54 protein-coding genes (1 of these 54 running past the window's edge) are annotated in these 56,801 nt (G+C 58.6%); 40 read left to right on the top strand and 14 right to left on the bottom strand.

The features are described from left to right. The 32 genes from MMG91_RS25965 to MMG91_RS25810 all read left to right on the top strand — a co-directional run. Nucleotides 1–1,127: the 3' portion of an ABC transporter permease gene (locus MMG91_RS25965; protein WP_310661123.1), read on the top strand. 70 nt of this gene lie to the left of the window's left edge; 1,127 of the gene's 1,197 nt are visible here — the last part of the coding sequence; its start codon lies off the left edge, out of view; its stop codon occupies nt 1,125–1,127. Nucleotides 1,128–1,164: 37 nt separating this feature from the next. Further along, a complete protein-coding gene (locus MMG91_RS25960; protein ID WP_310661138.1) occupies nt 1,165–2,862 on the top strand; it encodes an SUMF1/EgtB/PvdO family nonheme iron enzyme in 1,698 nt (565 codons plus the stop codon). An 84-nt stretch (nt 2,863–2,946) separates the two neighbouring features. Then, entirely contained in the window at nt 2,947–3,876 is a 930-nt protein-coding gene (gene tagQ, locus MMG91_RS25955) for a type VI secretion system-associated lipoprotein TagQ (RefSeq protein WP_310661122.1), read from the top strand. 898 nt (nt 3,877–4,774) lie between these two features. Continuing rightward, entirely contained in the window at nt 4,775–6,331 is a 1,557-nt protein-coding gene (gene tssA / locus MMG91_RS25950) for a type VI secretion system protein TssA (RefSeq protein ID WP_310661121.1), read from the top strand. 32 nt (nt 6,332–6,363) lie between these two features. Further along, on the top strand, nt 6,364–6,867 hold the full coding sequence (gene tssB, locus MMG91_RS25945) for a type VI secretion system contractile sheath small subunit (RefSeq protein ID WP_019580435.1): 504 nt from the start codon (nt 6,364–6,366) through the stop codon (nt 6,865–6,867). Between the two features lie 28 nt (nt 6,868–6,895). Continuing rightward, the gene (gene tssC / locus MMG91_RS25940) at nt 6,896–8,368 is read left to right on the top strand and encodes a type VI secretion system contractile sheath large subunit (protein ID WP_305447481.1); all 1,473 of its coding nucleotides are present in this window, start codon (nt 6,896–6,898) and stop codon (nt 8,366–8,368) included. Nucleotides 8,369–8,382: 14 nt separating this feature from the next. Next, complete coding sequence (tssE, locus tag MMG91_RS25935) at nt 8,383–8,790, top strand: type VI secretion system baseplate subunit TssE (RefSeq protein WP_007894554.1); 408 nt, start codon at nt 8,383–8,385, stop codon at nt 8,788–8,790. A gap of 10 nt (nt 8,791–8,800) precedes the next feature. Beyond that, nucleotides 8,801–9,307: a PAAR domain-containing protein gene (locus MMG91_RS25930; protein ID WP_310661120.1), complete on the top strand. Its 507-nt coding sequence runs from the start codon at nt 8,801–8,803 to the stop codon at nt 9,305–9,307. Between the two features lie 4 nt (nt 9,308–9,311). Continuing rightward, entirely contained in the window at nt 9,312–10,064 is a 753-nt protein-coding gene (locus MMG91_RS25925; RefSeq protein WP_310661119.1) for a hypothetical protein, read from the top strand. Continuing rightward, entirely contained in the window at nt 10,064–10,369 is a 306-nt protein-coding gene (locus tag MMG91_RS25920) for a hypothetical protein (RefSeq protein WP_310661118.1), read from the top strand. The genes MMG91_RS25925 and MMG91_RS25920 overlap by 1 nt, the downstream gene beginning before the upstream one ends. A gap of 161 nt (nt 10,370–10,530) precedes the next feature. After that, entirely contained in the window at nt 10,531–10,746 is a 216-nt protein-coding gene (locus MMG91_RS25915) for a hypothetical protein (protein ID WP_310661117.1), read from the top strand. Nucleotides 10,747–10,802: 56 nt separating this feature from the next. Continuing rightward, nucleotides 10,803–11,003 (top strand): hypothetical protein, encoded by a 201-nt coding sequence (locus tag MMG91_RS25910; RefSeq protein WP_305424490.1) that lies wholly within the window; start codon nt 10,803–10,805, stop codon nt 11,001–11,003. Then, the gene (locus MMG91_RS25905) at nt 11,000–11,425 is read left to right on the top strand and encodes a hypothetical protein (protein WP_305424491.1); all 426 of its coding nucleotides are present in this window, start codon (nt 11,000–11,002) and stop codon (nt 11,423–11,425) included. The genes MMG91_RS25910 and MMG91_RS25905 overlap by 4 nt, the downstream gene beginning before the upstream one ends. Beyond that, nucleotides 11,422–11,823, top strand: coding sequence for a hypothetical protein (locus MMG91_RS25900; RefSeq protein WP_305424492.1), 402 nt, complete (start codon nt 11,422–11,424; stop codon nt 11,821–11,823). The genes MMG91_RS25905 and MMG91_RS25900 overlap by 4 nt, the downstream gene beginning before the upstream one ends. After that, nucleotides 11,816–12,598 (top strand): hypothetical protein, encoded by a 783-nt coding sequence (locus MMG91_RS25895; protein WP_310661116.1) that lies wholly within the window; start codon nt 11,816–11,818, stop codon nt 12,596–12,598. Before MMG91_RS25900 ends, MMG91_RS25895 begins: the two co-directional genes overlap by 8 nt. Nucleotides 12,599–12,644: 46 nt before the next feature. Further along, nucleotides 12,645–13,028: a hypothetical protein gene (locus tag MMG91_RS25890; RefSeq protein WP_305424495.1), complete on the top strand. Its 384-nt coding sequence runs from the start codon at nt 12,645–12,647 to the stop codon at nt 13,026–13,028. Between the two features lie 62 nt (nt 13,029–13,090). Beyond that, the gene (locus MMG91_RS25885; protein ID WP_305424496.1) at nt 13,091–13,543 is read left to right on the top strand and encodes a hypothetical protein; all 453 of its coding nucleotides are present in this window, start codon (nt 13,091–13,093) and stop codon (nt 13,541–13,543) included. A 27-nt stretch (nt 13,544–13,570) separates the two neighbouring features. Beyond that, nucleotides 13,571–15,358, top strand: coding sequence for a type VI secretion system baseplate subunit TssF (gene tssF / locus MMG91_RS25880; protein ID WP_310661115.1), 1,788 nt, complete (start codon nt 13,571–13,573; stop codon nt 15,356–15,358). Next, the gene (gene tssG / locus MMG91_RS25875) at nt 15,322–16,329 is read left to right on the top strand and encodes a type VI secretion system baseplate subunit TssG (RefSeq protein ID WP_305503860.1); all 1,008 of its coding nucleotides are present in this window, start codon (nt 15,322–15,324) and stop codon (nt 16,327–16,329) included. The genes tssF and tssG overlap by 37 nt, the downstream gene beginning before the upstream one ends. 13 nt (nt 16,330–16,342) lie before the next feature. Continuing rightward, nucleotides 16,343–18,997 (top strand): type VI secretion system ATPase TssH, encoded by a 2,655-nt coding sequence (gene tssH / locus MMG91_RS25870; RefSeq protein WP_310661114.1) that lies wholly within the window; start codon nt 16,343–16,345, stop codon nt 18,995–18,997. 10 nt (nt 18,998–19,007) lie between these two features. Further along, nucleotides 19,008–20,525 (top strand): sigma 54-interacting transcriptional regulator, encoded by a 1,518-nt coding sequence (locus tag MMG91_RS25865; RefSeq protein ID WP_310661113.1) that lies wholly within the window; start codon nt 19,008–19,010, stop codon nt 20,523–20,525. Nucleotides 20,526–20,618: 93 nt separating this feature from the next. Continuing rightward, nucleotides 20,619–20,759 carry a hypothetical protein gene (locus MMG91_RS25860; RefSeq protein ID WP_008150087.1) on the top strand — a complete coding sequence of 47 codons (141 nt, stop codon included), beginning with the start codon at nt 20,619–20,621 and terminating at the stop codon, nt 20,757–20,759. A gap of 17 nt (nt 20,760–20,776) precedes the next feature. Beyond that, nucleotides 20,777–21,973 carry a type VI secretion system-associated FHA domain protein TagH gene (gene tagH / locus MMG91_RS25855; protein WP_310661112.1) on the top strand — a complete coding sequence of 399 codons (1,197 nt, stop codon included), beginning with the start codon at nt 20,777–20,779 and terminating at the stop codon, nt 21,971–21,973. 5 nt (nt 21,974–21,978) lie between these two features. Next, nucleotides 21,979–22,479 (top strand): type VI secretion system lipoprotein TssJ, encoded by a 501-nt coding sequence (tssJ, locus tag MMG91_RS25850; RefSeq protein ID WP_305447461.1) that lies wholly within the window; start codon nt 21,979–21,981, stop codon nt 22,477–22,479. Nucleotides 22,480–22,481: 2 nt separating this feature from the next. Then, nucleotides 22,482–23,813: a type VI secretion system baseplate subunit TssK gene (gene tssK, locus MMG91_RS25845; RefSeq protein ID WP_310661111.1), complete on the top strand. Its 1,332-nt coding sequence runs from the start codon at nt 22,482–22,484 to the stop codon at nt 23,811–23,813. 5 nt (nt 23,814–23,818) lie between these two features. Beyond that, the gene (icmH, locus tag MMG91_RS25840) at nt 23,819–24,694 is read left to right on the top strand and encodes a type IVB secretion system protein IcmH/DotU (protein ID WP_310661110.1); all 876 of its coding nucleotides are present in this window, start codon (nt 23,819–23,821) and stop codon (nt 24,692–24,694) included. A 13-nt stretch (nt 24,695–24,707) separates the two neighbouring features. Then, nucleotides 24,708–28,232 carry a type VI secretion system membrane subunit TssM gene (gene tssM, locus MMG91_RS25835; protein WP_310661109.1) on the top strand — a complete coding sequence of 1,175 codons (3,525 nt, stop codon included), beginning with the start codon at nt 24,708–24,710 and terminating at the stop codon, nt 28,230–28,232. After that, nucleotides 28,232–28,960, top strand: a complete 729-nt coding sequence (locus MMG91_RS25830) for a PP2C family serine/threonine-protein phosphatase (protein WP_305447455.1) — start codon at nt 28,232–28,234, stop codon at nt 28,958–28,960. The genes tssM and MMG91_RS25830 overlap by 1 nt, the downstream gene beginning before the upstream one ends. Continuing rightward, entirely contained in the window at nt 28,957–29,973 is a 1,017-nt protein-coding gene (locus MMG91_RS25825; protein WP_310661108.1) for a serine/threonine-protein kinase, read from the top strand. Before MMG91_RS25830 ends, MMG91_RS25825 begins: the two co-directional genes overlap by 4 nt. A 28-nt stretch (nt 29,974–30,001) precedes the next feature. After that, nucleotides 30,002–32,221, top strand: coding sequence for a type VI secretion system tip protein VgrG (locus MMG91_RS25820; protein ID WP_310661107.1), 2,220 nt, complete (start codon nt 30,002–30,004; stop codon nt 32,219–32,221). After that, a complete protein-coding gene (locus MMG91_RS25815) occupies nt 32,218–33,228 on the top strand; it encodes a DUF2515 family protein (protein ID WP_310661106.1) in 1,011 nt (336 codons plus the stop codon). Before MMG91_RS25820 ends, MMG91_RS25815 begins: the two co-directional genes overlap by 4 nt. Further along, entirely contained in the window at nt 33,210–34,109 is a 900-nt protein-coding gene (locus tag MMG91_RS25810; RefSeq protein ID WP_310661105.1) for a hypothetical protein, read from the top strand. The genes MMG91_RS25815 and MMG91_RS25810 overlap by 19 nt, the downstream gene beginning before the upstream one ends. 53 nt (nt 34,110–34,162) lie before the next feature. On the opposite strand, the gene MMG91_RS25805 is transcribed toward MMG91_RS25810, so the two are convergent. Next, the gene (locus MMG91_RS25805; protein ID WP_310661104.1) at nt 34,163–34,549 is read right to left on the bottom strand and encodes a DUF6124 family protein; all 387 of its coding nucleotides are present in this window, start codon (nt 34,547–34,549) and stop codon (nt 34,163–34,165) included. Nucleotides 34,550–34,952: 403 nt separating this feature from the next. Here MMG91_RS25805 and MMG91_RS25800 point away from each other — a divergent pair, with 403 nt between their 5' ends. Together MMG91_RS25800 and MMG91_RS25795 are read left to right on the top strand one after the other, a co-directional pair. Continuing rightward, nucleotides 34,953–35,684 (top strand): lysozyme inhibitor LprI family protein, encoded by a 732-nt coding sequence (locus tag MMG91_RS25800; protein WP_305503849.1) that lies wholly within the window; start codon nt 34,953–34,955, stop codon nt 35,682–35,684. A 50-nt stretch (nt 35,685–35,734) separates the two neighbouring features. Further along, the gene (locus MMG91_RS25795) at nt 35,735–37,105 is read left to right on the top strand and encodes a lysozyme inhibitor LprI family protein (RefSeq protein ID WP_310661103.1); all 1,371 of its coding nucleotides are present in this window, start codon (nt 35,735–35,737) and stop codon (nt 37,103–37,105) included. A 72-nt stretch (nt 37,106–37,177) separates the two neighbouring features. On the opposite strand, the gene MMG91_RS25790 is transcribed toward MMG91_RS25795, so the two are convergent. Continuing rightward, nucleotides 37,178–37,558 (bottom strand): DUF6124 family protein, encoded by a 381-nt coding sequence (locus MMG91_RS25790; protein WP_305447443.1) that lies wholly within the window; start codon nt 37,556–37,558, stop codon nt 37,178–37,180. 588 nt (nt 37,559–38,146) lie between these two features. Here MMG91_RS25790 and MMG91_RS25785 point away from each other — a divergent pair. Together MMG91_RS25785 and MMG91_RS25780 are read left to right on the top strand one after the other, a co-directional pair. Further along, the gene (locus MMG91_RS25785) at nt 38,147–38,530 is read left to right on the top strand and encodes a helicase (RefSeq protein ID WP_305447442.1); all 384 of its coding nucleotides are present in this window, start codon (nt 38,147–38,149) and stop codon (nt 38,528–38,530) included. Nucleotides 38,531–38,915: 385 nt separating this feature from the next. Then, nucleotides 38,916–40,280, top strand: coding sequence for a hypothetical protein (locus MMG91_RS25780; RefSeq protein WP_310661102.1), 1,365 nt, complete (start codon nt 38,916–38,918; stop codon nt 40,278–40,280). 96 nt (nt 40,281–40,376) lie between these two features. On the opposite strand, the gene MMG91_RS25775 is transcribed toward MMG91_RS25780, so the two are convergent. From MMG91_RS25775 to exbB, 6 genes are all read right to left on the bottom strand, one after another. Next, nucleotides 40,377–41,777, bottom strand: coding sequence for an aminoacyl-tRNA deacylase and HDOD domain-containing protein (locus MMG91_RS25775; RefSeq protein ID WP_305447439.1), 1,401 nt, complete (start codon nt 41,775–41,777; stop codon nt 40,377–40,379). A gap of 78 nt (nt 41,778–41,855) precedes the next feature. Beyond that, the gene (recG, locus tag MMG91_RS25770) at nt 41,856–43,931 is read right to left on the bottom strand and encodes an ATP-dependent DNA helicase RecG (protein ID WP_310661101.1); all 2,076 of its coding nucleotides are present in this window, start codon (nt 43,929–43,931) and stop codon (nt 41,856–41,858) included. Nucleotides 43,932–43,940: 9 nt separating this feature from the next. Next, complete coding sequence (locus MMG91_RS25765) at nt 43,941–44,870, bottom strand: hydrogen peroxide-inducible genes activator (protein ID WP_008007618.1); 930 nt, start codon at nt 44,868–44,870, stop codon at nt 43,941–43,943. Between the two features lie 303 nt (nt 44,871–45,173). Beyond that, nucleotides 45,174–45,926 (bottom strand): energy transducer TonB, encoded by a 753-nt coding sequence (locus MMG91_RS25760; protein WP_310661100.1) that lies wholly within the window; start codon nt 45,924–45,926, stop codon nt 45,174–45,176. Further along, on the bottom strand, nt 45,923–46,351 hold the full coding sequence (gene exbD / locus MMG91_RS25755) for a TonB system transport protein ExbD (protein WP_007894651.1): 429 nt from the start codon (nt 46,349–46,351) through the stop codon (nt 45,923–45,925). The genes MMG91_RS25760 and exbD overlap by 4 nt, the downstream gene beginning before the upstream one ends. Before the next feature lie 6 nt (nt 46,352–46,357). Next, nucleotides 46,358–47,311 (bottom strand): tonB-system energizer ExbB, encoded by a 954-nt coding sequence (gene exbB, locus MMG91_RS25750; protein WP_310661099.1) that lies wholly within the window; start codon nt 47,309–47,311, stop codon nt 46,358–46,360. Between the two features lie 189 nt (nt 47,312–47,500). Between exbB and MMG91_RS25745 the strand changes: the two genes are divergently transcribed. Then, a complete protein-coding gene (locus MMG91_RS25745; protein ID WP_310661098.1) occupies nt 47,501–48,358 on the top strand; it encodes an SDR family oxidoreductase in 858 nt (285 codons plus the stop codon). 140 nt (nt 48,359–48,498) lie between these two features. Here the strand turns inward: MMG91_RS25745 and MMG91_RS25740 are convergent, their stop codons facing one another. From MMG91_RS25740 to MMG91_RS25715, 6 genes are all read right to left on the bottom strand, one after another. Then, entirely contained in the window at nt 48,499–49,239 is a 741-nt protein-coding gene (locus MMG91_RS25740; RefSeq protein ID WP_310661097.1) for a hypothetical protein, read from the bottom strand. Nucleotides 49,240–49,296: 57 nt separating this feature from the next. Further along, entirely contained in the window at nt 49,297–49,677 is a 381-nt protein-coding gene (locus MMG91_RS25735; RefSeq protein ID WP_003177257.1) for a RidA family protein, read from the bottom strand. 24 nt (nt 49,678–49,701) lie between these two features. Next, nucleotides 49,702–51,807 (bottom strand): bifunctional GTP diphosphokinase/guanosine-3',5'-bis pyrophosphate 3'-pyrophosphohydrolase, encoded by a 2,106-nt coding sequence (gene spoT / locus MMG91_RS25730; RefSeq protein ID WP_007894658.1) that lies wholly within the window; start codon nt 51,805–51,807, stop codon nt 49,702–49,704. Between the two features lie 57 nt (nt 51,808–51,864). Further along, nucleotides 51,865–52,128: a DNA-directed RNA polymerase subunit omega gene (gene rpoZ / locus MMG91_RS25725; RefSeq protein ID WP_003177259.1), complete on the bottom strand. Its 264-nt coding sequence runs from the start codon at nt 52,126–52,128 to the stop codon at nt 51,865–51,867. A gap of 167 nt (nt 52,129–52,295) precedes the next feature. Beyond that, nucleotides 52,296–52,916: a guanylate kinase gene (gene gmk, locus MMG91_RS25720; RefSeq protein ID WP_310661096.1), complete on the bottom strand. Its 621-nt coding sequence runs from the start codon at nt 52,914–52,916 to the stop codon at nt 52,296–52,298. Between the two features lie 12 nt (nt 52,917–52,928). Beyond that, the gene (locus tag MMG91_RS25715) at nt 52,929–53,792 is read right to left on the bottom strand and encodes a YicC/YloC family endoribonuclease (protein ID WP_305447428.1); all 864 of its coding nucleotides are present in this window, start codon (nt 53,790–53,792) and stop codon (nt 52,929–52,931) included. A gap of 269 nt (nt 53,793–54,061) precedes the next feature. Between MMG91_RS25715 and rph the strand changes: the two genes are divergently transcribed. The 3 genes from rph (at nt 54,062) to gltS (ending at nt 56,744) form a co-directional block, all read left to right on the top strand. Beyond that, the gene (rph, locus tag MMG91_RS25710) at nt 54,062–54,784 is read left to right on the top strand and encodes a ribonuclease PH (RefSeq protein WP_305447427.1); all 723 of its coding nucleotides are present in this window, start codon (nt 54,062–54,064) and stop codon (nt 54,782–54,784) included. Nucleotides 54,785–54,813: 29 nt separating this feature from the next. Further along, entirely contained in the window at nt 54,814–55,182 is a 369-nt protein-coding gene (locus MMG91_RS25705) for a DUF4870 domain-containing protein (protein WP_305503836.1), read from the top strand. 356 nt (nt 55,183–55,538) lie between these two features. Then, the gene (gltS, locus tag MMG91_RS25700) at nt 55,539–56,744 is read left to right on the top strand and encodes a sodium/glutamate symporter (protein ID WP_310661095.1); all 1,206 of its coding nucleotides are present in this window, start codon (nt 55,539–55,541) and stop codon (nt 56,742–56,744) included. Nucleotides 56,745–56,801 lie beyond the last annotated feature (57 nt).

Genomic DNA, 56,801 nt, shown 5'->3' with positions numbered 1-56,801 from the left:
CGGTACTGGCGCTGGTGGCGGTGGTCGCACCGCTGCTGGTGCTGTTCGGCTTGAAATTCGGCCTGATCAGCAGTTTGACCGAACGCTTGGAAAACGACCCGGCCACCCGGGAAATCATTCCCCTGGGTGGCGGCCGGTTCAGTGCCGCGTTTATCGAACAATTGAGCCTGCGCGGCGACGTGGCTTTCGCCCTGCCGCGCACCCGACAGATTGCCGCGACGGCGGATCTGACCACTGGCGCGTCGACGGTGACCGTCGAAATGATCCCCACCGCCGCCAACGATCCCTTGCTCGGCAGTCTACCGGTGCCCCAAGGGCTGGATCAGGTGCTGCTCAGCCAGACCGCCGCCGAAAAACTCGGGGCCAAGACCGGTGATTGGCTGCAGGCCAGTTTCGGCCGGCAGGTGGCCGGTCGTGGCGAGGCGCAGCGCACTCGTGTCCAGGTGCTGCACGTTCTGCCGCTGGAAGCCTTCGCCCGGGACGGATTGTTCGCGTCATTGGCGTTACTGGAAGCGGCTGAAGATTATCGGGACGGTCGCGCCGTACCAGCGTTCGGTTGGCCAGGTGATGCGGTGGGCGTGACGGAGCAGCGGGTGTATCCGGCGTTTCGTCTGTACGCCCGCAGCCTCAAGGATGTCGAGCCGCTGCGTCAGTACTTCGCTGCACAGAATCTGCTGGTCTCGACTCAGGCCCAGACCATCGCCCAGGTGCAGTCGTTGAGCCGCAATCTGTCGATCGTGTTCTGGATCATCGCCGGATTGGCCTTGGCGGGAGCGTTCGCGGCGATTTTTGCCGGCGCGCTGGCGGCAGTCGAGCGCAAGCGCCGAGCGTTGTCGGTGTTGCGCCTGCTGGGGTTTTCCACGGCAGCGTTGCTTTTGTTTGTGGTGGTGCAGGCGCTGTACAGCGCCGGTCTTGCCGCCCTGTTGAGTGTCGGGCTGTATGGCCTGGCGCAATCGGGTTTAAACCATTTATTTGCGCAGATGCCGGGTGAGTACGCCAGCCATCTGCTGGCGCGTCACTACGCGTTGGCCCTGGCGGCCGTGCTCGGCGTCAGCGCCGTGGCGGCAGTCTGTGGTGGCTGGCGAGTGGCGCGTATCCAGGCGTGTGAAGGAATCCGAGATGTATAAGTTACTGGGCGCCGCCGTGGCGCTGAGCCTGGCCAGCATGGGCATGGCTAGTCTGGTGGGTGCCGATGAAAGCACCGACAAACAGAACAACCCCAAGCCGTTGCCCGACGACGTCAGCCTGCCGCTGCCGTGCGAAGGGCAGATGGTGTTCCGTTATGTCTACATCCTGGCGCAGGGCGCTCTGGACGATCGCGAGATCAGCCTCGGCTATCCATTCAGCGAGGGCGAGGCCGGTTATCAGCAGTCGTTCATCTCCGGTTACCGCCGGGACTTTATCAACGGCCAGTTCACCCTCAAGGATCTGCCCAAGGATTGGGGCAAAACCATCACGCCGTTGATGCCCAAGACGGACGCCAAGACCCCGCTCAAACCGATGCTCTATTTCATCGGCAAATACGAAGTCACCGCCCGCCAATACGCCCAGGTCATGGCCCAGGCGCAATCGTTGGCCAGCGGCGAGCCGGCACCGGCCTGCGAGGCATTGCAAGCCGAGGCGCCGCAAGGCATGGCCGGGCGTTTGCCCAAGGTGAAGTTGTCGCGATTCGAGGCCGAACGCTTCTCGGCGGTGTATAGCGCCTGGCTGATGAAATACCACAAAGACCTGCTGCCGGTGAGCGGCCGTGGCACCTCGGCGGAAGAGGGCGGGCTGGGTTTTGTGCGTTTGCCGACCGAGGTCGAATGGGAATTTGCTGCCCGTGGCGGGCAGGCCATTAGCCGTCAGGACCTGGAAGGGCGTCTATTTCCCCGGCGCCTGGAAGGCAGCGAAAGCGACGGGCCACTGGCGGACTGGGCAGTCTTCAATCAGGTCGCCGGTGGCACCGGCCAGGCTGCGCGGCTGATGCCGATCGGTACCAAACTGCCAAACCCCATCGGCCTGTTCGACGTGATCGGCAACGCCGCCGAGATGGTCCAGGAGTCCTTCCAGCTCGTGCATGCCGGACGCCGCCAAGGCACCTACGGCGGCTTCGTGGTCAAGGGCGGCAACTACCTGGAAGGCGAGGGCACATTGTTCACCGGGATGCGTCGCGAGTACCCGCTGTTCGCCGCCGACGGCACCGAGCAAAACAACGAAACCACCGGATTCCGGGTCGCGATTGGCGCATTGTCGGCGCCACGTTCGCGCTACAAGGAACTGTTTGCCCAATGGCAGAAAGAAGGTCGGCTGGCTTCGCTGACCGATGCCATCGATGACGCCCAGGACCCGACCAAACGCCTGGACAGCATCATTGCCGCCAGCGTCGATCCGCGCCTGCAAGCCGAGTTGGGGCTGGTCAACGAAGAGCTCAAGCGCAACGTCTCGCTCATCGCCCAGCAGCGCGAGGAAGCGGCCGGCAACCTGATCCAGTCGGCGGCCCTGGTGGCCGAGACCGTCAACAACTACAACATTCGCCTGACCAATTTGCAGAAGAGTCGCCAGCAGGCCCTGGACGCCAAGGACGAGGCCAGCGCCAAGCTGTTCGCTACCGCCATCGACAATGGCCGCAGCGCGCTGGACGGCGCGGTGGCGATCTACATTGACAACCTGGCGACCGGCACGCGCTACACCGATGCCGTGATCCAGGCGCAGTTTCAACGCATCAAGGAAGAGTTGGAGCGCAAGCCGGTACTGGGCAAGAGCCTGGTAACGCGCGCAACGTTATTCGTTCGCCATGTCAGTGATTATCGTCAGCAACGACAAGCCAACCCGGCGGCGATATTGAAGGAATTGCTCGCATCGAACGCCCAGCGGTCTTGATCGTTCGTTGTACAGCGAGCTTGGAAGGGACTCAGGCGGCGGTGGGCCGTGCTGAGCTGGTCAAACTTAAAAGAGAACACAACTATGCTTTCCTCCCGTAAACCTTTTGCTTCGCTTTCCAAGCGTCACTTGTTGCTGATGGCTGTCGGCTTCAGTACCGTACTGACCGGTTGCGCCACGTCGCCGACCTCCAAGGTCGCCTCGAGCACCAAGGTCGAGTACTACCCAAACTGCTACGAGCCAGTGCAGCACTTGCGTGCCACTGACTCGAACATGACCAAGTCGGTCGTCACCGGCGCGGCCATCGGCGCTGTCGGCGGTGCACTGCTGGGCGCCTTGGTCGATTCCGAGAACCGTGGTCGCAACGCCGCCATCGGTGCAGCGGGCGGTGCCCTGGCGGGCGGCGCGACCGGCTACTACACCGAGCGCCAGAAGCAGATCGCCGATGACAACCAGCGCATCGCGTCCTATGCCTCCGACGTCAACAAAAGTGCCGCCGAGATCGACCGCAGCACCGCGTACGCCAAGACGTCGCAGCAGTGCTACCAGAACGCGTTCACCAAACTGGTCGCCGACCGCAAGGCCAAGACCGTTAACGACACCGAAGGCCGCAAGCGCCTGGCAGAAATCGTCTCTGGCCTCAAAGAGTCCAACGACCTGATCGTTGCGGTTAACGGTAAAGCCAGCGAAGACCTGAACAACTACACCCAGGCTTACGAAAAAGACCTGCAGCAAGTAGGTGTGCAGCGCACCGACGTGGTCACCGTGGCAACCGCCGACACCACGCCAGTCGTGGCGCCGACCAAGAGCAAAAAAGCCGTGAAACCGGCGAAAAAACCGGTGCTGCCAACCGTGCCGAAAGAAGCGGTCACCACCGAGAAAACCCTGCAGACCGCACAAGCCAAACAGGCAGAAAGCAAGCAAGTGGCTAGCGCCGGCACCACTCAGGTCAACAGCATGTGCAAGAACCCGGACCTGGGCGACTGGGCACCGGTGCCTTGCCCGAATGTTTGATTGAGTTTTTGTAGGGCTTTGAGCATCCCCACCTGATGCGTGGGGATGCTCTGTACTGGCTACGCCTTGGCGCTATGCGCCGTCATCTCCTGCGCTGGCAATGATCCAGCGCTCGTTTCACCGGCAACTGCAGGTCATCCGTCATTCTGCTGAGCGCCAATTTTCAGTCCTGCCCGCTTCCGTAGGGATGCCGAATTTTTCTATGTATGCCTTGGATGTTTCGGACAAAGGCCGCTGCTTGCCGCCGGATTTGCCTTCATAAGAGCCTCTTGGGTTGATGGTTCTCTTACCCAAAATAATGAATGTCGGACGCGTCCAGAAAGTACGTCAGAGTTTTCCGCGCTTCAGAATGTTGCGTCAGCAATGCGCGAATGGCTTTCGATTCTTTTGTAAGAAGTTTGAGGCGGACTGAGTACGTATTTGGAGAAAGATGGGTGAATAAAAAGTGCCATCATTTTGATGGCGCTTTGTATTGCTTATTGTCAATTATCGCTACGTCCATGGATGACTGTAACTTTTCGGAAAGCTCCTACATTTTTCAAGTTTTATTTTTGTCATGCTGGGTTCCGTTTCAGGGCGTGAATGTCCTGTGATGATTGGCGTGGTTGATAAACCGCTCTGGGTCAATGGTTGTGGGGGTGATGTGGTGAAGGTGAGGGGGGCAAAACCGGCATCAGGGGATCCCTTGTCCCCTATAGGGTGATCTCCTACAGCAACAACGAAGACGCAGTTTTATTGTTTTATAAGATGCTTGCTAATGGCCATCATTGTGATTAGGATGCGCGCCTTGAAAGAGCGCGAACTCAATTGGATGAGATTCATCGCAGCTCTTTGATACTGTCTCGCGCCATTTCAACTCCACTGGCCGCATGACTGTAATCCTAATTAAAGGTCACGGATGTCCTACTCAAGCAAACTTTCCGCCCATTACCTTGAACTCGCAAAAGCCTCTGTTTCAAAAGAGCATTTCGCGGGCGAGGATGTTCGCTTTTCGAGCGAATATGAGGCGTTGGAAAGCGAGCTGGGTAAAGCCTCGTCCATGCACGAAAGCGGTCAGATCGACTGGCTGAAAATCCGCGAAAACAGTGAAAACCTGCTGCGCACCCAATCCAAGGATTTGCGTGTTGCTGCGTGGCTGACCTGGGCGCTGTACCAGCGTGAATCCTTCCAGGGGCTGCTGGCCGGCCTCGGTTTGTTGCACCACCTTTGTGAAAATCACTGGGCCGAAATCCACCCGAACAAGGCCCGCACTCGCTCCGCTGCCATCAGTTGGTTGGTGCCGCGTCTTGAGCAGGTGTTGAACGAAAACGTCGCGATCAAAGAGCAGCTGCCGCTGTTCCGCCGTCTGGTCGAGCATCTGGAAGGTCTCGACGCCGCGTGCACCGAGCATCTGGGCGATGACGCGCCGTTGCTGCTGCCGATCTCCCGTCGCTTGAAAAACATGGTCCAGCGCGCCGCCGACAATCAGCCGGAGCCCGGTGTGGTGGGCGCCGCGGTGGCGCAGGTCAAGCAGGCCGCGACCCAGCTGTTCACTCCCGGCGCGCCGATCGATAACGAGAAAGAAGCCCATAAGGCCCTGCGCGCCCAGCAGGAAAACGCCCGTCCTTTGTGTGCCTGGTGGCTCAAACAGAAAGCCACCGACCTGCGCGCCCTGCGCCTCAATCGCACGCTGCTGTGGCTGCCCATCGATGCGGTGCCCGAGCGCAACGCAGAACAGATCACCGTTCTACGTGGCTTGCCGGCGGACAAACTCAAGGCCTATCAGGACCGCTACGACCAGGGGAAATACGCAGATCTGCTGGTAGAACTGGAGGCGAGCCTGGCGAAGGCGCCGTTCTGGTTCGATGGCCAGCGAATGGTCTGGGAATGCCTTCAAGGGCTGAACGCCGAGATGGCGATGCGCGAAGTGGAAATCCACTTCGCGCTTTTGGTTCAGCGCCTGCCTGGCATCATCGAGTTGCGTTTCCACGACGGCGCGCCGTTCGCCGATCCGGCCACCCGCGCCTGGATCAGCGCCCACGTCATGCCGCACCTGCAAAGCGCCAGCGCGCCGCGCAAGGTCGAAGTCGCCGATACCCAGCCTGCCTGGGAAGTGGCCCTGGAAGAAGTCATGCCGATTCTGCGCAAGGACGGCCTCAAGGCCGCCGTGCAGATTCTCAAGCAGGGCCTGCAAAGCGCCCATGGCGGGCGGGTTCGCTTCTTCTGGCAGTTCGCCCTAGCGCGGCTGTGCTTCATGGCCAAGAAATACGAACTGGCCAAGACCCAACTCGAAACCCTCGACCAAACATTACAGGACTCAGGCCTGCACGCCTGGGAGCCCGATCTTGCGCTGGAAGTGCTGCATTTGCTGCATAGCTGCTGCGAGTTGTTACCGCAGAACCATGCAGTGCGTGAACGCAAGGAAGAGATTTATCGCAGGCTGTGCCACCTCGATCTTGAAGTGGTACTCGAATAGGCCCCCGGGCCACAACCGCAAGGAGAAAAGCCATGGCCAAAGAAGGCTCGGTAGCCCCCAAGGAACGCATCAACGTCACCTTCAAACCCGCCACCGGCGGTGCTCAGGAAGAGATTGAACTGCCGCTGAAACTACTGGCAATCGGTGACTACACCCACCGCAAGGACGAACGCAAAGTCGAAGATCGCAAGCCGATCAGCATCGACAAAATGACGTTCGACGAAGTGCTGGCCAAGCAAGAGCTGAGCCTGACGCTGAGCGTGCCGAACCGTCTGCAGGAAGATGGCGAAGCCGACGAGTTGGCCGTGCAACTGCGCGTCAACTCGATGAAAGACTTCAACCCGGCCTCGCTGGTCGAGCAAGTGCCTGAGCTGAAAAAACTGATGGAACTGCGCGACGCGCTGGTGGCCCTCAAAGGCCCGCTGGGTAACGCGCCTGCGTTCCGCAAAGCCATCGAAGGCGTGCTCGCCGACGACGAATCCCGCGGTCGCGTACTGGGTGAGCTGGGCCTGAACGCCGCAGCCCCGGACGCCTGAGCCCCCATCAGCCAAGGAAGCCAACACAATGAGCACTAGCGCAGCACAGCAAAAGAGCAACGAGAGCGAATACAGCATTCTCGACAGCATCATCGCCGAAACCCGCCTGACCCCGGATGACGAAGCCTACGACATCGCCAAACGCGGTGTGTCGGCATTCATCGAAGAACTGCTCAAGCCGCAGAACAACGGTGAGCCGGTCAAGAAGGCCATGGTCGACCGCATGATCGCCGAGATCGATGCCAAGCTCAGCCGTCAGATGGACGAAATCCTTCACCACCCTGACTTCCAGTCCCTGGAATCGTCGTGGCGTGGCCTGCAGTTGCTGGTCGATCGCACCAACTTCCGCGAAAACATCAAGATCGAAATCCTCAACGTCTCCAAGGACGACCTGCTGGACGATTTTGAAGATTCGCCGGAAGTGATGCAGTCGGGCCTGTACAAGCACATCTACACCGCTGAATACGGTCAGTTCGGTGGTCAGCCAGTCGGCGCAATCATCGCCAACTACTTCATGTCCCCAAGCTCGCCAGACGTGAAACTGATGCAGTACGTGTCCAGCGTTGCCTGCATGTCGCACGCGCCGTTCATCGCGGCTGCCGGCCCGAAATTCTTCGGCCTGGAAAGCTTCACTGGTCTGCCGGACCTGAAAGATCTGAAGGATCACTTCGAAGGCCCGCAGTTCGCCAAATGGCAGAGCTTCCGCCAGTCGGAAGACTCCCGTTACGTTGGCCTGACCGTGCCGCGTTTCCTGCTGCGTAACCCGTACGACCCGGAAGAAAACCCGGTCAAATCGTTCGTGTACAAAGAAACCGTCGCCAACAGCCACGAGCACTACCTGTGGGGCAACACCGCCTACGCGTTCGGCACCAAACTGACCGACAGCTTCGCCAAATTCCGCTGGTGCCCGAACATCATCGGCCCGCAGAGCGGTGGCGCGGTTGAAGACCTGCCGTTGCACCACTTCGAAAGCATGGGCGAAATCGAAACCAAGATTCCTACCGAGGTATTGGTTAGCGACCGTCGTGAATACGAACTGGCCGAGGAAGGTTTCATCTCCCTGACCATGCGTAAAGGCTCCGACAACGCGGCGTTCTTCTCCGCAAGCTCGGTGCAGAAGCCGAAGTTCTTCGGCATCAGCGCAGAAGGCAAGGCGGCAGAGCTGAACTACAAGCTCGGCACCCAACTGCCGTACATGATGATCGTCAACCGCCTGGCTCACTACTTGAAAGTGCTGCAGCGCGAGCAACTCGGTTCGTGGAAAGAACGTACCGACCTCGAGCTGGAACTCAACAAGTGGATCCGCCAGTACGTGGCCGACCAGGAAAACCCGAGCGCCGAAGTTCGTGGCCGTCGTCCGCTGCGCGCTGCGCAAATCATCGTCAGCGATGTTGAAGGCGAGCCGGGCTGGTACCGCGTCAGCCTGAACGTGCGCCCGCACTTCAAGTACATGGGTGCCGATTTCACCTTGTCGCTGGTTGGCAAGCTGGACAAAGAGTAAGCGGAGCCTAACTCATGACTGGATACGGCAGCCTTTTCGAACGCCTGGGTGGCGACGCGGACAAACGCGTCGGCTGGAGCCGCGAGGTTTCCGCCATGGCGTCCGTGGCTGCCCATCTGGCCAAGATGCTCAGCACCCGTGCGGGCAGCGTGCAAACGCTGTCCGATTACGGGCTACCCGATCTCAATGACATGCGCCTGAGCCTGCACGACTCCCTGAGTCAGGCCCGTCTGGCCATCGAAAATTTCATCGAAGCCTACGAGCCACGCCTGAGCAATGTGCGTGTCATTTCCCTGCCGCGTGACAACGATCAGCTTCGCCTGTCCTTCAGCATTGAAGGCTTGCTGGAAGTTGATGGCTTCAAGCGTCAGGTCAGTTTCGCCGCGCGCCTGGATGGCAGCGGTCAAGTAAAGGTCAACTAAGGAGACTCCGATGTCCGGCAAACCCGCAGCACGCGTATCCGACCCCACCGCTTGCCCGCTCCCCGGCCACGGCACCAACCCGATCGCCGCCGGTTCGGGCGACGTGTTCTTCGACGGCCTCGCGGCCGCCCGCCAAGGCGATGCCTCGGCGTGTGGTGGTGCGATGGTTGGCGATTTAGCAACGACCGTTTTGATCAACGGTAAACCGGCGGCCACCGTCGACTCAGTCGGTACTCATGGCAACAAAGTCACGGCTGGGTCTTCGACGGTGATTATCGGGAACTCGCATTCGCCGGCGCCGTTTGTGGCGCCGTTGCCTGTGATTATTCCTGGGTTTGATGAGCAGTTTGTCTTGACTGATAAGAGCGGAACTCCTATGGCAAACCGTCGATATCTGTTGATCCGAGAAAATGGCCTACAAGAAGAAGGTGTTACCAGTGATACAGGTCTGACTCATCGAGTGGCGCGGCACAATAGTGCGGAAAAAGTCGATATCTACGTTGCATCAGAGGATTGATGCAATGACGACTGACGTATTGGAAACACCAACAGGCATATTTAAAAAGATTGCCTCGACCAGCAGCACTGCTACTGCGGACAGGGCACCGAAAAATATCGTGGTGGAAGAAGGTCTGACTGTTTATCTCGGCGGCGCTGGCATGACCGGTGGATATATTGATGATCAGGTTAAGTCTCTACGTATGGTCGGTATTAGTGGCGCAGTAGTAGGGCGAAATACTGAAGGCCAATACGTCGATGCGGTCGCTGGGGTCAACAAGCACCGTTATAGGCTTAAGACAATTAATGGTATGTCTGACGCCGGGCCATACAGTGTTGAAGCAGACTGGAGTTTGAATGCGCTAGGAGTGAGTCGTTCCGTTTCAGTCGGAGGGCAGTTTAATCTTATTGGTTATTCTTTCGGGTCGCTGGTGGCCGCACAGTCAGCTCTTTACTACGCTGATAAGGGGCAGGCAGTTGATTATTTAGTTTTGATTGGTTCTCCCATTTCTGAAGAAATGTTGAGAGAGGTTAAACAGCAATCGCTTATTAAGCATGTTGTTGTTCTCGATCTGAAGGAGCATGGCGACCCGATCCATGCGGGCATGTCATTATTCGACCTGGCTGAACACGCCCCCTTGCTCGGTTCGCAGATGACAGAGTCCAGTGAGCGTAAGGAAGGTGTGGGACATTTCTACTACGGTATTGATGGACCATCTGGTGAACAGCGTCGGCTTGACTTGGCCCAATTCCTTTATGCCGAGGGCTTGCGTTGATGAGTAGCGCAAAAAAAGTCAGAGCAATGATCATCATCGCAATTGCTTTGGTCGCACCGTTTGCAATGTTCGAAATTTATGCGGTTGTCCGGTTTGGATTTGCTGAGCCTTATAGCTATTTGCTTTCCGTTCCGTTGGGGGTTATCTCGTTCTTGCTGTTGCAGTTCGCTATTGGTTATGGGGTGGTTAAAGGGTGGGCAACCTGCAGAATGCCGGGTAACTACTATTTGATTGTACTTTGGGTCATCAGCTTGTTGGTGCTATTTGTACTTCCAAAGTTTTTTTCGAATGGGCCGATGTCGTGATTAGTTGTGAAGTAAGGCCAGCTCCGAAAATTGTGTTTGGGCTGCTATGTTCGAAAAGTGGGGCGGGTCCGAAAATTTCTAAAATGGTGAGTTGTTTTTATTTTTCTATGTCTGCGTTTTTTCTGTTGATGTCACTCACTGACCCCAAGACTAAATGGTCAGTGAGTGGTATTGATGTTTACAGCAGTTTATTTGTTTTTTGTGCTGCGCTTTATATTCCGATGATGGTATTTGTTTTTTATTATTTTGCAAAGGCAGTGGCAGTTATTTTTAGAGGGCAACGCTTACAAGATGGATTTCATCCCTTGGTCGCCGCCGCTGTAGGTGTTGTTGCTCTTTATAGTTTTAATAAGTGGGTGTTCAGTGAGTTGTTTTAGGCTTGGCTCGAAGCAACCCACTTGGAAAACTGAACGACATGCACGGGATAGGTGAAATGGAAGGCTACTTGGCGGTTGTTGCCGACAGCAATTTGTTTGGCGTTCTGGCATTGCTGTGTCTTGTGCTGATTCTGACCGGGCTTCGTCGTGGATTCCGAGAGTCGCTGCTCCATCGTGCACTGACGTTCGTAGTGTTAATGACCGTCGTCGTGATGGAGCTCACCGGTTCCTACTATGCGAATTTGAGTCCAGCATGAACATCTACGTCCGCTTTGCCATGTGCCTCGCTTTCCACGCTGCTGGATGCGTTGCTTACGCGTTCCTGAACGATGCAGTCGTCGTTGCCTATAAAGCGTTCAACGGCGGGTTCACAACGCGTGGCGTGGGAATCGGCATTGCTCATTACATGTTCATTTATATTTTTTTCGGGGTGAACGCACTGGTCGCAGTTTTCCCGAACCTATGGGCCAAACTCGGTTTGCTCGCGCTGATGGTTGCCTGGATTTTGTTCATGATGGTGCCCGACAACCCGTTGCGTGCGCTCTTCTACACCGTGGCCCAAGGTGGCGTCACGTTGTTGGCGATTCTAGTCACGCAGGTCATTGAGCTGCGTTGGGAAAAACGCGCGCTGATGCGGCAGGCGTTGCCTGCGAGTCCTGCGCAGGAGGTGGTCGCATGACCAGCTCGGGTCGCCTCAAAATGATTTGGCTACAGCGCTTCCTCATGGCGATGGGTGCGCTCGCCTGCGTGGCGCTCGGGGTGATTGTTTGCTACATGGATTTCTCTAAAGCACAGCCTCATGTGCTGAGCGAGTACCCGAATGCGAAGTGGCGCGGTGGTGCCGATGGTGGCCAGTTCGTAGAAATCAGCAAATCAGAACCACCCTATTATTTCGTGGAGATCCGCAATGATGATGGGTCATTGTGGGATCAGGGTTGGCTGAAGTTCGGAGATGAAAATAGCCAGCCGTTGACTGCCGACAGTGTGATGTTCTTCGCCGGCGAAGGAGTTATTTACCTTCAGCAAAGCCAGATTCTGAGCGCTGATAAAGCCATGGCCGGAGTTGTATATGAATAGCCGTCGGGTCATCGGTCTGGCCGTGCATGCGCTGGCCTGCGTGGTTTATATCGTCATGAATGGCTATGCCGTGCCCGCCTACAAACAACTGGTCGGTGGGCTGACCTCGCGCGGTGTCGCCATCGGCATGGCGATGTACCTGATTTTCTACTTTTTCGTTTCCCTGAATTTGATTCTGGTCTTCATCCAGCGCCAGGCCATCCAGTTTGGCCTGGTGATTTTCATGATGCTGGCGATTTTGTTTTACCTGCTGCCGCAGTATCCCATCCGGGGTTTGGCGTACTGCGCACTCACGGGTGGCTTGACGGTTGGCGCCATCCTGCTGAGCAACGCCATCGACAATGCCTACAGCCGCTGGCGCAGGCTTGCGCAAGTGCAGCCGCTGGCGACTCACGACCGCCAGGCAACACCGCGTCTGCTGCTGATCACGGCGCTGATCGGTGTGTGCATGTGTACCGTTTTGCTTGGGATGAAGATTTTCGGTGGTGTAACGGCAGAGGCCGTGACTCGACACTCGAACGATTCGGGTGAGTGCTATCTCGTCACATACGCGCCCGGCTATCACAAGCTTGAATTGATCGGACAAGTGTTCGGGTTGTTCAGTAGTGAGTACTTTTTTCGGGTGTACACCACGGAAGGCGCGCTGCTCGAATCGTCCGAATGGAATTTTCGGGTGACTGAAATTTTCGGTGTTCCCCCTGAGTTCAGCGGCTCGACAGTGCTCTATCCCGGCACGCATGGTTATGAATACTGGTGGGTGCCGGAATGCGCCTGATCGCCAGAAGAACTCGCATGCGCAAAACCCGAACATGGTGCGCGCAATGACGCCATGGATTCGCGTATGGAAATGGCTCAATCACCTGCTGAGCCTGATCGGTGCATTGTCCATCATCGTGGTCGCGACGTTCTGGATCGGCTCGAGTCGGGGCAACGCGAAGCCGGTATTGCCCGAGCATCCCGATGCGGTATGGCGCGGCGCGCAGGACGGTGGCTACTTCATCGAGATCAGCCAATCCACGCCGCCGGACTATTTCGTCCAGGTGCGCGCGGAGGGCGGCAGTTTGGTGACAGAAGGCTGGACTCGTTTCAGCATTCCCGACGGCAAGCCGCTCACGATGAATCGTGTAAGCGGGGCCGACAGCGAGTACCTCTTCATCGACTCGTACGTGCCGATCACTGCGAGCAAGGGAGGGCAGAGCCAGTGAAATTTCGCTCTTGCCAGACAACGGTGTTACCGGGTCGCCAAGCTGAGGATAGGGGCTTGCCAATGATCGACGCAGCGGACGAGATGCCCACGCTTAGCCGCGCGCAGCTTGGTTTCTTCATGGCTGCCTTGTGGTGGCCATTGCTGGCGGTGCTGGCGATTTTTTCCTATGGCCTGTGGATTGGCGAGTACTCCACGTTCGATTCATCCGAGACCCATTGGGTGTACCTGTTGTGGTGGGGCATCCCCGGGTTGTTGATGTTTTCGCTGTGGACTTCTCGATCCGCCAAGAGCCGAAACGAGCAACAAGCGTTGCGGATGGTCTGGTTGGCGCCGTTGAAGTTCATTCCGTTCTACGCCGTGCCATGGATGCTTTATGGCTTGTTCAGTCTGGTCGCCGGGCAGCTCAGTGACTCTTACATGGCCTACGGCTGGATCCTGATCGTGCCGTACCTCCTGATCGTCGGTTATTTCTGTGCCGGCGTGACGGTCGTGCTCTACAGGATATTTTTTTGATGAGATCCACTACCAGGAAGGTACCTCGTGTCCTTTAACCACTACTACCAAAGCGAACTCACCGCACTTCGCCAGTTAGGTCGTCGTTTCGCCGAGCGTAGCCCGGCGTTGGCGCCTTTTCTCGGTCAGGCCGGGCGGGATCCGGATGTGGAGCGGTTGCTGGAGGGCTTTGCCTTTCTGACCGGGCGCCTGCGCCAGAAGCTCGACGACGAGCTGCCGGAGCTCAGCCACTCGCTGATGCAGCTGCTGTGGCCGAACTACATGCGACCGCTGCCGGCGTTCAGCATTTTGCAGTTCGACCCGTTGAAACGTTCCGGGCCAGCGTTGAGGGTCGAGCGTGATACGCCGGTGGAGAGTGTGCCGGTCGATGAGGTGCGCTGCCGTTTCCGCACGTGCTACCCGACCGAGGTGTTGCCGCTGGATCTGGCCGCGCTGAATTACTCGGTGAAGGGTGACGGTTCGCTGTTGAGCCTGCGGCTGGAGATGAGCGCGGATGGTCACCTCGGCGAGTTGGAGCTGAGCCGTCTGCGTCTGCACTTTGCCGGTGAGCGCTACATCAGCCAGATGCTGTACCTGAGCCTGTTGCGCAACCTCGAAGGCATCGAGCTGATCCCGCTGGATGGCGCCGGCAAGCCCATCAACGGCGTAAGCGGTCAGCCGATGGCGTTCAAGATGCCCGGCGACCGCGTGCAGCCGGTGGGTTTTGCCGAAGAAGAAGCGTTGATCCCGTATCCGCTGAACACCTTCCGTGGCTATCGCTACCTGCAGGAATATTTCGCCTTCCAGGACAAATTCCTGTTCGTTGATATCAACGGTCTGGACCTGCTCAAGGCGCTGCCGGAAGACACGCTCAAGCAGATGCGTGGCCTGGAGTTGCGCTTCGATATTCGCAAGAGCGGCATCATGCGTATGCGTCCGACCCTGGACAACGTGAAGCTCTACTGCACGCCGATCGTCAACCTGTTCGAGCACGATGCGCTGCCGATTCGCCTCGACGGCAAACAGGACGAGTACCTGCTGCTGCCGGCCGAATACGACCTGGAAAACTGCGGCGTGTTTTCGGTGGAAACCGTGACTGGCTGGAAGCCCGGCGGCCTCGGTTATCAGGAGTACGTGCCGTTCGAATCCTTCGAGCACGACCCGAGTTTCGACGTGCCCACCAGCCGTCCGCATTACAGCATCCGCCAGCGTTCGTCCTTGCTGCACGACGGCCTCGACACCTACTTGAGCTTCGGCATCCGCCATACCGAAGCCCACGAAACCTTGTCGATCGAGCTGATGTGCACCAACCAGAACCTGCCGCGCAAGCTCAAGCTCGGCGACATCTGCATGGCCTGTGAAGAGACGCCGGAGTTTCTGAGCTTCCGCAACATCACCCCGGCCACCTCGAGTTTCGCGCCGCCGCTGAACCGCGACTTCCTCTGGAAGCTGATCAGCAACATGTCGCTCAACTACCTGTCGCTGGCCGACGTCAATGCGTTGAAGGTGATTCTCGAAACCTACGACCTGCCGCGCTACTACGACCAGCACGCGGAAAAAGTCAGCAAGCGCCTGCTGGGCGGGCTCAAATCGATCAAGCACCAGCATGTCGACAGATTGCACCGAGGGTTGCCGGTTCGCGGGTTGCGCACCGAGCTGACTATCGACCCGGAAGGGTATATCGGCGAGGGCGACCTGTTCGTGTTCGCTTCGGTTCTTAACGAGTTTTTCGCGCTTTACGCCAGTCTCAATTCGTTCCACGAGCTGCGGGTAAAAAGCACACAGGGAGAGGTGTACCAATGGACACCACGTATGGGCCTGCAGCCCCTGCTTTAAGCGGGCTGACCCGGGTAATACGCGAGTACTCGCTGTTTCAGGCCGTGCTGCTGGTGATCGACCGGCTGCGCGATGCACACCCGCACCTGAGCGAAGACGACCTCTACGACCAGCTGGAATTCCAGGCCAACCCGAGCCTGGGTTTCCCTGGCAGCGACGTCGATCGCGTGGAGTTTTTCAAAGAGCACGGGCAGATGCGTGCGCGCCTGCGTTTCAACCTGATCGGCCTGGTCGGTTCCGGTTCGCCGCTACCGGCGTTCTATGGCGAACAGGCCCTGGGCGACAGCGAAGACGGTAATCCGACCCGCAACTTCCTCGACCTGTTCCACCATCGCCTGCAACGGCTGATGCTGCCGATCTGGAAAAAATACCGCTACCGCGCCAGCTTCCAGAGTGGTGCCCTCGACCCGTTTTCGTCGCAGCTGTTTGCATTGATCGGTCTGGGTGGCGAAGAGATCCGCAAGGCCCAGGAGCTGAACTGGAAACGCCTGCTGCCGTACCTCGGCCTGCTCAGCTTGCGGGCGCACTCGGCGGCGTTGATCGAAGCGGTACTGCGCTACTACTTCAAGCACGCCGAGCTGACCATCGAGCAATGTATCGAGCGCCGCGTCGAGATCCTCGACGAGCAGCGCAATCGCTTGGGTCGCGCCAACAGCCTGCTCGGCGAAGACCTGGTGCTGGGCGAACACGTGCGTGATCGCAGCGGCAAATTCCGCATTCACATCCGCGAGCTCGACTGGCAACGCTTTCACGAATTCCTGCCGATCGGTTTCGGCTATCAGCCGCTGTGCGCGCTGGTGCGGTTCACCCTGCGTGACCCGCTCGATTACGACATTCGCCTGGTGTTACGCCAGGAAGAAATCCGCGAACTGCGCATCGGTGAGCAGAACGCCTGTCGCCTGGGGTGGACCAGTTGGCTGGGCCGCGAAAAAGCGGATGGCGTGGTGACCTTGGGCAGCAAAATTCATTAAGGACAGATGACACATGATCAACGTAGACCTGCAACAACTTATCCAGGCGCTGGACGCCGAAACCCGTCGTGATCTGGAAAGTTCTGCCGAACGCTGCGTCGCCCGTGGCGGCAGCAAGATCCTCGTCGAAGACTTGCTGCTGGGCCTGCTGGAGCGCCCGCAAGGCTTGCTTGCCCGCGCGTTGCAAGACGCCGAAGTGGATGCCGGCGAACTGAGCGCCGCGCTGCAATCGCGGGTCGAGCACAGCGCCTCGCGCAACCCGGTGTTCGCCCCGGAACTGGTGCAGTGGCTGCAAGACGCCTTGCTGGTGGCCAATCTCGAGTTGGGCCAAAGCCAGGTCGAGCAAGCCGCGTTGATCCTCGCACTGCTGCGCAACCCGATGCGTTACGCCGGCAGTCGTTATCAGTCGTTGCTGGTCAAGCTGAACATCGAGCGCCTGAAAGAATTCGCTCTGTCGCAGAAAGAACAACCGGCCACCGGTAAACCCGCCGTGCCCGGCGAATCGCTGTTGGAGCGTTTCACCCACAACCTGACCCAACAGGCCCGCGACGGCAAACTCGACCCGGTGCTGTGCCGCGATGGCGCGATCCGGCAGATGGTCGACATCCTCGCCCGTCGGCGCAAGAACAACCCGATCGTGGTCGGTGAAGCCGGCGTCGGTAAAACCGCCATCGTCGAAGGCCTGGCCTCGCGCATCGCCGCCGGTGAAGTGCCGCAAGTCTTGAAAGGCGTCGAGCTACTGTCCCTGGACATGGGCCTGTTGCAGGCCGGCGCCAGCGTCAAAGGTGAATTCGAGCGTCGCCTCAAAGGCGTGATCGACGAAGTCAAAGCCTCGCCGAAACCAATCATTCTGTTTATCGACGAAGCCCATACCCTGATCGGCGCGGGCGGCAACGCTGGCGGTTCCGACGCGGCCAACCTGTTGAAACCGGCTCTGGCCCGTGGCGAGTTGCGTACCATCGCCGCCACCACGTGGGCGGAGTACAAAAAATACTTCGAGAAAGACCCGGCCCTGGCTCGTCGCTTCCAGCCGGTGCAACTGCACGAACCGACCGTCAGCGAAGCGGTGACCATCCTGCGTGGCCTGGCTCAGGTCTACGAGAAGAGCCACGGCATTTACCTGCGCGATGACGCGGTGGTTGCAGCAGCCGAATTGTCCGCCCGTTACCTGGCGGGTCGTCAGTTGCCGGACAAAGCCGTCGACGTGCTCGACACCGCCTGCGCTCGTGTGCGCATCAGCCTCGCCGCCGCCCCGGAAAGCCTGGAGCGCCTGCGTGGCGAACTGGCCGAGGGTGGTCGTCAGCGTCAGGCCCTGCGTCGTGACGCCGAGGCCGGTCTGCTGATCGATCACGAAGCGCTGGACGCTCTGGAAGATCGCCTGGCCGACGCCGAAGACGAAAGGGGCGCTCTGGAAACCCTGTGGACCGAGCAGAAAGAACTGGCCGAGCGCCTGTTGGAGCTGCGTCAGCAATTGGCCAAGGCCCGTGAAGCCGCTGCCGTCGAGCCAACCGTGACGGTTGAGGAAGACGCCGAAGGCACCGTGATCGAAACTCTTGAAGCGCCAGTGGACGAAGCGCAAAGCGTCGAAACCCTGGAAGCCGCGCTCAACGAAACGCACAAAACCCTGACTGAACTGCAACTCAAAGAACGTCTGGTGAGCTTCGAAGTCTGCCCGCGTCTGGTGGCCGAAGTGATCAGCGCCTGGACCGGTGTGCCATTGGCGCAACTGGCCCGCGAGCACAACGCCAAGGTCGCGAGCTTCGCCACCGACCTGCGCACCCGCATCCGTGGTCAGGAACAAGCCGTTCACGCACTGGACCGCTCGATGCGCGCCACCGCTGCCGGCCTGAACAAACCTGATGCACCGGTCGGCGTGTTCCTGCTGGTCGGCCCAAGCGGCGTCGGCAAGACCGAAACCGCCCTGGCCCTCGCCGATTTGCTCTACGGCGGTGATCGTTTCATCACCACCATCAACATGTCCGAGTTCCAGGAGAAGCACACCGTCTCGCGCCTGATCGGTGCGCCGCCGGGCTACGTCGGTTACGGCGAGGGCGGTATGCTCACCGAAGCCGTGCGCCAGAAGCCGTACTCGGTGGTGTTGCTCGATGAAGTCGAGAAAGCCGACCCGGACGTGCTCAACCTGTTCTACCAAATCTTCGATAAAGGCGTGGCCAACGACGGGGAAGGGCGCGAGATCGATTTCCGCAACACGCTGATCCTGATGACCTCGAACCTGGGCAGCGACCGCATCAGCGAACTTTGCGAAAACGGCGCGCGGCCGACTGCCGAAGTGCTTGAAGAAACCATTCGCCCGGTGCTCAGCAAGCACTTCAAGCCGGCACTGCTGGCGCGCATGCGTGTGGTGCCTTACTACCCGGTCGGTGGCCCGGTGCTGCGCGAGCTGATCGAAATCAAACTCGGCCGTTTGGGCGAGCGCCTGAACCGTCGTCAGCTCGATTTCACTTACTCCCAGGATCTCGTCGATCACTTGGCCGAACGCTGCACCCAAAGCGACAGCGGCGCCCGCCTGATCGACCATTTGCTCGACCTGCATGTGCTGCCGTTGGTGGCTGACCGTTTGCTCGACGCAATGGCCACCGGTGAAAGCCTCAAGCGTGTGCATGCGACGCTCGACGGTGACGCCAGCGTGATGTGCGAGTTCGCCTGAGGTGGGTGTGATGTTCACTCAAGTGCCGCAACCGCTGATCTATGCCGAAGCCTTGCTGGCGCAGTTCGCCAGCCTGTCGCGGGCGGCAGATGGCGCTGCGCTGCTGGGTGACTTCGTGCGTGGATTGGCCGAGCTCAGCGGTTGCGAGCTGACGCAGTTGTACCTGCTGGATGCGACCCACACTTGCCTGGGGATGAACGCCGAGTGCCTGAACGGCATCCTGCAACCCCGGGAAGCGGCGAGCCTGCCGGCGGATTACAACGGTGAACAACTGCTGCAATTCGCACTGTGCCAGAACCGCGTGGTATGCCTCAGCGAGTTGAGCGGCAGCCTGCACGAAACCAGTTTCCTGCCGCTCCAGGCCACACCCTGGCAGTCACTGTTGTGCGTGCCGTTGGTCAATCGGCAGAAGGCTGTCGAAGGTTTGCTGCTGTGCGCCAGTCGCCGGCACATCGACCTGCAAGGCTTTGCCGATTCTCTCGGTCAACTGGGCTCGTTCGTGCTCGGCCAATTGCACTTGCTGCAACGTTTGCGTCAGCCGACCGGCGATACACGACCGGCGCCGGTCAACGTCCCGAGCGCCAGCGGTTATGGCTTGATTGGCAAGAGCGCAGCCATGCGCCAGACCTATTCGCTGATCAGCAAAGTTTTGCACAGCCCGTACACCGTGCTGCTGCGCGGTGAGACCGGCACTGGCAAGGAAGTGGTTGCGCGGGCGATCCACGATTGCGGCCCGCGGCGTTCCCAGGCGTTCATCGTGCAGAACTGCGCGGCGTTCCCCGAGAACCTGCTGGAAAGCGAGCTGTTCGGCTACCGCAAAGGTGCCTTCACCGGCGCCGACCGCGACCGTGCCGGGCTGTTCGACGCGGCCAACGGCGGCACCTTGTTGCTCGATGAAATCGGCGATATGCCGTTGTCCCTGCAAGCCAAATTGCTGCGGGTGTTGCAGGAAGGCGAGATCCGCCCGTTGGGTTCCAACGACACCCACAAAATCGACGTGCGCATCATCGCCGCGACGCACCGAGATTTGGCGGTGCTGGTCAGCGAAGGCAAATTCCGCGAGGACTTGTACTACCGTCTCGCGCAATTCCCGATCGAACTGCCGGCCCTGCGTCAGCGCGAAGGCGACATCCTCGACCTGGCGCGGCATTTCGCCGACAAGGCTTGCGCGTTTCTGCAACGGGATGCGGTGCGTTGGTCCGACGCGGCGCTGGATCACCTGTCCGGTTATGCCTTCCCCGGCAACGTTCGCGAACTCAAAGGTTTGGTCGAACGCGCGGTGCTGTTGTGCGAAGGCGGCGAGTTGCTGGCCGAGCATTTCTCCCTGCGCATGGAAGCCATGCCGGAAGACAGCAGCCTGAACCTGCGCGAACGCCTGGAGCAGGTTGAGCGCAGTTTGCTGCTCGACTGCCTGCGCAAAAACGACGGCAACCAGACCCTCGCCGCCCGCGAACTCGGGTTGCCGCGCCGCACGCTGCTGTACCGCCTCGGGCGCCTGAATATCAATTTGGGTGATTTCGATGGTTAGGCAACAGACCGTCGATTTCACCGCGTCCGCTTATTTCAGCGCCGCCCAAACGGGCTGGCGCTTTGCGCTTTGTTTACCCCTGGAGACCCTCTGATGTCTGTTCGTCACTGGCAAGCCGTCCTGCTGACCCTCGTCGTTCTATGCGGCCTCGGCGGCTGTAGCGGCAATTACAAATACAACGACAACACCTATCGCCCATTGGGTGATCCGCAGGCGGTCAATCGCGGCAAGTGACCGCAAGGAGTATCACCATGGAACTGGTTTTCGAAATGCTGAACACCAAGCAGTTCGTGCCCACGGATTTGTGCCAGAAGACCTTCAAGCAGGCCGGTGGCGTAATCGGCCGGGGCGAGGATTGCGACTGGATCATTCCCGATCGCAAGCGTCACCTGTCCAACCACCACGCGTTGATCAGCTACCGCGAAGGCACGTTTTTCCTGACCGACACCAGCAGCAACGGTATCCAGGACAGCGACAGCGGCGCGCGCCTGCGCAAGGGCGAACCGATGCGTATCGAACACGGCAGCGTGTACGTGCTGGGCGACTTCGAGATCCGTGCGCGGCTGGTGCGCGACCCGGCGACGTTCGACGTTGAAGTCGGCCGTCCGCAGGCTGCGGGCAGCATCATTCCAGACGATGCCTTCCTCGACCTCGACCCGCTCAATGCCCTCGATCAGCAAGAGCGCGTGTATTCGGAAATCGACGAACTGATCTCCCCGAGCACGGTGATCGAGGACACCCGTCAGCGCGCCGACTACGCGCGCATCGACATGGAAAGCCTGATGGTGCCGGAGCTGATCGACGCCCCGACAGAACCTGCGCCAGCCCCGCCGCCAAAAGCGGTAGAGCGCCAGAGCGAAGGTTTCTGGGAGCACTTCGGTGCGGCGTTGGGCGTGGACCTCAAAGGCCTCGACCATGACGCTCGCGAAGCCCTGGCCCTGAACGCCGCGCGCCTGCTCAAGCAGAGCGTCGGCGGTTTGCAGCAGAGCCTGCGCACCCGCAGCGAACTGAAAAACGAACTGCGCCTGGCCCAGACCACCGTACAAGGCACTAACAAGAACCCGCTGAAATTCGCCGTCGATGCCGGCGAAGCGCTGGGCATTCTGTTGCAGGGCAACAAGCCGGGTCAGTTGCCGGCGGAGCAAGCGATTTCCCGTGCCTTCCGTGATTTGCAGGCGCATCAAGTTGCCTTGCTGACCGCCAGCCGCGCCGCCGTTCGCAGCACCCTGGAGCACTTCTCGCCGCAACAGCTGACCCTGCGTTTCGAGCGTGACAACAAGCCGTTGCTCGCCACCTCCGGCGGTCGCTGGAGAGCCTACGGGCGTTATCACCAGGCTCTGCGTCTGGACGATGACTGGAGCGAACGCCTGCTGGCCCGCGACTTTGCCCAAGCCTACGAAGAACAGATCCGCCTGATTTCCACCCTTCACACCGACCACCAAGGATGATGCGCATGTCTCGCTGTTCCACCGCTTTTTTCAAGACGCTGACGGCGCTCATTGCCCTGGTGCTGTTGGCCGGATGTTCGTCGTTGTCGCCTTATTCCAAAGTGACCAAAGTCAACCTGAAGCTCACCGGTAGCGATCAGCTGAACCCGGACCTCAACGGGCGTCCGTCGCCAATTGTCGTGCGTCTGTTCGAGCTCAAGCACCCGGTGACGTTCGAGAACGCTGATTTCTTCAGTCTCTACGAACGCGCCAAGGAATCCCTGGTCCCGGACCTGGTGGCCAGCGAAGAACTCGAATTGCGTCCGGGTGAAACCATCGAACTCAAGCTCAGCGTGGAGGAGGGCAGCCGTTACGTCGGCGTGCTCGCGGCTTACCGCGACCTACCGGAAACCAAATGGCGCTACACGGTGCAAATCACTCCGCTGGAAGTCTCCGTGGCTGACCTGACCCTCGATCAGGCCGGCATCCGCAACACCCACGAAACGCTCGCCAAGGCGGATGACTGATCATGAATGCCCATAAAGTCATTTGGCAGGAAGGCATGTTGCTGCGTCCGCAGCACTTCCAGCACAACGATCGTTACTACGACCACCAGATGAAGACCCGCACCCAGTTGCTGGGCAGCTACACCTGGGGCTTCCTCAACCTGGAAATCGACTTGCAGTTCCTCAACATGGGCAAACTGGTGATCAGCCAGGCCTCGGGGATTCTGCCGGACGGCAGCCTGTTCGAACTCGGCGGCAACACCGAGCCGTTGGCGCTGGACGTGCCGCCGAATACTGGCAACACGCCGATCTACCTGGCGCTGCCGCTGGTCACCGGTAACCACATCGAGTCTCGCCGCCCGGAGCAGTCCGACGTGCTGGCGCGCTACACCGCGTACGACGCGGAAGTGGCCGACTCCAATGCCGGCGACGACTCCGCCAGCCAGGTCAGCTGCGGTCGTCCGGACTTCAAACTGTTGCTCGGCGAGCAGCAGAGCGACCAGGCCTACGTGAAGCTGAAGATTTGCGAAGTGCTCGACACCACGCCCGACGGCGTGATCAGCCTCGACCCGGACTTCGTGCCGACCTACATTCAGGCGCATTCGTCCAGCTACCTGCTGTCGTGCCTCAAAGAAGTGATCAGCATGCTCGGCCACCGGGGCGACACCATCGCCGAGCGGATCCGTTCCAACGGCAAGGTCGGCGGCGCGGAAGTCGGCGACTTCATGATGCTGCAACTGATCAACCGCACCGAAATGCTGCTGCGCCATTACCTCGGCCTGGAACAGGTGCACCCGGAAGAGTTGTACCGCACGCTGCTGACCATGCTCGGTGATCTGGCGACGTTTTCCAGCGAGAGCAAACGCCCGCGTCTGGACAGCCGTTACCAGCACAGCGACCAGGGCGCGAGCTTCCGCAAACTGATGGAGGCGATTCGTCAGGTGCTGTCGATGGTGCTCGAGCAGCACGCCATCGAACTGGTGCTGCAAGCGCGTCAGTACGGGATCATCGTGTCGCCGTTGCACGACCACAAACTGCTGGGCTCGGCCTCGTTCGTACTCGCCGCCAGCGCCAACTGCGACTCCGAAGAACTGCGCCATCGCTTGCCGGCGCACCTCAAGGTCGGCCCGGTGGAGCGCATCCGCCAACTGGTCAACCTGCATCTGCCGGGCATCAAGGTCAAACCGTTGCCGGTGGCCCCGCGGCAGATCGCGTTCCACTCCAACAAAACCTATTTCATTCTCGAACTCAGTTCCGAAGACCTGGCACAACTCGAGCGCTCCGGCGGCTTCGCGTTCCACGTGTCCGGCGAATTTGCCGAGCTTGAACTGAAATTCTGGGCCATCAGGAACTGACCGACATGATCAAGGACATGGAATACAACCAGGACGACAAAACCGTCCTGCTCGACCGCCAGGGCCACGGCCCGGCGTCGAGTCCGCTGACGGACTTCGCTGCACCGCCACGTTTCGAACAGCTGGAAGAACGGATGATCTACGCCGCGCGTTTGCGCCCGGCCGAAGCGTTCAACATCAGCCTCAATTCGCTGGTGGCGGCGGCGTCCGAGCTGCTGTCAGAAGTGGTGCGCCTCAAGCACAGCGACACCCGCGAAGACCTGTACGCGCTCAACGAACGACTGACCGCCGGGCTGAAACTGTTTGAAGTGCGTGCGCTGCACAACGGCGCTGAAAGCAGCCAGGTGATGGCCGCGCGTTACGTGCTCTGCACTGTGGTCGACGAAGCCGTCGTCACCACGCCGTGGGGCAACGAAAGCGAGTGGTCGCAGATGAGCCTGCTCAGCAGCTTTCACAACGAAACCTTCGGTGGCGAGAAGTTCTTCCAGCTGCTGGATCGCCTGTCGAAAAACCCGGTCAAGCATCTGCCGATGCTGGAGCTGATGTACCTGTGCCTGTCCCTCGGCTTCGAAGGCAAGTACCGGGTGCAGGCCCGCGGCATGCTAGAACTCGAAGGCATCCGCGACGCCTTGTATCGGCAGATTCGCCAACTGCGCGGCGACGTGCCTCGTGAGCTGTCGCCGCATTGGGAAGGCTTGAATGATCAGCGCCGCAGCCTGGTGCGCATCGTGCCGGCGTGGATGGTGGTGCTGTTCACCGTGGTCTGCCTGGTGGTGATGTATTCGGGCTTCGCCTGGGTACTGGGCGAGCAACGCGAAACCGTTCTGCAACCTTATCAGCCGCTAGATCCGGCCGCGGTCCAGCCGCAGTCGCAGCCGTAAACAGGGACGTGTGATGAAAAAGTTTTTCAAGAAAGTCGGCGCATTCCTGCGCCAGACCTGGGTCTGGACCCTGCTGCTGGTGCTGTTCGTCGCGCTGCTGGTGTGGTTCGTCGGGCCACTGCTGGCGGTCAATGACTACAAATTCTGGGAAGGTTCGACCTCCCGCCTGCTGACCATCAGTGTGCTGTTCCTGATCTGGGGCCTGACCATGGTCTTCGTCAGCTGGCGCGCCGGTGTGCGCAAAAAGGCTGTGGAAGAAACCGAAGACGGCCAGGACCGTATCCGCCGCGAAGAGCTGATCGACGAAGAAGAGAAAGAGTTGAAGGTGCGTTTCAAGGATGCCCTGAAAACCCTGAAGACCTCGAGCCTGTATCGCGGTCGCAGCGAACGCTGGCGCAGTGATTTGCCGTGGTACTTGCTGATCGGCCCGCAGGGCAGCGGCAAGACCAGCCTGCTGGACTTCTCGGGCCTTGAGTTTCCGATCAACAAGATCGACCGCAAACTCACCCGCGACACCCTCGGTACTCGGCATTGCGACTGGTACTTCGCCGATCACGGCGTGCTGATCGACACCGCCGGGCGTTACCTGACCCAGCCGGATGCCGAAGTCGATGGCAGCGCCTGGAGCACCTTGCTTGACCTGCTGCGCAAGCGTCGCCGCAACCGTCCATTGAACGGCGTGCTGGTGACCATTCCGGTGGAAACCCTGCTGGGCGGCAGCGAGCAAGACCTCGACACCTTGGCCCGCCAGGTGCGTGCGCGTCTGCAAGACGTGCATCAGAAACTGCACGTCGACGTGCCGATTTATCTGGTGCTGAGCAAAGCCGATCGCCTGCTCGGTTTCGACGAGTTCTTCGATCAGCTGACCCGCGAAGAAAGCGATCAGGTACTCGGCACCAGCTTCCGCAAAGAGCAGAGCGGAACTGACGTGGCCGTGCTGCGCGCCGAGTTCGAAGAGCTGCTGCGTCGCCTGAACAGCCAGGTGATCATGCGTATGCACCAGGAGCGCGACACCCAGCGTCGTGGTCGCATCCTCGACTTCCCGCATCAACTGGGGCAGATCGGCGAGCGCCTGTGCCTGTTCGTCGACATGGCATTCACCGGCAACCGCTACCAGCGTGTCAGCCAGTTGCGCGGTTTCTACCTGACCAGCGCACCGCACCTGACTCAAGAGATGGACCAGACCACCGCCGGCATCGGCGCGAACCTGGGCATGAACGCCGGCGTGCTGCCGACCCTGCGCAGTGGCCGTTCGCGGTTCATTCACCATTTGCTCAGCCGGGTGATTTTCCCCGAGGCCGATCTGGCCGGTCTGGACAAGCGCGAACGCAGCCGCATCCACTGGGGCCAACGTGCGTTGTACGTGGGCGCATTGGCGGCACTGGCGCTGTTCGGCATGCTTTGGGCCGGCGGTTTCTCGGCCAACTATGAGCGTCTGGAAAACCTGCGCTCCCTGGCACAAACCTGGAAGCAACAACGCTCGGCCCTGACCGCTCGCGATGATTCCATGGCGGTGCTCAAGACCCTCGACACCAGCTATGCGGCCACCCAGGTGTTCCCGAACAAAGGTGACGTGTCGTATCACGAGCGCGGCGGCTTGTACCAAGGCGAAGACGCCAATCCGGTGGTCAAGAGTGCCTACGAGCGTGAGCTTGAAGCGCAACTGCTGCCACGGGTCGCGACGCTGCTGGAAGGGCAGATCCGCGCCAACATGAAGGACCGCGAACGCCTGCTCAACAGCCTGCGTGCGTACCTGATGCTGAACATGAAAGATCGCCGTGATGCCGCTTGGCTCAAGGATTGGGTCGCCACTGACTGGTCCCTGCGCTACGCCGGTAACACGGCGGTGCAGAATGGCTTGAACACTCACTTCGAGCGTTTGCTCAAGCAGCCGTTTATCTACCCGCTGAACGATCAACTGGTGACGCAGGCCCGTCAGGTGCTGCGTAGCGAGTCGCTGGCCAACGTGGTTTACCGGATGCTGCGCGAGCAGGCTCGCGTTCTGCCGGAATACCGTTTCAGCCAACACTTGGGCCCACAGGGTGCGCTGTTTGTCGGCACCGATTACGTGATTCCGGGGTTCTACACCCAACAGGGTTATCAGCAGTACTTCTCGGTCCAGGGCACTGCGCTGGTTACCGATATCCTGCGTGACAACTGGGTGCTGGGCGAAGGCTCGGGCATCAGCGGCATGGACTTGCGTCGTCTGATGGTTGAACTGGAGCAGCTGTACTTCCGCGACTACGCCAACTTCTGGAGCGAAGCGGTCGGCCAGGTTGCCTTGCCACCGATCAACGACGCCGGTGAAGGCGCCGAGCAACTGGCGGGCCTGACTTCCGCCAACTCCCCAGTGCTGCAATTGCTGGTGGAAGTGCGTGAGAACACCCGTTTCCAGGTCATCGCAGACAGCGCTGATGAAGCCGCCGATGCGGCTGACAAGCTGGGCGAGAAGGGCGGCAAGTTGGGCAAACTCGCTGCGGCCGCCGTGGACAAAGCGTCGGACATGGCCAAGAACTTGCCGGACACCGCGAAGAAATCCCTGCAACGTCGCTTCGAACCGCTGCACCGTTTGCTGGATGACAACAACGGCCCGGCCGCTGATCTGACCCCGGCCCTGACGGCGCTCAACGACCTGCAACTGCAACTGTCGAGCCTCGCTCGGGCCAGTGCGCCAGAGCAGGCTGCGTTCGAAATGGCCAAGACCCGCATGAGCGGCCAGCGTGATGCGCTGAGCAACTTGCGCAACGCGTCGAACCGTCTGCCGCGCCCGGTAAGCGTATGGTTCAACGTGCTGGCTGAAGACACTTGGCGTCTGGTGCTCAACGATTCCTATCAGTACCTGAACCAGCGTTATCAGAGCGAGCTCTACAGCTTCTACGGCAAGGCGATCAACAAGCGTTACCCGTTCAGCGCCCATAGCACCAGCGACGTCGCGATCAGCGACTTCCGCGAGTTCTTCAAGGCCCAGGGCATCGCCGACCGCTTCTTCGAGAACTACATGCGTCCGTTCGTGAGTGGCGATCCAGGCAACTACCGCCTGCGCAGCATTGACGGTCACAGCATGCCGATCTCCAAGGTCTACCTCGACCAGATGGCCGCGGCACAAGTGATTCGCCAGAGCTTCTTCGCCATCAACCCGGCCGAACCGCAAGTGCAGTTCAAACTGGAGCCGTACACCCTCGATCCGGCCGTCAGCCGTTCCGAGTTCAAGTTCGGCGACAAAACCATTGAATACCGTCACGGCCCGATCGTGCCGGTGTCGTTCAAATGGCCGACCGACGCTGAAGACGGTCGCACCAGCCTGGTCCTCGACAAAATGGCCGGCCGCCCGATCGGCATCGAGAAGAACTCCGGCCCATGGTCGCTGTTCCGTCTGTTCGACCTGATGCAGACCGAGTACCTGATGGGTCGCGACGTGCTGGTACTCAAGGCTGACGTGGGTGGCCTGCGCGCCAACTACTTGCTGTCGAGCCAGCGCACGCCGAACCCGTTCGACATGGGTGTGCTGCGTACTTTCCGTATGCCGGTGCAGCTCTGATGCTGGTTGCCAGTCCCTGGCGCAGCGCTGCGCGTACCGATCCAGGCAAGGTTCGGGCGCGCAACGAAGATGCTTTTCTCGACTGTCCACAGCAGGGGCTGTGGGTGGTCGCGGACGGCATGGGCGGTCATCAGGGTGGCGACATCGCCAGCCAGTTGATCGTCGCCAGCCTGGCGGAATTGCCGGTGCAGAATGACTTCGACGAACGCCTCAAAGGTATTCGCCAGTGCCTGCACTGGCTCAACCGCCGCTTGGGGCAGGAGTTGACCGTCACCGCCGGCCGTCACGACAGCATCATGGGCAGCACCGTGGTGGCGCTGCTGGTGGAAGGCAATCGCGCGGCCTGCATCTGGGCTGGCGACAGCCGCTGCTACCTGTGGCGCGGCCAGCGCTTGTATCAGCTGTCCAAGGACCATTCGCTGCAACAGCAACTGATCGACGAGCAGAACATGAGTGTCGAAGACGCTCGTGCGCATCCTGCTGCTCATGCGCTGACCCGTGCGGTCGGCGCTGCCGAGCAACTGACGCTGGATGTGTTGGAACTCGAGGTCTATCCCGGCGATGCGTTTCTGTTGTGCAGCGACGGTTTGTATCAAGGGCTGACTAGCGACGCCTTGGGCAACGCCCTGAGCCTGACCGCGCCGCACGTTGCGCTGGAGCGTCTGTTCGACGGCGCTCTGCGTGGGTCGGCCCGGGACAACCTGACTGCCGTGGTGATCCGCCAATGACCGAATTCATGCCACCGTTCGACGACCTGCTGGTGACCGAGGAAGAAGCCAATAACCTGACTTACTTCGCCTTCGCCAAGCCTCTAAACGGAAAGCCGCATCAGGCCGAGCCTGCGTTGGCGCCGACCCGGGCCAGCGTCGGTGAACTGCCCGACGTGCTGGCGGGACGTTACCGCATCGAGCGCCTGCTCGGTGCCGGTGGCATGGGCGCGGTTTACCGTGCACGGGACTTGCTGAGCGAACAGTTCGGCGATCCCGACCCTTACATCGCGCTGAAAATCCTCAGCGAAGAATTTGCCGAATCGCCGGACGCCAGTGCCTTGCTCTACAGCGAGTTCGCCCTGACCCGACGACTGCGCCACGACAATGTGCTGCGACCGCACACCTTTGAAGTGGACACCGACTGCCAGCGCGCCTTCATCACCATGGAACTCATGCGTGGGCTGACCCTGGACAAATTACTCTGCGAGCGGCCCCTGGGCCTGCCGTGGAAAGAACTGCGTGACATCGCGCTGCCGCTGCTCGACGCGCTGGCCTACGCCCACGCTCGCGGCGTGCTGCACGGTGACATGAAGCCGAGCAACGTGATGCTCAGCGAAGAAGGCGTGCGCCTGTTCGACTTCGGCCTCGGCCAGGCGCAAGAGGGCATCTTGCCCGGCCTGCCGCACCTGAGCCGCAACCGCTTCAACGCCTGGACCCCCGGCTACGCCGCCCCCGAACTGCTCGAAGGCCAGACGCTGTCGGCCAGCGCAGACGTGTACGGCGTGGCCTGCGTGATCTACGAATTGGCGGGCGGCAAACACCCGTTCCGCCGCTTGCCCTCGACCGAGGCCCGCGACGGCCAACTCGACCGCGAGCTGCACGCCCCTCGAAATCTACCGAAACACTGCTGGCCAGCCCTGCGAACGGCGCTGGCTTTCGATGCGGCCAAGCGCACCATCACCGCCGCCCAATTGCGTGACGCCCTGGGCGCCACTTCGTCTTTGCTGCAACGCCTGCGACTGCGGGCGTAACGGATGACTACCGAACAGGGAGCAAGCAATGTTCAACTCAGCTAACGAAACGCACTTCAGCCTCACCGTCGAAGACTACGCCGGCGACCTGCAAGTGCTGTCGTTCACCGGCACCGAAGGCATCAGCCAGCCGTATCGCTTCGACTTGGAACTGGTCAGCGAAAACCCCGACCTGGACCTGGAAAAGCTCCTGCACAAACAGGCTTTTCTGGCGTTCGACCCGAAGGGTTCCGGCATCCACGGCCAGATCTACCGCGTCGCCCAAGGCGATGCCGGCAAGCGCCTGACCCGCTACAAAGTCTCCCTGGTGCCGCAGCTACAATACCTGCATCACCGCACCAACCAGCGCATCTACCAGCAGATGTCGGCGCCGAAAATCATCGCGCTGATCCTCGAAGAACACGGCATCAAAGGCAACGCCTACCGCTTCCAGCTGAGCACGCCGTGCCCGGACCGCGACTACTGCGTGCAATACGACGAAACCGACCTGCACTTCGTCCAGCGCCTGTGCGAAGAGGAAGGCATTCACTACCACTTCCAGCACAGCGAGAAAGCTCACCTGCTGGTGTTCGGCGACGACCAGACCGTGTTCCCGAAACTCGGCCAGCCAACGGCCTACGTGCAGGGCAGCGGCATGGTCGCCGACGAGCCGGTGATCAAAGGCTTCAAACTGCGCCTCGAAACCCGCACCGGCCGCGTCACCCGCCGCGACTACGACTTCGAAAAACCGCGCCTGCAACTTGAAGCTGCGTACAAACCCGACGGCGAAAGCACCGAACCGGATCTGGAAGATTACGACTACCCCGGCCGCTTCCTCGACCGCGCGCGCGGCAAGTTCCTCAGCCAACGCGCCCTCGAACGCCACCGTGCCGACTACCAGCAAGCCGAAGGCAAAAGCGATCAGACCACCCTGGTCAGCGGCCACTTCCTGGAAATGTCCGACCACCCGCGCACCGAGTGGAACGACCTCTGGCTGCTCACCGAAATCGTCCACGAAGGCAAACAACCGCAAGTCCTCGAAGAGTCCGTGACCAGCGACACCACCGACAACAAAGACGACTTCCACCAGGGCTACCGCAACCGCTTCCTCGCCACCCCGTGGACCGTGTTCTACCGCCCCGCGTTGCAACACCCCAAACCCCGCGTCCTCGGCAGCCAGACCGCCATGGTCACCGGCCCCAAAGGTGAAGAGATTCACTGCGACCCATACGGCCGCATCAAAGTGCAATTCCACTGGGACCGCGAAGGGTTGGCGGATGACAAAACCAGCTGCTGGATGCGCGTGTCTTCGAGTTGGGCCGGGGATCGCTATGGCGCCATCGTCATTCCGCGCATCGGCATGGAAGTGCTCGTTACGTTCCTTGAGGGTGATCCCGATCAGCCGTTGGTGACGGGGTGCCTGTATCACAAGGAAAACCAGGTTCCCTACGAGTTGCCGGCGAACAAGACTCGCACCGTGTTCAAAACCCTCAGCTCCCCGGGGGGCGGTGGGTTCAATGAACTTCGCATTGAAGACAAGAAGGGTGCGGAGCAGATCTTTATTCATGCCCAGCGGGATTGGGATGAAAACATTGAGCATGATCAGAAGATTCGCGTCGGCAATGAACGGCATGACACGGTGGTGAAGAACACCTACACCGAGCTCAAGGCTGAAGAACATCGCACCACGATTGCCGACCGCAAGGTTGAAGTGAAAGCCGACGACCACCTGTCTGTGGGGCAAAATCAACACGTCAAACTCGGCACAGCTCAGTTGACCTATGCGGGGAAAGAGATCCACCTCAAATCCGGCGACAAAATGGTGATTGAGGCGGGGATGGAACTTACGGTTAAAGCGGGAGGAAGCTTCATCAAGCTGGATGCTGGCGGTGTGACCGTGGTGGGGCCAGTTGTGAAGATCAACGCTGGGGGGGCGGCGGGAAGCGGAACGGGTATTGGGATTCTGGTTCCCGGACTGCCGATGATTGCTGATCAGGACCGGGCGGGCAGTGTGCTGAAGAATGAGGCGATTAAAAGCTATTACGAAAAAATTCAATTCGTAACGAGTTCTGGTGATCCAGTTGAGGGGCTTACTGCCGCATTTATTTTGCCCAACACAGCTTCCCCGTTGAGGTTTCGCAGTGATGCTGATGGCCACTCCCCTCAGGTAAAAGCGGACTCGGTGCAAACTGCCGACGTCCACCTTGTATGGGACAGCTTTGGTGTTCCTGATGGGGCAGATGATTACGAACGGAGTCGGAAAAAATGAGTAGTGCACCCACCCCTTTAGCAAAAGTTGAAATTAACAAGGCCAAAAATGATCCCCCGCGACAGATCGAGGCGACGTGCGCGCATTTGTGGTCTCTTGCGCAATTTCACGCAATAAAACGGTTGAGTACCTACAGGAAGGAGTACTACCTGTTCGGTGAGTCAAAATGGATGCTTGTCGGTGACTTTAGTACCCGTGCTGCCCGTATTGCCGGTGTATATGCTTCTTTCTATTTGGAAGAAGAAGATGGCGGCAAGAAGGAATTTAAGGGGCGGTTTTATTGGATGGGATTGGCTGCATTTGCAAGCAAGCAAGTCATGTGCGGTCTAGATTTTACAAAAATTGCTACCGCTGCGATGCCTATTGGTAAACCCGTGATTGATATTGGGAAGAATGGTCTAGGTAAAGGTAATTTTTGGTTGTTTCAAGATATTTTTTGCTGGCATTGGTTTTATAGTAAGTACCCAAACAAATTTGAAGGTTGTTCGGGAGGTCGTAATAGTGAGAAGTTTGAAGAAATAATAAAAACAGGTTTGAAAATTCTGCCCTGGGCTCAGGAGTCTTTGGGTGTCATTGATAATTTTAAAATAAAGCAGGAAGTAACTGATGCCTTTTCAACTATCAAAAAAGTTGAGGGGAAGGCGCCAGGAAAAGAGAGGCAGGATCTTCAGTATAAATCGCTCATTGCGACGGCAAATCATGAGCAGTTAAATATACTGCAACCACTTATATATGAAGATCCAGTGTTTAAAGCAATTCTTGACGTCCAGAAAAAATCAGAAGGGATGCCGCTTGTGCCTTTGCGGTCAGCTGCATTTTCAACAGCTTGCGACGTAAAAGAGCCAGAGCTGAGAGAGCAGATGTATGAAGGTGATTTATATAACGCTCAGAATCGGATGGAATTTATTCAAAAAATCGCCGATAAATATCATGGGCTCATGATAAATAGAAAAGAATACATGGAAAGAATGATTACTGAGATATCTGGATGGAGAAACAAACCGTGAAGTGGTATTGGATCTTACCGTTCCTCTGTCTCGCTGGATGCGATAGCGCCAAAAATGAAGGTGCCAATGAAATGAAAAATGAAGCAGTTAACATGAGTGTCGAATTGGGTAGCCCTGTCGAGACCCTATTGAAGAAAGGCCCATTGGAATTCACCGCCGATTGCTTGGATGCGGTAAACATGTGCTGGTATGAAATTAGGCGCGGAGGTAAGGATCAAGCGCTGATGAACGTAACCGTCACTCAGCCAGACAGTTCTCTCGAAATAAAACAAGTGGTAGGTCTTAATGTTGTCGTAGATGGCGATGTAACTCAGGATGTTGAAGAGGTTGTGCTTACTCTCCGAGGATTGCCAGATAATAGTTCTCATGAAGAAAATAAGAAGCTTGTATACAAATTGATATCTGACCTCAAAGTCGGTGGTTGGAGGAAATATTATTTTCCTTCCGATCCTCGCATTTCCAGCTCGGAGTTAAATAAATTTGACTGGAAGGATGATGTTTTTGGCGGAACGCCATTAAGCCATCCGTTGTTTGATCCTGATCACGAAATGAGTTTGGATGACTGGCTGGCAGGTGATGGGTTTTATGATTGGTATTTGTACAGTGGTCATTACATTAGCCATATCAAAGTACAAAGAAGAAATTCCGCCACTGATCCATCCCGGACAGGTGTATACCTTGTAAAAATCGAGTTCAAGTCTCTGGATAATTTCTGGAGGACGGACTTCGAGGAGGCAGTTCGACCTAGATGGAAAGAGTTGTTTCCAGCTCATTTGCAACAGCTCCTCCAACGGCGTTCGGAAACAGAAGATCAAGCTCAAGCCGCTGGGGTGAAGATAGATGAAAGCTACAAAGCGCCGATTATGGAGCAAGTCAGATAGGTGAGATAAGAGGATGGATTTATTTCGAAAGTAAATCCATCCCCTTACTTCTCTTATGTTTTAACTTGTTGCACTTTCATCTCTAACTCATCCAGACGGTCCAAAGCTCGTTCCACCAAAAGTTGTACTCCATCCGCCATCCTGCTCAGCGCCAAGGCTACGGATCGCCGAGTGCCTTCCACATCGTCTGCCAGATCGGCGGCGATGGCGCTTATGGACAGCAGGTCTTCGGAGGCGTTGGCCAATAGAGCTTCAGTGTCGATATCGGGGGAGACGGTGAAGAGATTGCCTTTACGACGTTTGGCTGGTTTTTCGTTGGCCGGGGGGAAGTAATGGGCGAAAGCGCGGTCAGCAGCTTCTTTATTGAGTTTTTCGGTGTCGAGGAATTCTTCAGTAGAGGTACCAGATTTGTCTGGCGGATTGGGCGTGACCTTGAACATGTATGTATCTCCATCTGTATTTTGGGAGCCACCACCGTTCGCTTGCACGCGAATAAGGTGGCAACTGTGCGCAGGTATGCAAGACCGGGCAGACGGACCCCGGCAGATCGCTCTCGAAAGAAAGATCTCCCACGCACAGCCGCCATAAAACAGGCGCCACGAGCAGTAATCTGCTCGACCAGCGACCAATGACGTTGTGCGTCGTCTTTTACCCGGACTTGTAGTAAAAGGGGTCGGATTTATTTACTGGATAGGGTTGTCCATCAATAAATAAATCTGTCCACTTTCTCCTTAAGAGGCAGAAGCAGTGATTGACAAAAAGGGGACGGATTTATTTGTAAAGTAGGTTGGCTTTCGATAAATAAATATGTCAAAAATTTTAAACTAAATGGAATTAAGCCCTGTGGTTAAAGATATAATTTTCTTGGCATGCTCAGCATTTTTTGTATCTAGCGTTGCTACCGTTCAAGCAGAACCGTTCTATTCCGCGAAGATATTACAAGCCGATTATTCTGCCGCCCCTAACCTGAGACTACTAATTAGAATTCAAGATGTAGAAACGGGAAGTAATGAGCCGAGCGGCTCTACTCGAGCGGACTGTATGCGTGCTAGCAAGTCAGCTGCTCAACCTGGGCCAAACCCCTGCTTTTCTTTCGAACTGGATGAGGGAAATGGAAATGTCAGTGTTTTAAAGCAGACTCTGCTAAATGATCCGCAGCGGGGAAGCGACCCAATTTATATTGAGTTGCTTTACAAGTCGGAGCAGACAAAAAATCAATATGGGTGGTTTGATAATAAAACGGTTAAGCTAAGAGTTGATGACAATAATGGATTGAATAACTGGGATGCGGATCTGCCTCAGAGTTTGCCTCAAGTAAAAATAGTGCAAGAGAGCGATATTTATCAGTTGGTTTTGGCGGATGCGGATGCGCTGCTTAACTCGGCTTACCATGATAAGGCAAATCGTTTAAGTGACGAAAAAAGAACCGCGTTTCGTGAGGTTCAACGAGCTTGGATGAAGTTTCGGGATCTCGAGTGCGTAAAGTCTATATATGGTGAGCAATCTGCTAGTTGCTTGATTCGTCTGACCCTTGATCGTGCCAGGCAAATCGCGGTTGCTCCGCCATCAAAGTAGCTGAAATAAACTTAAAAATAGGTATGTTCCATAATCAAGGATTGAAGACAGTGAAACGCTTTGTTTTAGGGTTAACCAGTGTGCTAATCGCGTTCGCGCTACTGCCGGTTTCAGCCGCGTTCGCCCAAGACGACTGCAGTGAAATCAGCTCTAGCTCGCAGGTTGTCCCGTGTTCCGAGGCTGCAAAGAATTCCGCAGATTCTCAGTTGAATACGAGCTATCACCAACTGATGGCAAGGCTTGAATCTCAATATTCAGTTGACCCGAAATTAGGGGGGGAGTATTCGACGCAGGTAAAGGAATCCCAGCGTGCGTGGATCAAATTACGGGATACGAATTGCACCGTAGAGGCGTTCGAGATTGAGGCAGCCATGCCGGCTCATGTGGCGGTTGTGAACAATTGCATTGCAAAGATGAGCCGGGAGCGTTCGGCTTATTTGGATGGGATCGCGCCTGAGACTGTGGGTCGTTCAGGCAGTGGGGGCGGGGGAAGTGCTTCGTGTCCTTTCTCAGACTTCGCGCAGTTTCTGCCAGTGTTTTCCGCCAATGCCGAGTCCCAGAAGCGCCTAACCGCACTGGCGGTAAAAATATTGGTATTGAAGCGCACCTCGGACCCTGGTCAATTTGAACCGCAAATTACTGCGGAGACTGGCTCCAGTTTGGCGTTTCCGTTGATGGCCGCGATGGAAGGCAAAACTGAAGGGGTTGAGATCGAAACAGTTGATGACACTCACATGAACGTTGTGGATAAACGGGCCGGTAACAGCAACATCAAGATTTTTAACTTTGCTAAAAAGTCGTGCTGGTCGCTGGTGGGGATTGAGGATTGGTCGATCAGCGAGAAGGAGCTTGTCGCACCCGGTAGACCCGGAATGAGCCGCGCCGAGAACTTCTGTTATCAACGCGCAGAGGGTTTGGGTGGTTTAGGGGCACTTGAACAATACCGATTGACTAAGGAGCTGTATGAAGCGTCCTTGGGAAATTACGTATGTGCTGCAGAGTCGGGTGATCCACAGGCGAGTCTGTCGGCGGCAATTTTGAGTCTTTCGCAGATGGCACCTCAATTGGAAACCAGCAAGCTTGAGGCATTGTTTAAAGCCGCAGCAACGACGCTGCCGGACGGGGCGCTGAGTCTTTCCATGTTTTACTGTACTGGTAATTCCACCGATTATGACGGCCCTTGCCAGCACCCCGAACAGGCAGAAAAGGAGCTGATTCGCGCGGTTTCCATGGGTTCTACGAATGCGCTCAACTCTCTGGCTTCCTCTTTTGAGAGTGGCGACCTAGGAACCAAAGATATGTCTCGAGCGTTGGCCTGTTATCAATTGTCTGCCGGCAAGGGTGACCAGGCGGGTATCAACAACGTGAAGCGCTTGGAATCACAAAGCACAGAATCGAACAAGGCAAGTCACTGCATCTAAAGCTCCGAGCGCAGACGTGACCAATGCATTTTGAATGAAAGAAGGGGACGTTAAGTCCCCTTCTTATTTTTGCTACGCCTTCGCCCGATGCTCCGCCGGATTCGGCGAATCAATATGATCCAGCGCTCGCTCTACCAACAACTGCACCCCATCCGCCATTCTGCTGAGCGCCAGGGCGACTGAGCGGCGGGTGCCTTCGATGTCGTCAGCCAGGTCGGCGGCGATGGCGCTGATGGACTTCAGGTCTTCGGAGGCGTTGGCCAGGAGGGCTTCGGTGTCGATGTCGGGGGAGACGGTGAAGAGTTTGCCTTTGCGCTTGGGTTTTTCGTTGGGTGGCGGGCCGAAATGGTGGTCGAGGGCGCGTTCGGCGGCTTCGTGGAGTTTTCTGGAGTCTAAGGATTCATAGGGGGATGTGGCTGGGTTTTCTGGTGGATTCGGTGTTGGCTTGAACATAAAGTGTTACTCCAAAATTTAAGGAGCTGACACCGTTTCGCGTGCACTTCGAAAGAGGTGGCAGCTGTGCATAGGTGTGCAAGACCGGTGGAGTCACCCGGCAGACCCGAAGGTCTCCCATACACAGCAGCCATAACGATTCGCGAGCATAGGAAAACGCTCGATGAATTGCCATAACCGAATGTGTACTCCATCGGACTTGCACGTCCGAGTCACCGATTTTGCGGTGACGAACAGAGGTTATCGGTGAAGGTGAGGGCTGCCTAGTTCACGGACAGCCCGGCGTTTTGAAGGAAATGTCCGAGAGGTTTGAGGGCATCAAGATCAAAAGATCGCAGCCTTCGGAAGCTCCTACAGAAATGTGTTTCTTCAGGTGTAGGGCGGGTGTTGGGTGTGACGCGGAGCGTCACGGGATGCATTACCACGCGGGAGCGTGGGAACGATCAGAGTTGAGGCGGGAAAGCGTGACTTGGTGGTCATCATGCGGGAAAAGTGGTTTATCTTCTTCTAACGTAAGTCGATGGTGGCGTTCTGGCTTGGAGCGGCTACACTGCGCCGGCCGTTCATTTTTCTTTTGAGGCTGTGCGCATGAAATTTCGTTTTCTTCTGTGGATGCTGGGTTTGTTGATGGGTAAGGCCAGTCGGACTAATCCTGCGTTTCAGCAGCAGTTGGGTGACAAGGCATTGGTGTTTCAGCTACAGACCCTGGACGGGAAGGTGGCGCGGCATTTCGTGGTGAAGGATCAGCGCATTACCAGCAAGTCCGGCGTGTATGCCGAGCCGGCGTTTGCGATTGCCTTTAAGGATGCGGCGTATGGTTTTGCCACGATGCAGGCGAAGAACAAGCAGTTGGCGTTTATGACGGGGATTCAGGACAAGTCGATTCAGATCAAGGGCAACCCGGCGCTGGTGATCTGGTTTCAGGGGTTGACCAAGTATTTGAAGCCGAGGAAGGCGAAGCCGAAGGTGTAGGCCCCAGAGCGGTGTGTCTGCCTTACTTTTGGGTTGAGTTTGCTGCGCAACTGAACGGGGCAAGCCCGTTCCTACAGGGTTTATTTGATCCCCCTGTGGCGAGCCTGCTCGCGATTGTTTTTAGGTCTGGAGAATTGCGAGGCGAGTTCGGCCTCAAGACCATTGCTGATGACGTCGTTTGGCTTTGTCACGGGTCTTGGAAAAGGGACGCCCATTAGCTGGTCTTACAGGGGGTGATCAGATCAGTGGCTCCACAAGTCAGTCATCTGGCTTCCAATGAATATTGAACTGTCATTTGTAACAGGTGTTTCGGGCGCTGCCCTCGTGCTCCACTGTGACTGTGTCCCTAGAAGGGCATCTTTTCACACCACGATGGAGCGCGGTCATGACCCAGGCACAGAGCAAAAAATCTGCGGAATTTTTAGATCCCACCTTCGGTAACGGCGGTGTTCTTGAGTTGCCTTTCGAAGAAATTGTTGGCAGGTTTCCTCATTCGGTTCTCCCATTACCTGATAAGAAATTACTGCTGCTCTTCAGCGCTTCGTCCTCAGAGAATTCTCCAACCAAGGTGGCACGACTGAATGAGGACGGTTCGCGTGATTTGCGATTTGGAAATCAGGGAATCGTCGAAATCCCATTCAAGGACGGGTCGTCATTTTCTGGCCGCCATCTGCGAGCTTTGGAAAATGGCGGATGGCTGATTACCGGCACCGTTGAACACTCGGACGGTTCAACTGATCTCGCGGTCGTTCGCCAACTTCAGAATGGGCAGCTGGACACTTCCTTCGGTCCTGAAAAGGACGGCAAAGTCACCCTCAATGTTTATGACCTTATCGATTCTCGCAGCATGCCTGGCGCTAGTTTTGTCACTCGCCGTCATGACGAAAAGAAGGCGGAGAAATCATCGGTAAGTGCGGTCGATGTCGGGACGGTGGCCGTCGGTCAGCAGGATGGAAAAATTGTCTTGGTCAGCACTGTTTTGTTCGCCATCGACTACCTGAGGGGAATTGCAGTGCGCCTGAATGCAGATGGCTCACTGGACACGACGTTCAATGGGAAAGGCTTTGTGCTTGTCGAGCTTCCAGGCGTTACTCATAACTGGAATTACGCTACTGGTGTGGCCGTCCAGCAGGACGGCAAAGTTCTGGTATGTGGTGATTTCAGCAGAGAGGGCCCAGAGGAATGGCCTGATGCTTATGTAATGCGCTATGACCAGGACGGTAACGTCGATGCGAGTTATGGCGACAATAAGAACGGCGTTGTGACCATCACTGACAGCAGTCGATGGCTTGACCTTGGCTCAATGGCCTTGAAGCCTGACGGTGGGGTTGTAGCAGTGGGGTCCGCAGGCCGCGATGGCAACCACGAAGGATTGATCGTCTCTTTAAACCCCAGCGGCAGTTTCAATCTTGTTTTTAACAATGGGAGACCACTGTTCTCCGATTTTACGGAGCATGGTGTTTCCTGGCGGCGTTGTGTTCTGCAAACGGATGGAAAGCTGGTTGTCAGTGGGCAAGGTGGAGGCACGTTTGTTGACGAGAATAGTTCGGTCGTGACTGCGCGTTATGACTCTAAAGGCTCTCTGGATGTGACGTTTGCGGGTAAAGGATGGGCAGTCTTCAACAATGAAAGCGGTATCGATCTGTTCCGGGGGTGCACAGTTATGGCGGATAACCGGGTGGTTGTTAGCGGCTACGCTTCCTTTGCTCCTCCGCCTCTTCCGGGATATGTGGTGCGCTACCTGGCTTGAGTCGGTCAGTTAGACCGGGTTGGATTCATCGCGGGCAAGCCCGCTCCCACAGGGATCGCCTGAATCCTGTGGGAGCGAGGCTTGCCCGCGATGCTTTTAGGCCTGGCTAAATTGTGAGGCGAGTTCGCGCAGCAGCACTTCAGCCTCAAGCACTTTGCTGACGACATCGTTGGCTTTGTCGCGGGTCAGGCCTACGCGCTCCAGCAAGGCATCGGGAATGTCTTCATCCGGCCCGGACCCAATCCCGCGACTACGCAGCAGACGCACAGCCAGACACACGAGGTTCGGGTATTCGGCGTAGTCACCGTCGTAGCTCGGGTCATGCTGGAAGCGCAGGGCGGTGGCCAGTTCTTCGGGCATGTCCCAGTAGCGCATCAGCCATGAGCCGATCTGTTCGCGGCTGATGCCCAGCAGGTGTTGTTCCACGTAGCTGTGGCACAGGTGCGGGTTGACCTCCAGGTGGCGGCAGATCAGCGAGAAGTGCGGCGGGAACACGTGGGCCAGTAGCAGGTAGCCGAAGTTGTGCAGCAGGCCGGCGAGGTAGGTCAGGCCGGCTTCCGGGCGCTGGGCGCGGGGCATGGCGCGGGTCAGGCCTTCGATGACGGCGGCGGTGTAGATCGATTGCTGCCAGTACGGCGTGGTGTGTTGCGGGTGGTCTTTGGGCAGGCTCAGGGTTTTGCCCAGGGCCAGGCCCAGCGCCAGGTTGATCACCAGGTCAAAACCCAGCACGCGGACGATGGCGTCTTCCACTGAACGAATCTTGCCCGGTGAGGCGTAGTACGGCGACGCTGCCCAGCTGACGACTTGTGCGGCCAGGGCCGGGTCGGTTTCGACGACGCCGGTGATGTCGTCGATGGTGGCGTTGGGGTCGACCCGCAGTTTGATGATTTTCTGCGCGGTCTCGGCCAGCGGCGGAATCTCGATGGTCGCTTCCAGACGTTGCTGGATGCGCCGCGCGGTGAACGCTTGCACGGCTTGGGTGATTTCCTCGCGGTCATCGTCGGGACGGTCGAGGTTCGGGCGGATGCGGTTCACCGCTTCGCCGAAATTGCCGGCGCTGGCCTTGGTCAGCATGGTTTTGAAATCGTCGCTGGTGATTTCCAGCAGCACGCCCGGCTCGCCCGAGTTGATCAGCAACATTGGTTCGCGCAGCAGGCTTTCTTCATACAGGCACGGCGAGCTGGTGAGTGCCGGCAGGCCGGGCAGCAGGCTCAGGTTGTGTTTGCCGAGCATTTTTACCAGGCGATCGGTAGATACAGCAGTCAACCGGCGGCCAGTGAGTTCGGCGAGGCGATTGAGGTCCAGCAATTGGCTCTGGGGGAACAGCACCATGAGCGCGCCGACGGCATCGTCCAGCAAAACCGCCTGCACTTTACGCGCGGCGTTCAGGCCGTGATGGTCGAGGACTTCTTCGTAGGCGATGCCCAGCTTGCCGAGCAGCAGCCGAATAACAGACGGAGCGTGCGGGGTTTCGGGGGCGAGGGCAGCTTCTGTCATGGTCTGTATCCGTTTGCAAACAATTGCAGGAGTATAACCAGCTTGTTTAAAGCCAGGGCCCAGAAACTGCGACAGTGCTCACACTTGGCCGTATTGCTGCCCATGGCGTAACCAACGGTCGAGCAGCGGGCTGACGTGATCCGGCCAGCGTTCGAGCAAGGCTTGGGCGGCGTCGCGCACGGCGGGCAGTAAATCGGCATCGCGCATCAGGTCCGCGACCTTGAATTGCAGCAGGCCGGTCTGGCGTGTACCGAGCATTTCGCCGGGGCCGCGCAGTTCGAGGTCTTTTTCGGCGATGACAAAACCATCGTTGGTTTCGCGCATGATGCCCAGCCGCTGACGGCCGATCTGCGACAGCGGCGGGTGGTAAAGCAGCACGCAATGGCTGACGGCGCTACCCCGACCGACACGGCCACGCAATTGGTGCAGCTGCGCGAGGCCGAGACGTTCAGGGTTTTCGATGATCATCAGGCTGGCGTTGGGCACGTCCACGCCGACTTCGATCACGGTAGTGGCGACCAGCAGTTGCAGGTTGCCGACCTTGAATTCGGCCATCACTGCGGCTTTCTCGGCGGGCTTCATGCGACCGTGGATCAGCCCGACCTTCAACTCGCCGAGGGCGGCGGTGAGGTCTTCAAAAGTGGTTTCGGCGGCTTGGCAGGTCAGCTCTTCAGATTCTTCGATCAGCGTGCACACCCAATAAGCTTGGCGCCCCTCGGCACAAGCGCCGCGCACCCGTTCGATCACTTCGACGCGCCGGGTGTCGGTGACCAGCACCGTGTTTACGGGCGTACGGCCGGGGGGCAGTTCGTCGAGGATCGAGGTATCGAGATCGGCGTAGGCGCTCATGGCCAGCGTCCGTGGAATCGGCGTGGCGGTCATGATCAGTTGGTGCGGACACATCCGACCGCCGACGCCTTTCTGTCGCAATGCCAAACGCTGCTGCACGCCGAAGCGGTGTTGCTCGTCGATGATCGCCAGCGCCAGGTTCTTGAATTGCACCTCTTCCTGAAACAGCGCATGGGTGCCGACCACCATTGGCGTGCCGTTGGCGATTTGCTCCAGCGCGGCTACGCGATTTTTACCCTTGAGCTTGCCGGCCAGCCACGCCACTTCAATGCCTAGCGGTTCGAGCCAGCGCTTGAAGGTGATGAAGTGCTGCTCGGCGAGGATTTCAGTGGGCGCCATCAGTGCGACCTGATAACCAGCCTCTAGCGCTTGCAGCGCGGCGAGGGCGGCTACGACGGTTTTGCCGGCACCCACGTCGCCCTGAATCAGCCGCAACATCGGTTCGTGTTGGCTAAGGTCGTAAGCGATTTCGTTGCCGACCCGTTGCTGGGCGCCGGTCGGCGTGAAGCCGAGGTTGGCCAAATACTGAGCGGGCAGCTTGGTGGCTTTCGGCATGGCCGGCGCGCGCAGGGCACGCATGCTCTCGCGCAGGCGCTGCTGGGACAGTTGGTGGGTCAGCAGTTCTTCGAAGGCCAAGCGGTGCTGGGCCCAGTGATGACCGAGGGCGAGTTCGTCGACATCGGCATCGGCGGGCGGGTGATGCAGGTAGCGGATCGCATCAGCCAGCGGCGCCAGTTGATAGTCCCGGGCCAGTTCAGTTGGCAGCCAGTCGGGCAGGCTGCTGGGGCCGAGCAGGGTCAGGGTTTGCATGCACAGCTGGCGCAAACGCTGCTGGGTCAGGCCTTCGGTGAGCGGGTAGACCGGGGTCAGGGTTTCATCCACCGGCGGTGGTTCGTCGCCGGTGATGGCGCGGTATTCCGGGTGGTAGATCTCCAGCCCCGACGCACCGGGCCGGGCTTCGCCGTAGCAGCGAATCCGCGTGCCGCGTTTCAGGCCTTCTTTCTGGGCGTTGCTGAAATGGTAGAAGCGCAGGCTGAGCCCACCGGTGCCGTCCTGTAGACGGACAACCAGGCTGCGGCGTCGGCCCATGACCACGTCGGCGCCGCTGACGGTGCCTTCGATCACGGCGTCTTGCCCGGGTCGCAAATGGCCGATCGGGACCACACGGGTGCGGTCCTGATAACGCAGCGGCAAGTGGAACAGCACGTCCTGGAGATTTTCCAGGCCGACCTTGGCCAGTTTCTCGGCCATGGCTTCGCCGACACCCTTGAGTGCCGTCACCGACACTTGCGACAACTCGGTCATGGCAGCGACTTAACCGGCCACCACCGGCGCTGGCGGCTTGGCCACCGAGCACAGGCGAATGGAGTCGGCGAGGATTTCAATCGCCTTCGGCCGCGGGAAGCTCGCGCGCCAGGCAATGGCCACGGTGCGGAATGGCACTGGCGCGCTCAATGGGCGCACTTCGATCACGCCGGGAGCGTAGTGATGGCTGTCCACCGCCGACAGCGGCAGGATCGAAATGCCCAGGCCGGAGGCGACCATGTGGCGAATGGTTTCCAGCGAGCTGGACTCCACCGTGGTGTGTTTGGCGCCATCGTTGCCTTTGGCCAGGGTCGGGCAGGCTTCCAGCACTTGATCGCGGAAGCAGTGGCCTTCGCCGAGCAGCAGCAGGCTCTTGTCGTTGAGCAGGGCGGCGTCGATGGATTCTTTTTGCGTCCACGGGTGCTGGGCCGGCATCAGGACGTAGAACGGCTCGTCGTAGAGCTGCAGGGTCAGCACGTCGGCTTCGTTGAACGGCAGGGCGATGATGATCGCGTCGAGCTCGCCGTTGCGCAGTTTGTCGCGCAGCACGTGGGTGAAGTTTTCTTCGATGTACAACGGCATCTGCGGGGCGACCCGGTGCAGTTGTGGAATCAGGTGCGGGAACAGGTACGGGCCGACGGTGTAGATCGCACCGACTTTGAGCGGCGCGGTCAGCTGATTCTTGCCGGCCTGGGCCAGTTCGCGGATGCCTTGGGCCTGTTCCAGGACTTTCTGTGCCTGGGCAACGATGCCTTCACCGACCGGAGTCAGGCGCACGGCACTCTTGCTGCGCTCGAAAATCAGCACACCGAGTTCGTCTTCAAGCTTTTTCACGCCCACCGACAGGGTCGGCTGGCTGACGTGGCAACGCTCGGCCGCATGGCCGAAATGCTGCTCTTGGGCGAGGGTAACGATGTAGCGTAATTCTGTGAGAGTCATAGCAAGCGTCCATGAAGTTGCGGGCCAAGCATACCGGCTGCAATCGATAGACGCACGTTATCAGACTGAGTGTGTTGAGTGACACAGGGCAATGCGGGTTTGCCGTTTCCAGATATGCAAAAAGGCACCTTTCGGTGCCTTTTTTGCGAGATCGCGGATCTTTCTGAAGTAAGCATGACCCTGTGGGAGCGGACTTGCCCGCGATGAGGCCATCACATCCAACATCTTCGCTGACTGTGATATCGCTATCGCGGGCAAGTCGGATCGCCGCACCGCCGCGCCCACAGGGATTTGTATTGCTTCTTAGCGGCGTCGTTCCAGCGAGTAAACAAATGGTGCAACGATTTCGATGGAGCCGTTGTTCAGCATGTCGGCCGGTGGTTTGGGCAACGGTTGGGCGCGGCGGATCATTTCCAGGGTGGCCCGGTCCAGATCGGCGTTGCCGGAGCGGCTCACCAGTTCGAACGACAACACATTGCCTTCAGCATCCACCACGAAACGCAGACGGTTCAAACCTTCCTTGCCCCGCGCCTGTGCGCTGGCCGGGTACTTTTTGTACTTGGCCAGGTGCGCGAGCAGGGTGCCTTGCCAGCTGGCCTTGGCGGCTTGCTGCGCCGGCGATGGACCGGGTGCCGGCTGAGCGGATTTCTCCGTCGGTGCCTGGGTCGGTTGCGCGTCGCTCGGTTTTTCCTCGGAGGGTTTCTCCTTTGGTGGCTCCGGCTTCTTCTCCACAGGCTTGGGCGGTTGAGGCTTCGGCTTCGGCTTGGGTTTGACCGGCTTCGGCACAGCAATCTCGGCCTTCGGCGCTTCAGCGAGTTTCGGCAGCGGCAATTCTTCCACCGGGGCCGGTGGCTGTGGCGGCGTGATCACCTTTGGCGGTGCGGGCGGTGGCGGGGCCGGAACCGGCGCCAGCTCGACCATCATTGCTTGCGGCGGCAGCTCGATCGGCGGGCGCGACGTCCAGTTCAGCGCCAGCGCAATGGCCAGCGCATGGACGCCCAGCACTACGGCCAGGCTCCCGCTGTAACGCGTCAGCTTTTGGCGCGTGTTGATCATTTCTTGGCTGCCGTCTCGAGTCCGACCAGGCCGACCTTCAGGTAACCGGCGGCGCGCAGGGCGTCCATCACGCTCATCAGGTCGCCGTAGTCCACGCCTTTATCGGCCTGGAAGAAGATCGTCGTGTCTTTCTTGCCCTGGGTCTTGGCGTCGAGTGTGGCGCCGAGGGTTTCGGCCTTCACTTCGTCTTCGCCGAGGAACAGGCGCTGGTCGGCTTTTACGCTGAGGAACACCGGTTTTTCTGGCCGCGGCGCCGGTTTGGCGGTGGAGGCGGGCAGGTCGACCTTGATGTCCACGGTGGCCAAGGGAGCGGCCACCATAAAAATGATCAACAGCACCAGCATCACATCGATGAACGGTGTGACGTTGATTTCGTGGTTCTCGGCCAGATCGTCGTCTGCGCCTTCTTTCAAATGCAGGCCCATGGCCGATTACCCCACTTTCACCATGTGCGGTTGCGAGCTGCGCTCGGTCGGCAGGTGGTCGAGGTCACGGCTGACCAGCAGCAGGACTTCTGCCGAGGCGTCAGACACTTGCGCCTTGTAACCGGCAATGGAGCGGGCGAAGACGTTGTAGATGACCACCGCAGGAATCGCGGCAACCAGACCCAGCGCGGTCGCCAACAGGGCTTCGGCGATGCCGGGGGCCACGACGGCGAGGTTGGTGGTCTGGGTTTTGGCGATGCCGATGAAGCTGTTCATGATGCCCCACACGGTGCCGAACAGACCGACGAACGGCGCGGTGGAACCGATGGTGGCGAGTACGCCGGTGCCGCTGCTCATGTTGCGACCGCAGGCAGCGACCAGGCGCTCCAGGCGAAAGCTCACACGTTCCTTGATGCCTTCTTTCTCGCGGCTGTTGGCCGACAGGCGCATTTCTTCCAGCGCGTCGTGGACCAGCAGGTTGGCGAGGGTGCCTTCCTTGGCCGCCGTTACGCTGGCTTCTTTAAGGGTGGCGGCTTTTTTCAGGTGAGCGATTTCAGTGCGCAGACGACGCTTGGCGCCCATCAGCTCGAAGCCCTTGGCGATCCAGATGGTCCAGGTGATGATCGAGGCGATGGCCAGGCCGATCATCACGATCTTCACGATGATGTCGGCATTCTGGTACATGCCCCACGGCGACAAGTCATGGGCCATGCCCAGGGTATTATCAGCTTCGAGGATTTCCGGTACGTCAGCGGCGTCTACGGCCTGGACCGGATCGGTGGCGGCAGGTGTCACGGCAGGCGCGGTGGGTGTTTGAGCGGCAGCAGGCGGTGTGGCCGGTGCTTGTGCATCGGCGAAGGCGGCGGTCGGCGCCAGCATCAGACTGAGCAGCAGGGCGGCCACCGCGCTCCAGGCGCGAGGTCGTTTGGTTGGCGAAGCGGGGAATTGATTGGGTGTCATGCTGGCCGGACCTGAAAGGAAAAAACGGTAAATGTTCTTCCAGGCCTCGTGAGGCCGAGAACAAAAGTGGCGTGCATTATTGCAAGTAATTCTTGTTAACAAAAGTAATAGAGTATCTTTTTTTCCTTCATTGCTAGCCGCGTGTCCTTTGCCGACGCTAGTCTGTATCTTTGCGATAGGAGTTTTCTGATGTCCGCGCCTTCTGTTTTGATCGCCGGCTGCGGTGATGTCGGCAGTCGTCTGGCCACGCAATTGCTGGCTGCCGGGTGGGAAGTTCATGGCCTGAGGCGTGATGTCTCTCGCCTGCCTGACGGGATCATTGGCGTTGCCGGCGACTTGTTCAACAAGGACTGTCCTGAGACGTGGCCCATCGGTGCGGTGGATTACCTCGTGTATTGCGCGGCCGCTACCGATCACGATGAAGCCGGTTACCGCGCTGCCTATGTCGAAGGCTTGCAGCATGTACTGGAATGGCTGAACGACTACGGCCAGGTGCCCAATCGCCTGCTGTTCGTTTCCAGTAGCAGTGTGTATGGCCAGCAGAATGGTGAGTGGGTCGACGAGACTTCGCCGACTATTGCCTCAGGCTACTCGGGTCGATTGATGCTGGAAGCTGAGCAAGTGGCACTCCAGAGCGGCATCCCGGCGAGCATCGTGCGCTTGACCGGCATTTACGGCCCGGGCCGGGAATGGCTGCTGACCCAAGTGCGGCGCGGCTATCGCGTGGCCGTTGACCCGCCGCTGTACGGCAATCGCATCCACGCCGAGGACGCGGCGGGGTTGATGGCGTTTCTGCTTGAAGCCGATCGACGCGGGGTGGCGCTGGATGACATCTATATCGGAGTGGACGACGCGCCGGCGCCGTTGGCCGAAGTGGTGGGCTGGTTGCGTGAGTATCTGGGCGTGACCGAGTGGGCTGACGACGCGAGCGTCCGGCGCACGGGCAGCAAGCAGTGCAGTAATGCCAGGGTGAAGGCCTTGGGCTGGGCGCCTAAGTACCCGACCTATCGCGAAGGTTATGCCGCCATTCTCGAAGGCCGCGGCTGACTTCCAGTTGCACACAAGCCACTGTGGGAGCGGGCTTGCCCGCGATGGCGTCACACCAGTCACCATCAATGGTGCCTAATACATCGCTATCGCGGGCAAGCCCGCTCCCACAGGGTAATCTGTTGGCTGTTAGTGCCGGGTTACTGCTTTTCGAGCAACCACTTGCGATCACCCGGCGTAAACGAAGGCATCTCGTCCGCCAGTGCGGCATTCACTGTCTGGAAAATCTCCAGTTCCTTGCCCTTGCGCGCAAAGATCCAGGTGTTGCCCTGGCCATTCACCTGCAGCCAGATGTTGTCGTTGCCGCCGCTCATCGACGCGCAATCGCCCGCCAGGCACAGGGCATAACGATCTGCACCGGGCAGGCCGGCAACCTGGCCATCGGCCTGGAACTGCACGGTGTTGCCTTCGCCCGGGCCGCTGAGAATTTTCCAGCTGCCACCCATATAAGCCGAATACAGTGCCCGCTCGAAACTCGCGCCAATCGGTGCGCCTTCCGGCACCGGGACCGATGCGCGATCGAAGACTTGTTCCGGCTCGTTGTCGTTGGCGGCCTGGCTCAGTTGCTTGCCATCGCGCTTCAACTCACTGGCGGAGCTGCCATAAAAGTCGACTTTCCAGGCGCCGGACTCTTCGCCCAGCAGCTTGCCTTCGACATTCTCAAAACCATTGGTGTAGCGAGCCTGACCGGCTCTGGTGTTGATGTCCCACTCCAGATTCGGGCCATAGGCCTGGAGCGCTTCCCGCAGGGGGCCGCCTTTGGATGCAGCATCGATTGCCGACTGATTGATCCAGGTGCCGCTGATATCACGGTCGGCAGGGTCGCTGGCACAACCGCCCAAGAGAAGGGCGACCAGCGAGAGAGCTAGCGCTTGGCGCATGGTGGAATCCTTTCAAAACAAGATCGGCGCAGCTTTAGAGGGGCTGCGCCGGACGTATTACTCGATGACCAGAATGGCATCCATTTCAACCTGCGAACCCTTTGGCAGGGCGGCTACGCCGATGGCGGCGCGGGCTGGGTAAGGTTGGTCGAAGTACTTGCCCATGATCTCGTTGACCTTGGCGAAGTGGCTCAGGTCGGTGAGGAAGATGTTCAGTTTGACGATGTCCTTGAATGAACCACCGGCCGCTTCAGCCACGGCTTTGAGGTTCTCGAACACCTGGACGGTCTGGGCTTCGAAGCCTTCGACCAGTTCCATGGTTTTTGGGTCCAGAGGAATCTGACCCGACATGTAAACGGTGTTGCCAGCCTTGATCGCCTGGGAATAAGTACCGATGGCGGCCGGGGCCTTGTCGCTGTTGATAACGGTCTTGGTCATGTATGACTCCTTGTGAAGGGTGGGCTACGCGCGCATGCGGGTGATGCGAATCACCCCGGTCAGGGCGCGCAGTTTCTTGATCACGCGGGCCAGATGCACGCGGTCGTGCACACTGACCACCAGTTGGACCACGCTGATACGACCGTCGCGTTCGTCCATGCTGATTTTTTCGATATTGCCATCGGCCGCGTTGACGCTGCTGGCCAGCAGGGCGATCAGGCCGCGCTGGTGTTCCAGTTCGACGCGCAGCTCGACGTTGAATTCGCCGGTGACATCCTTGGCCCACGAGAGCTGGATGCATTTTTCCGGGTTGTGGCGGATTTCGCTGATGTTGCGGCAGTTGTCCAGGTGCACCACCATGCCTTTGCCTGCGGAGAGGTGGCCGACAATCGGGTCGCCCGGGATCGGCGTGCAGCACTTGGCGTAACTGAGCACCAGGCCTTCGGTGCCACGAATCGCCAGCGGACCTTCCGGGCTCGGCAGCTGTTCGCCTTCGCCAAGCAGGCGACGGGCGACCACGTAAGCCATGCGATTGCCCAGGCCGATGTCTTCGAGCAGGTCTTCGATCAGTTCGAGGCGGTATTCGTGGAGCATCAACTGCACACGCTCGGCCGGAATTTTTTCCAGGGAGCTGTCGAAGCCGTTGAGCACCTTGTTCAGCAGGCGTTCGCCGAGGCTGATGGATTCGGAGCGGCGTTGCAGTTTCAGTGCATGGCGGATGTGGGTCCGCGCCTTGCCGGTGACCACGAAGTTGAGCCAAGCCGGGTTCGGCCGCGCGCCGGGGGCGCTGACGATCTCGACCGTGGAGCCGCTTTGCAGTGGTTCGGATAGCGGCGCGAGACGACGATTGATCCGGCAGGCAATGCAGCTGTTGCCCACGTCGGTGTGCACCGCGTAAGCGAAGTCAACCGCCGTGGAGCCTTTGGGCAGCTCCATGATCCGGCCTTTGGGCGTGAACACGTAGACTTCGTCCGGGAACAGGTCGATCTTCACGCTTTCGATGAATTCCAGCGAATTGCCGGCCCGTTGCTGCATTTCCAGCACGCCTTTGACCCACTGGCGGGCGCGGGCATGAGTGCCTTTGGGCTGCTCGTCGCCGCTGGATTTGTACAGCCAATGGGCGGCGATGCCGTTGTTGGCCATCTCTTCCATTTCACGGGTGCGGATCTGGATCTCGATCGGTACACCGTGCATGCCGAACAGCGTGGTGTGCAGCGACTGGTAGCCGTTGGCCTTGGGGATCGCGATGTAATCCTTGAAGCGCCCCGGCAACGGTTTGTACAAATTATGCACAGCACCCAGCACGCGGTAGCAGGTATCGACCTTGTCGACGATGATCCGGAACGCATACACGTCCATGATCTCGTTGAAGGCCCGACGCTTGCCGCGCATTTTCTTGTAGATGCCGTAGAGGTGTTTCTGACGACCGCTGACCTCGCCCTGAATGCCGTCGATGGCCAGGCAGTGGCTGAGGGACTCTTCGATCTTGTTGACGATTTCCTTGCGGTTGCCCCGGGCGCGTTTGACCGCCTGGTTGATCCGCGCGGAACGCATCGGGTGCATGGCCTTGAAGCCGAGGTCTTCGAACTCTATGCGTATGGCGTGCATGCCCAGCCGGTTGGCAATGGGCGCATAGATTTCCAGGGTTTCCTTGGCGATCCGCCGGCGTTTTTCGCCGGACAGGACTTCCAGGGTTCGCATGTTGTGCAGGCGGTCGGCCAGCTTGACCAGGATCACGCGAATGTCGCGCGCCATGGCCATGGCCATTTTCTGGAAGTTTTCGGCTTGAGCTTCGGCTTTGGTCTCGAAGTTCATCTGGGTCAGTTTGCTGACCCCGTCGACCAGTTCGGCCACGGTTTCGCCGAACTGCGCTTGCAGCGCTTCCTTGGCAATACCGGTGTCTTCGATCACGTCATGCAGCATCGCGGCCATCAGGCTCTGATGGTCCATGTGCATGTCGGCAAGAATATTCGCAACCGCGAGTGGGTGCGTGACGTACGCCTCACCGCTGCGGCGGCGTTGGCCGTCGTGGGCTTGTTCGGCGTAGAAGTACGCTCGGCGGACCAGATTGACCTGGTCCTTGCCGAGGTAGGTCGATAAGCGATCGGCGAGGGCGTCTATGCTCGGCATGATAATTCCTGCCGTTCGTTGTGACCCCGCGCCGTGCTACGTCGACCAGGCATGGACTTATACTGCCTCGTTGGACTCGTCCTCGAACGCTGCGAACAGCGGTTCGTCTTCGACGATTTCAGCGTTGGCGATGAACTCGTAGCTCATCAGGCCTTCAGCGATTTCACGCAGCGCTACAACAGTAGGCTTGTCGTTTTCCCACTGAACCAGGGGCTCTTTGCCGCCGGTGGCCAGTTGACGGGCACGCTTGGTAGAGAGCATGACCAGCTCAAAGCGGTTTTCCACGTGTTCTAGGCAGTCTTCAACGGTTACGCGGGCCATGGTATTCCTCGGAGCGAATGCAATATGCGCGCTGCCCGGTTGGGCGAGCGGACTCAACAGTTTAAAAAATCACCAGCGATTAGGGAAGCGCTGATTTTTTGACCAGGCTCTTCAACGCGCTATAAGTGCCAATGTAAAGCCCTTGCAGCGGTTTTGGGAAGCGCTGTTTAGCCGAGCAATTCAGCCAATAATTTGCCGTGGCGTTGCTGCTGACGCTTCTGATGCAGCTGATTGGCGCGGAAAATCGCCTGCAAATCGCGCAGCGCGTGGGCGAAATCGTCGTTGATGATCAGGTAGTCGTAGTCGACGTAGTGGCTCATTTCGCTGACGGCTTCACGCATCCGGCCTTCGATGATCTCGTCGCTGTCCTGGCCACGATTGGTCAGGCGCTGGTGCAAGGCCTGCAAAGACGGCGGCAGAATGAAGATCGAGCGGGCTTGTGGCATCAACTTGCGTACTTGCTCTGCACCCTGCCAGTCGATTTCCAGAATCAGGTCATGGCCTTCATCCAGGGTCTGCTGCAGGTGGCTTTGCGAGGTGCCATAAAGATTGCCGAACACTTCGGCGCGCTCGAGGAAATCTCCATGCTCGATCATCTTCACGAACTCGCTGCGTTCGACGAAGTGATAGTTCACGCCATTCACTTCACCCGGGCGCATGGCGCGGGTGGTGTGGGAGACCGAGACGCGGATCGCCGGGTCAGTGTCGGTCAGGGCTTTGACCAGGCTGCTCTTGCCCGCGCCCGAAGGCGCGGAAATGATGTACAGGGTGCCGGTGCTGTGGGTCATGTCGGGTTTGCCTTACTCAATATTCTGCACTTGTTCGCGCATCTGCTCGATCAACACTTTGAGGTTGACCGCCGCTTGGGTGCTGCGCGGGTCGAAGGCTTTGGAGCCCAATGTGTTGGCTTCGCGGTTGAGTTCCTGCATCAGGAAGTCCAGGCGCCGACCGGCAGCGCCGCCGGACTTGAGCACCCGGCGAACTTCGATGATGTGGGTGCTCAGGCGATCCAGTTCTTCGGCGACGTCGCTCTTTTGCGCGAGCATGACCATTTCCTGCTCCAGTCGCTGCGGGTCGAGGTCGGCCTTCATGTCGGTGAAGCGGTCGAGGACTTTCTGGCGTTGGGTCGCGAGCATCTGCGGGACCAGCTCACGCAGGACCACCACATCCCCTTCAATAGAAGTCAGGCGTTCGTTGATCAACCGCGCCAGCTCTGCGCCTTCGCGCTCGCGTCCGGCCTTGAGTTCTTTCAGGCCCTGATTGAACAGCGCCAGGGCTTCGGCGTTCAGCGCTTGCGGGTCGGCGGCATCGGCGACAAGCACGCCGGGCCAGGCCAGGACTTCCAGCGGGTTCAGTGCGGCCGGGTTCTTGATCAGACCGGCGACCGTCTCGGCGGCAGCCACCAGTTGAGCGGCGCGCTCACGGTCCACTTGCAGCGGTTTGCCGGTGCTTTCTTCGGTAAAACGCAGGGTGCATTCGAGCTTGCCCCGGGACAGTTCCTGGCGCAGGGCTTCGCGGACCGCGCCTTCGAGGTCGCGGAAAGATTCCGGCAGACGCAGGTGGGGTTCCAGGTAGCGGCTGTTGACCGAGCGCAATTCCCAGCTCAGGGTGCCCTGGACGCCGGCTTTCTCTACGCGGGCGAAGGCGGTCATGCTGTGCACCATGGAGGTACCTCGCAATGCAGGTCAGCGTGTAACCCATGGTTTCGCGGACCCGCTATCTGTGAATTAAAGCCGACAGGCAGCAAAGGCGCAGGATTGTAGCGCAGTGGGGCGGATGCGCCCAAACACACGCTGTGACAAAGAGCTGCAGGCCGTCGGCTAAGCTCTATTCAGGGGCTTCAATCGTCGGTCGATTTTTTTAGAAGTGCCCACCGGCGGCTCGCGGCTCTATAATGCTCGGCAGTTTTCCGTCCTCCGTACAGGTAATCCCTATGAAACGTCCAAGTGGTCGCGCTGCCGATCAGCTCCGCTCGATCCGCATTACCCGCAACTACACCAAACACGCCGAGGGTTCTGTGCTGATTGAGTTCGGTGATACCAAAGTCATCTGCACCGTCAGCGTCGAGAATGGCGTGCCGCGCTTCCTGAAAGGTCAGGGCCAGGGTTGGTTGACCGCAGAATACGGCATGCTGCCGCGCGCCACTGGCGAACGTAACCAGCGTGAAGCGAGCCGCGGAAAGCAAGGCGGCCGTACTCTGGAAATCCAGCGTTTGATCGGCCGTTCCCTGCGCGCTGCGCTGGATATGTCCAAGCTGGGCGATGTCACCCTGTACGTCGACTGCGACGTGATCCAGGCTGACGGCGGCACCCGCACCGCGTCCATCACCGGTGCGATGGTTGCACTGATCGACGCCTTGAAAGTGATCAAGAAGCGCGGCGGCCTGAAAGGCGGCGACCCGCTCAAGCAAATGATCGCTGCCGTTTCGGTGGGTATGTACCAGGGCGAGCCTGTGCTTGACCTCGACTACCTGGAAGACTCGGCTGCCGAGACTGACCTCAACGTGGTGATGACCAGCACTGGCGGCTTCATCGAAGTTCAGGGCACTGCCGAAGGCGCGCCGTTCCAGCCGGAAGAGCTGAACGCGATGCTGGCACTGGCGAAGAAAGGCATGAACGAGATTTTCGAACTGCAGAAGGCTGCACTGGCCGACTGATCGGACCCGCTCCACGCAAGGAGGACTCCATGAGTGACGAGCAACTGCCGCTACCCACACCGAGCCGTGAAATTCGTCAGTGGGCGATGTTTTGTCACCTGTCCGCCTTGCTGGGGATCTGGCTGCCGTTCGGCACGCTGATCGGGCCGCTGATTCTCTGGCAGATGAAGCGCGAGTCAGACCCGTTCATCGACGCGCAAGGCAAGGAGGCGTTGAACTTTCAGATCACCGTCGCCATTGCTTCCGCCATCTGCTTCCTGCTGATGGTGGTGATCATCGGGTTCTTCCTGTTTGGTCTGGTCGCAATCGGTGCGCTGGTATTGACCATCATTGCCGGCGTGAAGGCCAATGAAGGGTTCCCTTACCGATATCCGTTCACCTGGCGCTTGATCAAATAATGATTCGCCACGCTTTTAAGCAAATGCCCTGACTTGTCGGGGCATTTGCTTTTTTGAAACTGTTTCCCAAACGTTGCCATTTGCAATATTCCGTCGCCGCAGGTATTACTGCGCACTACCGCTCTTACACTTCTAGTCACAACTGCTTCGCCTCAGCGCCGCCTATGCGCTTGGCAATGAGACTTCGCGGTTGATAAAGTTACCCCAAGTAATATTCCTTCAGAAATATTTCGATATATTCAGACCATTGAAGGTCCTTGAATTTAAAGCAAATCAGTGTTGAGAAGATCAACCTGTTCTAGAGGCGTGTCCAGGTAAAAAGTTCGCCCCTGAATATATATCAAAGAATAATCCCAATGGTTCAACTCGATTTTTATGGAACACTTGTGGCCGCCTCTTTAGTACTGTTACTGGGGCGCGGGCTCGTCGCACGAATCGGTTTTTTACGCAGTTACAATATCCCTGAGTCTGTAGCTGGCGGCCTGGTGGTTGCTCTGCTTCTCTTGGCTTTGCGAGGATTTGATATTGACGTCCGATTTGAGACCTCACTGCAAACACCCTTGATGTTGGCTTTTTTTGCCACCATCGGCTTGAGTGCAGACTTCGCCAGCCTGAAGAAAGGCGGGCGCGTAGTGGGGATCTTTCTACTGGCGGTGATCGGGCTTCTGGTGGTCCAGAATGCCATGGGCATCGGTCTCGCAAAGGCCTTGGGGCTCGATCCGTTGATGGGTTTGTTGACGGGCTCGATTACGTTGTCTGGCGGTCACGGTACAGGCGCTGCGTGGGGAGCGACGTTCAGCGAGAAGTTTGGTCTGGCTTCCGCCTCTGAGCTCGCGATGGCCTCTGCTACATTTGGCTTGGTGCTGGGTGGTTTGATTGGTGGTCCGGTCGCTCGCCTGCTCATCAAGCGTGTCCAGGCACCCGGCCTCGAGCAAGGCAAGCCGCGTCTGCCGAAGGGCTTTGAGCAGCCAAACAAAGAGCGCTCGATCACACCCTTTTCGTTTGTCGAGACGCTCGCGCTGATCGCCGTCAGTCTGATGGCAGGCTCCCTCTTGAATGGCCTGCTCCACGGAACTGCATTTGAGTTGCCGACGTTCGTATGTGTTTTGTTCGTGGGTGTGGTTTTACGCAACGGCCTTTCCGCACTTGGCTTGTATCAGGTGTTTGAGCGTGAAGTTTCCGTGTTGGGGAATGTCAGCTTATCGCTGTTTCTGGCGATCGCTTTGATGTCGCTCAAACTGTGGGATCTGGCAGCACTGGCTTTGCCATTCTTTATCATCCTGGCTGCGCAAGCGTTGGTCATGGCACTGTTTGCGTTTTTCGTGACATTCAGAGTGATGGGCAGCAACTACGATGCGGCAGTTCTGGCGGCAGGGCACTGCGGTTTTGGGCTAGGGGCCACGCCAACTGCCATCGCTAATATGCAAGCGGTGACACAACGTTACGGACCTTCGCAAATAGCGTTTCTAGTGGTGCCAATGGTGGGTGCTTTCTTCATCGACATCATTAATGTCATCGTCATCAAGTTGTACCTGGCGCTGCCGTTTTTCGCCGCTGCTTGAAGGTATAAAGCATAAGAAATCTATGGTCACCCCCATTTTTGCAATACTGATTATTGG

Origin of the sequence: Pseudomonas sp. JL3 (assembly GCF_031570575.1) — a bacterium.
Lineage (GTDB): Bacteria > Pseudomonadota > Gammaproteobacteria > Pseudomonadales > Pseudomonadaceae > Aquipseudomonas > Aquipseudomonas cucumis.
This window is presented reverse-complemented; position numbering and strand designations above follow the sequence as displayed.

Excerpts from the sequence above, each read along its gene's own strand:
- MMG91_RS25715 (WP_305447428.1), bottom strand. The coding sequence starts at position 53,792 with ATGGTGCACAGCATGACCGCCTTCGCCCGCGTAGAGAAAGCCGGCGTC.
- tagH (WP_310661112.1), top strand. The coding sequence starts at position 20,777 with ATGGAACTGGTTTTCGAAATGCTGAACACCAAGCAGTTCGTGCCCACG.
- tssG (WP_305503860.1), top strand. The coding sequence starts at position 15,322 with ATGGACACCACGTATGGGCCTGCAGCCCCTGCTTTAAGCGGGCTGACC.
- MMG91_RS25900 (WP_305424492.1), top strand. The coding sequence starts at position 11,422 with ATGACCAGCTCGGGTCGCCTCAAAATGATTTGGCTACAGCGCTTCCTC.
- MMG91_RS25815 (WP_310661106.1), top strand. The coding sequence starts at position 32,218 with ATGAGTAGTGCACCCACCCCTTTAGCAAAAGTTGAAATTAACAAGGCC.
- MMG91_RS25860 (WP_008150087.1), top strand. The coding sequence starts at position 20,619 with ATGTCTGTTCGTCACTGGCAAGCCGTCCTGCTGACCCTCGTCGTTCTA.
- recG (WP_310661101.1), bottom strand. The coding sequence starts at position 43,931 with ATGACCGAGTTGTCGCAAGTGTCGGTGACGGCACTCAAGGGTGTCGGC.
- MMG91_RS25890 (WP_305424495.1), top strand. The coding sequence starts at position 12,645 with ATGACGCCATGGATTCGCGTATGGAAATGGCTCAATCACCTGCTGAGC.
- MMG91_RS25810 (WP_310661105.1), top strand. The coding sequence starts at position 33,210 with ATGGAGAAACAAACCGTGAAGTGGTATTGGATCTTACCGTTCCTCTGT.
- MMG91_RS25920 (WP_310661118.1), top strand. The coding sequence starts at position 10,064 with ATGAGTAGCGCAAAAAAAGTCAGAGCAATGATCATCATCGCAATTGCT.
- gltS (WP_310661095.1), top strand. The coding sequence starts at position 55,539 with ATGGTTCAACTCGATTTTTATGGAACACTTGTGGCCGCCTCTTTAGTA.
- MMG91_RS25910 (WP_305424490.1), top strand. The coding sequence starts at position 10,803 with ATGGAAGGCTACTTGGCGGTTGTTGCCGACAGCAATTTGTTTGGCGTT.
- tssE (WP_007894554.1), top strand. The coding sequence starts at position 8,383 with ATGACTGGATACGGCAGCCTTTTCGAACGCCTGGGTGGCGACGCGGAC.
- exbD (WP_007894651.1), bottom strand. The coding sequence starts at position 46,351 with ATGGGCCTGCATTTGAAAGAAGGCGCAGACGACGATCTGGCCGAGAAC.
- MMG91_RS25930 (WP_310661120.1), top strand. The coding sequence starts at position 8,801 with ATGTCCGGCAAACCCGCAGCACGCGTATCCGACCCCACCGCTTGCCCG.
- MMG91_RS25745 (WP_310661098.1), top strand. The coding sequence starts at position 47,501 with ATGTCCGCGCCTTCTGTTTTGATCGCCGGCTGCGGTGATGTCGGCAGT.
- rph (WP_305447427.1), top strand. The coding sequence starts at position 54,062 with ATGAAACGTCCAAGTGGTCGCGCTGCCGATCAGCTCCGCTCGATCCGC.
- gmk (WP_310661096.1), bottom strand. The coding sequence starts at position 52,916 with ATGACCCACAGCACCGGCACCCTGTACATCATTTCCGCGCCTTCGGGC.
- MMG91_RS25830 (WP_305447455.1), top strand. The coding sequence starts at position 28,232 with ATGCTGGTTGCCAGTCCCTGGCGCAGCGCTGCGCGTACCGATCCAGGC.
- icmH (WP_310661110.1), top strand. The coding sequence starts at position 23,819 with ATGATCAAGGACATGGAATACAACCAGGACGACAAAACCGTCCTGCTC.
- MMG91_RS25705 (WP_305503836.1), top strand. The coding sequence starts at position 54,814 with ATGAGTGACGAGCAACTGCCGCTACCCACACCGAGCCGTGAAATTCGT.
- tssA (WP_310661121.1), top strand. The coding sequence starts at position 4,775 with ATGTCCTACTCAAGCAAACTTTCCGCCCATTACCTTGAACTCGCAAAA.
- MMG91_RS25775 (WP_305447439.1), bottom strand. The coding sequence starts at position 41,777 with ATGACAGAAGCTGCCCTCGCCCCCGAAACCCCGCACGCTCCGTCTGTT.
- MMG91_RS25905 (WP_305424491.1), top strand. The coding sequence starts at position 11,000 with ATGAACATCTACGTCCGCTTTGCCATGTGCCTCGCTTTCCACGCTGCT.
- rpoZ (WP_003177259.1), bottom strand. The coding sequence starts at position 52,128 with ATGGCCCGCGTAACCGTTGAAGACTGCCTAGAACACGTGGAAAACCGC.
- MMG91_RS25760 (WP_310661100.1), bottom strand. The coding sequence starts at position 45,926 with ATGATCAACACGCGCCAAAAGCTGACGCGTTACAGCGGGAGCCTGGCC.
- tssC (WP_305447481.1), top strand. The coding sequence starts at position 6,896 with ATGAGCACTAGCGCAGCACAGCAAAAGAGCAACGAGAGCGAATACAGC.
- exbB (WP_310661099.1), bottom strand. The coding sequence starts at position 47,311 with ATGACACCCAATCAATTCCCCGCTTCGCCAACCAAACGACCTCGCGCC.
- MMG91_RS25960 (WP_310661138.1), top strand. The coding sequence starts at position 1,165 with ATGGGCATGGCTAGTCTGGTGGGTGCCGATGAAAGCACCGACAAACAG.
- tagQ (WP_310661122.1), top strand. The coding sequence starts at position 2,947 with ATGCTTTCCTCCCGTAAACCTTTTGCTTCGCTTTCCAAGCGTCACTTG.
- MMG91_RS25895 (WP_310661116.1), top strand. The coding sequence starts at position 11,816 with ATGAATAGCCGTCGGGTCATCGGTCTGGCCGTGCATGCGCTGGCCTGC.
- tssK (WP_310661111.1), top strand. The coding sequence starts at position 22,482 with ATGAATGCCCATAAAGTCATTTGGCAGGAAGGCATGTTGCTGCGTCCG.
- MMG91_RS25885 (WP_305424496.1), top strand. The coding sequence starts at position 13,091 with ATGATCGACGCAGCGGACGAGATGCCCACGCTTAGCCGCGCGCAGCTT.
- MMG91_RS25780 (WP_310661102.1), top strand. The coding sequence starts at position 38,916 with ATGACCCAGGCACAGAGCAAAAAATCTGCGGAATTTTTAGATCCCACC.
- MMG91_RS25785 (WP_305447442.1), top strand. The coding sequence starts at position 38,147 with ATGAAATTTCGTTTTCTTCTGTGGATGCTGGGTTTGTTGATGGGTAAG.
- tssM (WP_310661109.1), top strand. The coding sequence starts at position 24,708 with ATGAAAAAGTTTTTCAAGAAAGTCGGCGCATTCCTGCGCCAGACCTGG.
- MMG91_RS25740 (WP_310661097.1), bottom strand. The coding sequence starts at position 49,239 with ATGCGCCAAGCGCTAGCTCTCTCGCTGGTCGCCCTTCTCTTGGGCGGT.
- tssJ (WP_305447461.1), top strand. The coding sequence starts at position 21,979 with ATGTCTCGCTGTTCCACCGCTTTTTTCAAGACGCTGACGGCGCTCATT.
- MMG91_RS25825 (WP_310661108.1), top strand. The coding sequence starts at position 28,957 with ATGACCGAATTCATGCCACCGTTCGACGACCTGCTGGTGACCGAGGAA.
- MMG91_RS25765 (WP_008007618.1), bottom strand. The coding sequence starts at position 44,870 with ATGACTCTCACAGAATTACGCTACATCGTTACCCTCGCCCAAGAGCAG.
- MMG91_RS25925 (WP_310661119.1), top strand. The coding sequence starts at position 9,312 with ATGACGACTGACGTATTGGAAACACCAACAGGCATATTTAAAAAGATT.
- MMG91_RS25865 (WP_310661113.1), top strand. The coding sequence starts at position 19,008 with ATGTTCACTCAAGTGCCGCAACCGCTGATCTATGCCGAAGCCTTGCTG.
- MMG91_RS25790 (WP_305447443.1), bottom strand. The coding sequence starts at position 37,558 with ATGTTCAAGCCAACACCGAATCCACCAGAAAACCCAGCCACATCCCCC.
- MMG91_RS25820 (WP_310661107.1), top strand. The coding sequence starts at position 30,002 with ATGTTCAACTCAGCTAACGAAACGCACTTCAGCCTCACCGTCGAAGAC.
- MMG91_RS25805 (WP_310661104.1), bottom strand. The coding sequence starts at position 34,549 with ATGTTCAAGGTCACGCCCAATCCGCCAGACAAATCTGGTACCTCTACT.
- MMG91_RS25735 (WP_003177257.1), bottom strand. The coding sequence starts at position 49,677 with ATGACCAAGACCGTTATCAACAGCGACAAGGCCCCGGCCGCCATCGGT.
- tssH (WP_310661114.1), top strand. The coding sequence starts at position 16,343 with ATGATCAACGTAGACCTGCAACAACTTATCCAGGCGCTGGACGCCGAA.
- spoT (WP_007894658.1), bottom strand. The coding sequence starts at position 51,807 with ATGCCGAGCATAGACGCCCTCGCCGATCGCTTATCGACCTACCTCGGC.
- tssB (WP_019580435.1), top strand. The coding sequence starts at position 6,364 with ATGGCCAAAGAAGGCTCGGTAGCCCCCAAGGAACGCATCAACGTCACC.